A 57,671-nucleotide genomic window follows, 5' to 3' on the forward strand; every position below is an offset into this window, starting at 1 on the left:
ACCGCCGCCTCCCGAGCTATCGGGTAAGAGGAGCGCTGGTGGCTGGACCTAAAGGGGAGCTGTCCTGAACGTGCTCGGCCTGACACAGGAGCGTCCCGATTACGAAACGAAAGGACCTCGGCTTCCACGGTAAAGTGGAGGATGAGGTCCTTTTTATTGAGAAAAATCGGTTCTTTAGGTTGAGCGCAAAAAAACGGAAAAATTGTGGAGACAGTCCCTGAACCTACTTAAGCCTCGATCTACACAAGTGCCGCAGGCTGGGGAATTTCCTTCAGAATCGCCTTCGCCACGTTGCGCGCACTTCCGAAAGCGCGTTCCGCCAGTTCTCCTTTGCCTACGCAGCCGTCCCCGCAAAAATAAAACGGCACATTTTCGATCCGGTTGGGCAGCAGTGAATTCGTGGCGATGTTTTTTACGCTGGCGACCATCGCTTTTTTGGATACGCGCTTCACGGCGATCGCTTCGCGCCAGCCCGGGTAATGTTTGTCGAACAGCTGCTCCATCTGGACGGTGCGCTGCTCGAGATATTGCTTGCGGAGCTCGTCGCTCTCGAACTCGTCGCTCAGATAGGCGATCCCCTGAAGAAGCTGGCCGCCTTCCGGTACGAGCGTATGGTCGGTGGCGGAAACGTCGCTGATGAACAGCTTGTTGTTCATGTCGCTGATGTAGGAGAACGGCCGTGCCACCACCCGGCTCAGACCGACGTCGTACACCATCACTTCCGTCGCGGTATTCGTCTCGTACGGGGAGAGGAACGGCTCCCAGGCGGTTCCTTTGAGCAGCTTGATCACCTGCTGCACCGGCATGGCGAAGACGATCCGGTCGAACGCGAGCTCCCTCGTTTTGGATTTGAGGACGAACTTCTTATCCTCGTACCGGATGCCGTCGATCCCTTCCTGCAAGGTGATTTCCCACTGGCCGGACGCTTCGATTTTCTCTTTCAGCTGATTCGTAATGACCGCCCAGCTGCCGAGCACGTAATTCACCGGCCGGGAAGAGAGGAACAGGTTCTGGTAATAGTCGGCGATAACCGGTCCCGGTACTTTGCGCGCATCTTCCGGAGTGATGAAAAAGTTCGAGCAGACGAGATGCTCCCACAGCTCTTTGACATCTTCAGCGGCGTCGGAATCGGCGAGGAAGTCGCCCAGCGTCTGATAGTTTTTCATCTGATGGATATTCGCGATAATCGCTGTTATTTCGCCGACGAACCGTACTTTCTGCATCGTGCTGAGCAGCTCGGTTTTCATCAGGTTGACGAAATCGAGCGGAGCCGGCGTAATCTGGTCGTGCTTCTCGTACATCACCTTCCGTTTATCGACCTGCTTGCTGCTGAACGACAAGCCCAGCTCCTTCTCCAAGGTCGTCAGCTTGTGCCGGTCGATCCCGTAGATCGCATGCGCCCCGTAGTTCAGCGTGAAGCCCGCTTTCTCGTAGGTGAACGCGCGTCCGCCGAGCTGGGGGCTGCGCTCGAACAGTACGCCTTCGATTCCGGATTCCTCGGACAAATAAGCGGCGGCAGTCAAACCTGCCAGTCCGCCTCCGATTACTGCCACTTTCATAGGTGAATCCTCCTTTTGTTTCGGAGCGACGGACAGAGGCTCCACCCGGGCGTCCGACCGCAGCCCGGCCCACAGCAGGGCGAACTCGGTGCGGATCAGCTGCTCCAGGTCGTCTCCTTCGCTCATACACCATTTCGTTACGATCCCGGTGTAAGCGCTGATCAGCAGAGCCGCCTTGTCCGGATCGGGCAGCCAGCGCAGCAACGCGTCGTACAGTTTCTCCGTCTGTTCCCGTTGATTCCGGTTGATTTTGTCGTTTTGCAGGGCGAGCGCGGTCATGCTGCGCATCAGGCGGGGGGAGGCGCTAATGCCTGCCGCCAGATCGAGGAACAGCCGGTTAATGTGGCTCTCCAGCGATTGCACCTGCGCCGGGGAGCGGCGCAGCCAGGTGGCGATCACCGCTCTTTGCCGCTCGCCGACTTCGGCGATAATATCTTCTTTATTGTTGAAATAGTGGTAAAACGTGCCCTTTGACGTGTGAGTAGCTGCGATGATGTCATCGACGGTTACATTTTCGTAACCTTTTTCCATAAACAGCCGAAGCGCCGTTTCGATGACCAAGTCGCGTTTCTTGAGAGTGGAGGCGCGCATTATGTTCACGATATCACCCTCTGAGACCAGTATAGCTCCATTGTAACTTATATTAGACCGGCAGTCTATCCGGGATTAGACTATTAGTCTAATTGGGCTTTTCCGGTCGAAATTCAGCCTTTTTCGGCTTGGGTCGGGCGTTATTTTTGCGAGTTTTTCCCCGAGAACCGCGACATTTTGCAGCTTTTGTTTTTTTGTCACGATATGGACGGATTTTTGGAGGGAAATTAGACCTTTAGTAATAATAAGTTTCGGACGTTGTAGACACGAGCGCGGCCGGAGCCGTATGCAGGCGGTTCGGATGTATGGGGAGCTTAATGGAGCAGTTGGACTTGCTGTTGTTGATGCTGTCGTGTTGATGGGCTGTTGTGATGATGTTGTTGTTATTGTTGTTGCAATGTTGTGCTTATTTGCAGATTAATTACATGTTTTTGAGTTTAATTTGTTGTATTACATTGCGTTTTCTATTGACGATATCCATTTCACGGCGTTATGATGGGAGCGACAACATGGGGATAGGAGGGAACGGGGATTTCCATTGCGCTCGGATTGGTGCTGACTTCGGGATTTACGCATGCCGTCTGGAACTTATTTACGAAATCGAGTATTAACAAAAGCGCTTTTTTGTGGGCGATTCATATCGGGTCGTTCGTGCTGCTGCTGCCTTTTTTCATCGTGGAGCTAAGCGAAGCCCATATCCCGCTTCGCGGATACGCTTTTATGGTGCTGTCCATGCTGTTTCAGTGCGGGTACTTTCTCCTGCTCCCGCTCGCTTACTCCAAGGGGGATATGTCCCAGGTATACCCGCTCATGCGCGGAATCGGAGCGCTGCTCGTTCCGGTTGCCGGAGTGACGATATTCGGCGAATCGTTGACGCTGGCCGGATGGCTCGGGATCGGCTGTATCGTGTTCGGGCTGTTTGCGATCGGAAGCGGTTCCTTGTCGGTTACCAGGCTGCGGCATCTATGGCCTGCGGCGGCGGTCGGGTTGTGCATCACCGGATATGTGTCCACCGATAAAGTGGTGCTGGAATACATATCCCCCCTCGCGCTGATCGAATTATGCAACATTGCGTATATCGGGCTTTTGACGCCGCTTGCTTTGCGCAAAGGCAGGCTGCGGACGGAGTGGAGGGCGAACCGCTGGAGAATTGTTGCCGGCACCTTTTTGTCTCCGGGCTCGTACTTGCTGTTTTTGCTGGCCGTGAAGCTCGCTCCGTTGTCGCATCTCGCTCCGATCCGGGAGATGGGAACCGTGTTCGGAACGATACTCGGCATATTCATTCTGAAGGAGCAGCAGGGAAGCAGACGTATCGCCATGTCTGTCGTCATAACGGCCGGTGTAGTGTCCATCGGGCTGTGGGGCGGTTCGTAGGCGGATCAGATTACGGGAGGGGATGGATCATGATTGCCAAAAGAGTGATCGTTATCGGATGGGACGGTGCGGGCAATTTTGTGCGCGAAGCAAGGACGCCGAATTTGGACCGGCTGATCGCAAGAGGGGCTTGTACTTACGAGGCGCAGGCGGTTATGCCGACCATTAGCGCGCAATGCTGGGGTTCCATGCTGCACGGAGTCTGCCCTCTCAAGCACGGACTCGACAACGGAATCGCGGCAAGCCGCGCGTATCCGGAGCAGTCCCCTTATCCGTCCGTATTCCGAGCGGTGAGGGAAGCGAGACCGGCTGGCGAGCTGGCTTCTTATGTATGCTGGAAGCCGATCAATAACGGGATTATTGAACAATCGGCCGGCGTCCGGTTCGTAAGTCTGGGCGACGATGAGCTTGCCGAAGCGGCGGCTGCGCATATCCGCGAATGTTCCGGCCTGGACCTGATGTTCATCCAGTTCGATGCTCCAGACATAGCCGGTCACAAAGACGGATACGGCACGGCCGGACAAATGCAGGCCATCGCGGAAACCGACGGCCGGACCGGCAAGGTGATCGAGGCGGTGGCGGCCCGGGGATGGACGGAAGAGACGTTGTTCATCGTGCTGTCCGATCACGGCGGCGGGGGAGAGCGTCCGGACAGTCACGGAAGCAGCCACCCGCTGGACCAAACGATATTTTGGGCATGTGCGGGGCCGGGCGTCCGTGCGGGATCTGCGGTCCCGGACAGCTTGACGATTACCGATACGGCTGCCGTTATCGTTCACGCGCTTGGCCTTGAAGCACCGTCCCAATGGGAAGCGAAGCTTCCGGAAGGGCTGTTTTCCGGCACAGCTTGAGCGAAGCTTTGCCGCCGCTTGAACGGAACCATCCGGCCATGGGTGAATATCATGGTTGGTATGGAGGTGCTGGAAGATGCATAAGCACGAAGCACAGGCGTTATGCCGGGAGCATATGCACCGGTATGTGCGGATTCAGGTGGCGGACGGGGGCACTGTGGACGGGATTATCGAGTTTGTAGACGAGGAATACGTTTATATGGTCGTTCCGGTAAGGCCGGGCGACGAGGCCAACGACCGGCGAGGATATTTTCCGTATGTTCCGGGAGGGTTTTACCCGCCTTATTTTAATCCGTACTACCCGGGCGGACGATTCCGCAGAGTCGTTCTGCCGCTTGCGGCACTGCTCGCCTTGTCGCTGCTTCCTTTCTATTGAAAAAGGCGTAAAATGATAGATACAGGGGTCTTCTCCCGCAAGCGCGGAGGCGGCCCTGTTTTTTTGCCGGTCGTCATGCGGAAGGAAAGGGCGCCGAATGCGAAGAATAAGGATAAGGGTACAGGCCGCGAAGCGGATACCGGAGCGTTACAGGCCGGCAATGTCATTTCCCTGAGAAAGGATCGATGATCGCGATGATGAACGGGTCGCCTTATCCCGGAAGAATAGGAAAGCTCCGGCAGCTGCTGGAGCAAGTGCAAGCCGATGCGGTGATCGTGACGTCGGCCGCCAATCTGTTTTATTTTACCGGTGTCTGGATTGAAGCGCATGAGCGGCTGACCGCGTTGGTCGTCCGCCGTAAGGAAGACGCATTCCTGATTGCGCCCGATCTGCACCGGGGCGAGCTCGGTTCGCTTGGGATGGAGACACTGTTTTGGCGGGACGGCGTAGACGCATCCGCGCTGCTGGCCGGGGGGATTGCTCATGCGGGCGTTGTCGGCATCGATGACAGCTGGCCCAGCGGCCATCTGCTCCGGTTGATGAGCCACCGGCCTCGTGTCAACTGGCGCAGCGGGACGGAGATGACCGGCAGGCTCCGGATGGTGAAAGACCGCGGAGAGCTGGAGCTGATCCGCAAATCGGCAGCTGTCGCCAACCGCGTTATGGAGTCGTTCCAGACTTATCTTCGTGTCGGCAGCAGCGAGGAGAAGCTGCTGGACGAGCTGCAGGAACTGTGGCGCCGCGAAGGGATTCGGGAGCTGTCGTTCAATCCGACGGTGGCGTCCGGCGCGAACGGCGCCAATCCGCACCACGCACCGGGAACGGTCGTTGTGCGCGAAGGCGACTTCGTAATCGTGGACACCGGAGGGAAGCTGGACCGCTACTGCTCCGATATGACCCGGACGTTTGCCGTGGGCGGTGAGCCTTCAGCTGAGCAGAGGGATGTGTACGAGCTCGTGAAGGAAGCCCATTTGGCCGGTCTGCGGGCGGTTCGTCCCGGAGTGACGCTGTCCGAGATCGACCGTACGGTCCGCGCGGTCATTGAGGAAGGTGGTTATGGCCCGTATTTTATTCACCGGACCGGTCACGGGTTGGGCATTGACGTGCATGAAGAGCCGAGCGTGCAGACGGGGAACGGGCTGCCGGTAGAAGCAGGCATGGTGTTCAGCATAGAACCCGGCATTTATTTGCCCGGCAAATTCGGTGTGCGGATCGAAGATATTGTAATCGTAACAGACGACGGAGGCGAATCGGTGAATGCTTCCGTTTCCAAAGAGCTAACCGTGGTATAATGGATAACCCGGGAGAATTGCCTCCCGGACAGTTGTGGAATGCAAATTGCGGGAGTCGCCTGAATCGGGGCGGCTCCTATTTCTGTTCGTCCGGGTTTGCCGAGTCACGCTGCGACCGAGGGTGGGCATATAGTATTGCAGGCGGCCGATTTCGCATGAGAGCGAAACGCCGGCACGGAGGTGTCAGTCGTCATGGAACGATTGATGAGGAATACGCTGCTGTATTTATCCAGAAACCGTTTGGCCCACCGTACGGCTAAACGGTTCGGGCTTCGGCTCGGGGCAAGCCGATTTGTCGCCGGAGTCACGGTCTCCGAGGCAATCCGGGCCGTCTCCGGATTAAACGAAGCCGGCATCGAAGGGACGCTCGATCATTTGGGCGAGTACGTGGAGACGAAGGAGGCGGCGGCGGAAGCGGCGGAAGCGTGCCTTCATACGCTGGATGAGATCGAAAAGGCCGGAATACGCTGCAATTTGTCTGTTAAGCTGACCCAGCTCGGATTGGACTTCTCGGCTGGCGATTGCCGGAGCCATATGAGGCGGATTGTCGGCCGGGCGGCGGAGTACGGCAGCTTCGTCCGGATCGATATGGAGGATTATGCCCATAACGAACCGGCGATCGAGCTGTTTCAGTCGCTTCATAACGAATTCGGCGGGGCGGTGGGGCTTGTTCTTCAAGCCTACTTGTACAAAAGCGAGGCGGACTTGGATCGGTTAGCCGATTTTGCGCCGAATGTGAGATTGGTGAAAGGCGCTTACAAAGAGCCTGCCGAGGTCGCATATCCGGATAAGTCCGATGTGGACCGGAACTTCATCCGTCTGATCAAGAAACAGTTGCGAAACGGCCATTATGCCGCTGTCGCGACACATGACGACCGGATCATCGATTCCGTCATCCGTTTTGCTGAGGAGAGCGGCATGCCCCGTTCCGGTTTCGAATTTCAAATGTTGTACGGCATCCGCCCCCAGCGCCAGCGGGAGCTTGCCGGTCTGGGCTACAAGATGCGCGTGTACGTCCCGTTCGGCCGGGACTGGTACGGCTATTTCATGCGGCGGCTGGCCGAGCGTCCGGCGAACGTGCGCTTCGTCTTGAAATCGATGTTCAAATCTTGAATTCGCGGTCAGGAGGTTCGTGTACATGAACAGAAACGAATTCCGGAACGAGCCGTTCACCGACTTCTCGCTCCCGGCGAATGCCGACGCTATGCGGCAGGCTTTGCGTCTCGCGGCGGGCCAATTGGGCCGGACTTATCCGCTCGTCATAGACGGGGAGTCCGTATACACGGGACGAGTCGCCGCTTCCATCGACCCGGGCTCGTTAAGCCGGACGATCGGTCTCGTGGCGCAGGCGGACGTTGCCGCCGCCGGTAAGGCGATGGCCGCGGCGAAACGCGCATTCGACACATGGCGCTTCGTCGCTCCGGACGTCCGGGCCGGCTATCTATTCAAAGCGGCCGCTCTCATGCGCAGACGCAAGTTCGAGTATGCGGCCTGGCTCGTGTACGAAGTCGGCAAAAACTGGAGCGAAGCCGACGCGGACGTTGCCGAGGCGATCGATTTTCTCGAATTTTACGGGCGCGAAGCAATCCGGCTCGGGGCTCCCCAGCCGCTTACTCCGGTTGCCGGAGAGGACAACCGGCTGACCTACATCCCGCTAGGGGTCGGCGTCGTCATCTCGCCCTGGAATTTCCCGCTGGCGATTATGGCGGGCATGACCGCGGCGGCAATCGTATCCGGGAATACCGTCCTGCTGAAGCCGGCCTCGACCTCTCCGGTCATCGCCGCCAAATTCGCCGGGCTGCTGGCGGAGACGGGCCTGCCTGCCGGAGTGCTGAACTTCGTGCCGGGAGCGGGATCGGAGATCGGCGATTATGTGGTCGATCATCCACTTACGCGGTTCGTCTCCTTCACCGGCTCCCGCGATGTCGGCTTGCGCATTCATAAGCGGCTGGGAGTTACCCATCCGGGCCAGCTGTGGATCAAGCGGTTCATCGCGGAGATGGGCGGCAAGGACGCGGTTGTCGTGGACAGCTCGGCCGATCAGGAAGAAGCGGCGGCGGCGATCGTGCAGTCGGCATTCGGCTATCAGGGGCAGAAATGCTCCGCAGGCTCGCGCGCCATCCTGCACCGGGACGTATACGACGAGGTGCTGAAGCGGGTCATAGCCAAGACGGAAGCGCTCCGGGTCGGTCCGCCGGAGCATAATGCGGACATCGGTCCTGTCATCGACAGCAAGGCGTATCATAAAATATTGGACTATATCGAGATCGGCAAAGGGGAAGGGCGGCTCGCTGCGGGAGGATGCAAAGCGGAGGGAGACGGATACTATATCGCTCCTACGGTTTTCGCCGACGTCGCAGAGGACGCGCGCATCATGCACGAAGAAATATTCGGTCCCGTGCTTGCCGTATGCAAGGCGGAATCGTTCGAGCACGCGGTCGACATATTCAACAATACGGAATACGGATTAACCGGCGCCGTATTCTCGAACGACCGGGGGCATCTGGAATACGCCCGGGACCGGATGCACTGCGGCAACCTGTATTTCAACCGCAAATGCACGGGAGCGCTCGTCGGCGTTCATCCGTTCGGGGGCTTTCATATGTCGGGGACCGACTCGAAGGCGGGAGGCCGCGATTATTTGCTGCTCTTCACCCAGGCGAAAGTCGTCTCCGAACGGTGGTAGCCCGTATAGGGCTAAAGGGTGGCCCTCCGGCAATACTATTCGCCGGGGGGAAAATTGTTTCCCCCTCTCATCAAAGCGGCTTCCGTATAAAACTGTTTCTCTAGACCCACTCGATTGTCGTCTGGTACGATGGGTTCATGTTTTTTCGGCAGGTTGGCAATCGGAGGGAGCAGGCATGGACGGGTACGCAGATTTGAAGCAAGGGGAAAAAGGAGCCTGGGTCAGCATCGCGGCTTACATCCTGCTGTCCGTTTTCAAGGTGGGCGCAGGGTTTTATTTCGCATCGGAAGCGTTAACGGCGGACGGTATGAACAATATGTCCGACGTGTTCGTATCGGTCGCCGTCCTGATCGGGCTGAGGATCGCCCAAAAGCCGCCGGATACCGACCATCCGTACGGGCATTTCAAAGCGGAAACGATCGCCGCGCTGATCGCTTCTGTCGTGATGGCCGGCGTAGCGGTGAACGTGCTGTGGGGGGCGATGCAGTCGCTGTTCGCCGGCGAACGGCCCGCACCGGATCTGAAGGCCGGCTGGATCGCGATCGCCGCTGCGATCGCCATGTACGCCGTCTATATGTACAACCGCAAACTTGCCGAGAAATTGGACAGCCAGGCGCTGCATGCGGCGGCCCACGACAACCGATCGGACGCTTTCGTCAGCATCGGAGCGGCGGTCGGCATATTCGGCTCGCAGCTCGGCCTCCCCTGGCTCGATCCGCTTGCCGCAGTGGCGGTTTCCATCGTCATCGGCAAGACGGCGTGGGACATCTTCAAGTCTTCCACCCATGCGCTGACGGACGGCTTCGAGGAAGACAAGCTGGACGGACTGCGTGCGACGATCGGCCGCACGCCCGGAGTGACGTATACGAAAGATATTCGCGCCCGCGTGTACGGCAGCTGGGTGCTGCTGGACGTGATCGTCGAGGTCGATCCGAATCTGAATGTGATCGAGAGCCATGGCATTAGCGAACATATCGAGAAAAGACTGAAAGCCAAACATAAGATTATGGAAGTTCACGTCCATATCGAGCCGGGAGACGTTCCGGAACGAACCCCTTAAGGCTTCCTTGCCCGCGCGTTTGCCGGAGTTTGCCGGACGGACAGCGGGCAAAGCCGCGCCGGGCCCGGCGCCGAGCAACATTTCCTGCACGAGCCTTCGTTTTCTGGTATCATGAAGAGGACAATTGAAACCTACCAGGAGGGAGTCTCCACTTTAATGACGACGATTACGTATACCGGCATCCACGATATTCATGCCGTGGTTGATTATTTTATGGCGAACGACGAGATGATGGTGAACAATCCGGTTTTTGCCGAGGCATCGAATGTAAGCATTTTGAAGCAAAGTTTGCATAGTCTGCTGTCCAGAGTCGAACATGAGAAAGATTTCCATGATCTGCTCAACTATAAAAATCTGGTCTTTAACCAGCTTGTCCATTACTGCGATTCGATCGAATCGATCGAAGGGCTGAAGGACGATCTGCACGAGCTGCTCGTCCACCGCATCTACACCGGGTCCGAGCTTAAAATTCTGGCTTGGATCTACAAGCAGTCGTACGGCGCAGACGCCGACATGAGCAATCCGGAGGGCAGCTCGCCGCAAGGATTTCTCCGTTATTTGAAGATGAACTGCAAACCGGAAGTAACCGCGCACTTTATCGGTCTGGGGATGCAGCAATATATCCGCACCAAATATCCGGAAGAGCAATTTTACCAAAATGAGAATACGTTCGCCGGATGTTACAACTATATAACCGAGCTCGTTCTGGAGACGGAGGAGCTGGAGAAGCTGGTGAAGACGGTGCAGGAGCAGCAGGAAGAGCTCGTCTGGCTTCGCGATGAACTGATCGCCTCCGAGGAGCAGCTCCAGAAAGCGCCTGACGACGAAGAGCTCAAGCAGCGCCAGCAGAAGCTGATCGTCGATTTTATGACCGAGCGGCTGGAGATGGAATATTTGTCGCAAGTGATTATCCGTTTATTCTAACGTGAAAATGGAGTGTTGGAGATGGATGACTGCATTTTTTGTAAAATCGTCAAGGGAGAAATCCCGTCCCGCAAAGTGTTTGAGAACGACCGCGTACTCGCTTTTCACGACATACAGCCGCTTGCGCCGGCCCACGTGCTCGTCATCCCCAAGAAGCATATCGCTTCGATGAACGAAGCGCAGGAGGAGGACGCAGCCGTCCTGGGCGAGCTGCTGCTTACGGCCAAGCAGGTAGCCGGCGATCTGGGCATCGCCGAATCGGGGTACCGGCTCGTAAACAATGTCGGGCCCGACAGCGGTCAGCTCGTGTATCATATCCATGTGCACGTGCTCGGCGGCGAGCAGCTTGGCGGCTTAAACGTCAAGGCTTGAGGCGGCTGCCGAAGGGGTTCAGGGCGGTAGGTTGACACCCCCTTTCCGTTTCAATTATAATGTAGTTTGATAAACAGTGTTTTCGTCTTGGACGGTCTGTTCGGAGGGAGGGAAAACTAGTGTCCGAAACTCGAGTTCGCAAAAATGAAACCATAGATGCTGCACTTCGTCGCTTTAAGCGTTCCATTGCGAAAGACGGTGTCTTGGCGGAAGTCAAAAAGCGCAAACACTATGAGAAGCCTAGCGTTAAGCGCAAGAAGAAGTCGGAGGCTGCTCGTAAGAGAAAGTTCTAGGAGGATCTCATGAGCTTAAGCGAACAGTTGAACGAAGATATGAAGCGAGCCATGAAGAATCAGGACAAGTTCTCACTATCCGTCATCCGAATGATTCGATCGGCGATTAAAAACGTTGAGATAGATCAAAAGAAGACGTTGGACGACAACGAAGTACTTGATATTCTGAATCGCGAGATCAAACAACGCAAAGACTCCCTCCAGGAATTCGAAAAGGCGGGCCGGGACGATCTCGCCGAGACTTTGAAGAAAGAACTTGAAGTCATTGCCGTATATATGCCGGAGCAATTAACCGAGGAAGAGATTAAAACTGTCGTATCGCAGACGATCCAGGAAACTGGAGTCTCTTCCAAAGCGGAATTAGGCAAATTGATGAGCGCGCTGATGCCTAAGGTGAAGGGTCGTGCCGACGGCCGACTCGTTAACCAGATCGTTCAGCAGCTTCTTTCTCAGTGAAGGCCGATATGTTCCGACACCGTACTACCGACAAAAACAACACTCCATGCGGGGTGTTTTTTTGTTGGGTGCAAGATCGTCTGGATCATTATGAACATTTATTGAAACATTCTTTCTCCGCTTACGTAGAACATACTTAAAGTGCGTGTTCAAAAAGTCCAGTTTTCAGCACCGAGAAGATTGGATGAAGCTGGGAAATGAGGAGCGGAGCGTAGTGGGCACTACGTGAGCACCGGAAGTTCCGGCTGAATTCCATATTCGATGTCGAGCAGGCTTCCTGATCTGCTTCGTGATCAAAAGTGGACTTTATGAACAACCTCTTAAAGAGGAAATAGGATGGATGGCGGCGCTCCGGTTCCCCCCGGTTGAGGTCCGTCATGAAGGAGGAGCTATGAGAAATGTTGTTCATGGACCTCGGTTGAAGTTGTTGACGTATGTGCTGCTCGCCGTCGTCCTGGCCGGTGCGGTGATGCTTGGGGTAGGGGTACAGCTCGCCAGCAAGACCGCCCAGGCGGCTCAAGCGGACGAAGTATCGCCGGGGAAGCTCGTGTATGTCGTACCTGTTCAGCAGACGGTTGAAAGCGGCTTGTACAGCTTCCTGGAGCGGGCGTTCGAGGATGCCCGGGAGGCTCGCGCCGAGTTGATCGTGCTCGATATCGACACGCTTGGAGGACGCCTCGATTCGGCCGAGCAAATCGGCATGCTGATCCGGGAAAGCCCGGTTCCGACTACCGCGTTCGTACACGGCCGTGCCGTATCCGCCGGCAGCTATATCGCCTTGAACGACGGCAGCATCCTGATGAGTCCCGGCAGCACGATCGGCTCAGCCGCTGTCGTAGATCTTGGAGGCAACGAGATCGAGAGCGCCAAGATCGTATCGCACTGGTCCAGCGAGATGCGGGCGGCGGCCGAGCTGAGAGGGCGCAATCCGGAGATCGCCGAAGGCATGGTCGACAAAAACGGGATCACCGAAATGCCGCAAATCGGCCGGACGGTCGGCAAAGGCGAGATCGTATCGTTGACTGCGGACGAAGCGCTCAAAGTCGGGTATGCGGATCAAATCGTATCGTCCGTGGAGGAAGCGATTGCGAGTAAAGGGCTGACGGGCGCTACGGTCATAACGTTCGAGCCGAGCTTCGCCGAGAAGCTGGCGCGGATTCTCGTTCATCCGGTCGTGATGACCGTGCTTCTGATCGTCGGCATTGCCGGTGTGGTGATCGAGCTGCTGATTCCGGGCTTCGGCATTCCGGGGATACTCGGCATCAGCGGATTCGGGCTTTATTTTTTCGGTCACTATGTGGCCGGATTTGCGGGAGGGGAAGATATCGTGCTGTTCATCGCGGGCGTCTTGCTGCTTCTTATCGAAATCTTTGTTCCCAGCTTTGGCATTCTCGGTATATTGGGCATCCTATCGATCATCAGCGGTGTCGTGCTGGCGGCCTTCGATACCGGCAACGCCCTGCTGTCTCTCGGCATCGCTTCCGCGCTCTCCGCGATCGTGATTTTCATCGTGGTGAAAATATTCAAGCGGTACGGCATCTGGAACAAGTTCATTTTGCGCGACGAGATGAAGACAGAGCAGGGCTACGTCTCGCACACCTCGAAAGACCATCTGTTCGGGGCGGTCGGCACGTCGCTGACCCCGCTTCGCCCGGCTGGTACGGCGGAATTTTTTAATGAGAGAATTGACGTCGTCACGGCAGGCGAGTTTATCGAAGCGAACCGTCCGGTCAAGGTAGTCAAGGTTGAAGGCGGCGTCGTAACCGTCCAGCAAATGTAACAGCGTGCTAATCTGGCACGTCCAACTATTATCAGGGAGGTAGTCCGATACATGGAGCCGTCTTACATTTTCATTTTGCTTATCGTTGCCCTATCGATTATCGTACTGTCCGTATTTTTCAGCTTTTTCCCGGTCATGCTGTGGATTTCGGCGCTGGCGTCCGGCGTTCGTATCGGGATATTTACCCTGGTGGCGATGCGTCTCCGCCGGGTTATCCCGAGCCGGATCGTCAACCCGCTGATCAAGGCTCATAAGGCGGGATTGCCGATTTCGAATAACCAGTTGGAGAGCCACTACTTGGCTGGAGGTAACGTAGACCGCGTAGTTAACGCGCTGATCGCCGCCCAGCGGGCACAAATTCCGCTGTCGTTCGAACGGGCGGCCGCGATCGACCTGGCCGGCCGGGATGTGCTGCAGGCGGTACAGATGAGCGTTAACCCGAAAGTAATCGAAACCCCGATGGTATCTGCGGTAGCGAAGGACGGGATCGAGGTCAAAGTGCGGGCGCGGGTAACGGTGCGTGCCGACATCGACCGGCTCGTGGGCGGCGCCGGCGAAGAAACGGTCATCGCCCGGATCGGCGAAGGCATCGTTACATCCGTCGGTTCGAGCGATACGCACAAGCAGGTGCTGGAAAACCCGGACATGATCTCCCGTACCGTTCTCGGCAAAGGACTCGACGCCGGTACTGCCTTCCAAATCTTGTCGATCGATATTGCGGATGTGGATATCGGTAAAAACATCGGCGCGCATCTTCAGACCGAGCAGGCGGAAGCGGATAAGCGGATCGCCCAGGCGAAAGCCGAGGAGCGCCGCGCTATGGCCGTCGCCCAGGAGCAGGAGATGAAAGCACGCGTCGTAGAGATGCGCGCCCGCGTGGTCGAATCCGAGTCGCAGGTGCCGCTGGCGATGTCCGAAGCGCTCCGGGAAGGCAAGATGGGCGTGATGGACTACATGAACTTGCGCAATATCGAGTCGGATACGCAGATGCGATCTTCGTTCGGCAAGATGGGACAGCCGGACAAAAACGATAAGGATCACGTGTGATGGAACGGCTGCTGGAGTTCATATCCGCCAATTTGGGACTGGTAATCTTCGTCGCAGGTATTGCGCTGACGTTTCTGGCCAGGCTTCGCAAAGAGGGCGGGAACGGGCAGAACGGCCGCAGACGGCCCAAGTCCAACCCGATGATGCCTTCGTTCGGAGGAGACTCGAGCCGCACGGACCGCCGCTGGCCGGCGCCGTCCTACCCGCAGCCGGAGACATCCGCTCCGGCCGAACGCCCGCAGGCGCGTCCGGCGGAGCGGGCAGACGGACGTACCGACTTGACGGCCCCGCTCTCCGTCGCAGCGTCCGGAATGGGAGATTCTCCGGTATCCGGAACGGGACGGGGGCCGTCCGCCGCTCCCGGTGAGGGGATAGAGCCGGAGCTGTCCCCGAGTGAGGCGATGCGGGGCATGATGTGGGCGGAAATTTTAGGACCTCCGCGTGCCAAGAAACCGTTCGGCGCGAAAAACCGCTAAAGGGAGGAAACCAAATAAAGATGAAACGATACGGATGGATTCGTAGCAGCATCGCGGCGGTGGCGGTGCTGCTTTTTTTCACCGGCTGTCAGCGGGAAGAGGCCGGCACGAACCGCGATGCAGGGAATCCGGTTCAAGCCGGACAGGACGGCTCCGGCCACCGGGGCGCTGCGGAGGCAGTTCCTTACGGAGAGCCGGAAATCGTCGCCGACAAGCTGAATGTGCCGTGGGATCTCGCTTTTGCCCCGGACGGCCGGATGTTCTTCACCGAGCGGCCGGGGACGATCCGGGTTATCGAGGACGGCAAGCTTCTTGCGGAACCGGTATTCGCCTTTAGCGGGCAGCCGTTCGTCAGCACAGGCGAAAGCGGACTGCTCGGCCTGACGCTGGACCCGGACTTTGCCGCAAACGGTTACATATACACCTACCATTCTTACGAAATGAACGGAATCAAAAACCGGGTGCTCCGTCTCGTGCTGGAAGGGAACAAGGCGAAGCTCGACCGCGTCCTGCTCGCCGACATTCCCGGGCAGCGCAACCATGACGGCGGGCGAATCCGTTTCGGACCGGACGGGCTGCTGTACGTGACGACCGGAGACGCCGAGGAGCGGGAGTTGTCGCAGACTCCGGGCAGTCTGGCAGGCAAAATACTCCGCATCCGCTCCGACGGCACGATTCCGGCGGACAATCCCGATCCGAAATCGCCGGTGTACAGCTATGGCCATCGCAATCCGCAAGGATTGGCATGGCAGCCGGGGAGCAGGCGGCTGTTCAGCTCGGAGCACGGGCAGACGTCCAAGGACGAGATCAACATCATCGAGAAGGGCGCCAACTACGGCTGGCCGCTTATCGAGGGTGATGCGAAGGAGGCGAAGCAGCCGCTGCCGGCAGGAACCGTCCTGAGAACGCCTCTGCTCCATTCTGGGGCGTCCGTGACCTGGGCCCCGTCCGGAATGACCTTTATTGCCAACGGACCGTGGAAGGGCCGGCTGCTGGTCGCCGGGCTGCGGGGCGAGCAAGTGCTGAAGCTGACGCTCGAAGGCGCGGACCCGGTTCGCGTCACCGGGCAAGAGTCGCTGTGGAAGGGGCAGTTCGGGAGAATCCGGAACGTGACCGAAGGGCCGGACGGGTCGCTGTACCTGCTGACCAACAACCGGGACGGACGCGGAACGCCGGCTGCAAGCGACGATCGGATTATACGCTTCAAGCCGAAATGATTCGGCTTGCAGGAAGAGCTTCATCGCGGCTTTACTGTCGCGGTGAGGCTTTTTTTTGAATTTCGCAGCCATCACCTAGCGGAAGCATGACTTCCGTAATTCCTGCATCATACATTACTTTCACGCTATAGCGGAAGGTTGGTTTCCTTTATTTTGGACTATTAAAGGGGTAAAGACGATTACGCTGAAAATAACGGAACAAAATGTTCCGCTAAAAGTCAATTTCCTGCTGCGAACAACAGATAGCGGAAGGTAAACTTCCGATTAATTCACGGGCTGTATGGAAGCGGGCAGGCATGCACTCAAAAACCATAAAACAAAAGCACTTCTCATTGTATCGATCAACTGTAGGTGGAAATTTGCCTATACGACGACCGAAGACATGGAGAAGTGCTTTTTATTGCGGCAAAGTGACGGCAGGGGCCGTCAAACGGTCTTTTTTGCCCTTTTCCCGCATATGGTGGTAGAAGCTACGGTTATAAGGCAAGGAGGACCGCGCGACATGCTGCCATGGAACCGGCGACTGAGCAAACTAACAGCCAAACTGCTCGACCTCCCTCAGGACGTCGTGCTGGATATTCCCCGATTCACGATGATCGGCAACCGACAGCTGTATATCGAGAACCATCGTGGCGTTCTCCATTTTTCCAGCGAAGTGCTTAAGCTTGGCTTGACCCAGGGGCAACTGGAAATACGCGGCAAGCAGCTGGTGATCAGAGCGATCTTACCGGAAGAAGTGTTCATAGAAGGGGTCATCACCGACATCCGGTATTCGGAATAGCCCCTTGCGGGCGTATCGTGTACAAGCCGTTGTGAAGGAGGAGCAGAACGTGAAAACTACGTTATTCAACCGGGTGCGGGGATATGTATGTGTCGAGCTGCGGGGTCCCCGGATGGAGAAAGTGCTGAACACGCTGATCGACAGCCGGTTCGCTATCTGGGATATCCGTTACACGGATCAGGAGACGGCGGAGCTGTATATCGTCATCCGCGATTTTTTCAGGCTTCGCCCGATTTTGAAGGAATCGGGCATGAAGCTGCACGTGAAAGGCCGGCACGGGTTTCCTTTCGTGCTGGACAAGCTCGGGCGGCGAAAAATGTTTCTTGTCGGCATTGTCTGCTTTTTCCTCGCGATCTACACGCTGTCCATGCTTGTCTGGCAAGTGGAGGTGGAAGGCAACGAGAAGCTGAGCAGGGCTGAGATCGTCCAGGCGGCGAAAGAGCACGGCATATACCGGTTTCAATGGAAGTTCCGGCTCGAAGACCCGGACATGCTGTCCCACAGGCTGCAAAACCGGCTGCCCGGCACCGCTTGGGTAGGCGTGGAGGTGCAGGGGACGCATATTCGGATCAAGGTGGTGGAATCGTCGCGTCCCGATCCGCGCGAGCTGATGAGTCCGCGCCATCTCGTTGCGTCCAAAAACGCGCTGGTCACTCAAATATTGGCCGAAAAAGGAAAGCCGTTGGTGAAGCCCAACACAAACGTAAGCAAGGGCGATATTCTGATCTCGGGCATTATCGGAGACGAGTCCAATCAGCAAACCGTCGTCGCCCAAGGGACGGTTCGAGGGATCGTCTGGACCGAGGCGTCCGTAGAAATCCCTCTGGTGCTGACCCGCAAAGTATATACCGGGGAGACGAAGACGCGCTCCTATCTGGTGATCGGCAGCAGGGCGCTGCAGGTGAGCGGTTACGGCGATTTGCCGTTCGCCCAGTTCGAATCGATACCGGACCGTCGGACGGTGCAATGGCGCAATTGGAAGCTGCCGTTCGGCTGGCTGAAGGAGACGCTGCTGGAATCGCACGTCGAGGAAGTTCAGCTGGAGCCCGAGGAGGCGAAAGCGATCGCGCTCGAGCGGGCTCGGACCGAGGTTGTATCAGCGGCCGGAGAAGGCGCCGTATACAAGAGCGAAAAGATTATTTTGCATGAAAAGTCGGACAATGGTAAAGTTTATATGAAAGTGCTTTTCGAGATCGAACAGCCGATCACCGTCGAGCAGCCGATCGTTCCATGACCGGCCGGCGGCAGCGGCGCAGAGGAACCCGCATTCGACTACGACGACAAAGGGACTGAGGCTTTTTTGAATCAAGCGACACATTTGAAAATCACACTCAAAAATGCAGCGGAAGGGCTTGCATTGCTGGGACCGCAGGACAAGTTCATCCAGCTGATCGAACGTGAAACGGAAGCGAAAATCAATACTCGCGAAGCGGAGCTCGTCATCCAGGGGGCGCCAGCCGAACTGAAGTGGCTGGAGCAGCTGTTCGACGTGCTGCTTCAATTAATCCGCAACAATTATCCGCTTACCGAGAGGGACATTCTGTACGCAATCGAGCTCGCCAAAGAGTTGAAGGCCGACCAGCTGCTCGATCTGTTCAAAGGGGAAATCGCTTCGACCTACCGCGGCAAGCCGATCCGGGTCAAGACGATCGGCCAGCGCCACTATGTCTCGACGATCCGCAAGCGGGACATCGTGTTCGGCATCGGACCTGCGGGTACGGGCAAGACGTATTTGGCCGTCGTGCTCGCCGTCGTCGCGCTGAAGGAAGCTCAGGTCAAGCGTATCGTGCTGACCCGCCCGGCGGTGGAAGCGGGAGAGAGCCTCGGCTTTTTGCCTGGAGACCTCCAGGAAAAGGTTGACCCCTATTTGCGACCGTTGTATGATGCACTTAACGACGTGCTAGGACCCGAGCAGGTGGCCAAGTCGCTGGAGCGCGGGCTGATCGAGATCGCGCCGCTCGCCTATATGCGCGGGAGAACTCTGGACGATTCATTCATCATTTTGGATGAGGCGCAGAACACGACGCCGGAGCAGATGAAGATGTTTTTGACCCGCCTCGGATTCGGTTCTAAAATGGTGATCACCGGCGACAAGACGCAGATCGATTTGCCGAGAGGCAAAAATTCCGGCCTTGTCGAGGCGGAACGTATCCTGAAGTCGATCGAGGAGATCGGAATCGTCTATTTCGCCGACCAGGACGTAGTCCGCCATTCGCTCGTACAGAAAATTATCGTCGCGTATCAGCAGGAAGATATGAACATAAAGGGCTGACCCTGATTTTAGTCCTGACCATAAAGAAAGGACTGAACGAGAGTGGTTCAAAACCAGCGGAATTCCAACGACGGACAACCATCGATCCGGCCTGGCGGCTGGAAGACCAGCTTCGGGATCCGTCTTCTGCTGTTCGTATTGCTGGGATTGTTGTTTTACATAGCGGTTGATTCGAGAGTGATCCCGCAGACGTTTAATGTCCAGCTTGGAGCAGTCAGCGAGAAGACGATCTACGCCACGGAACAGTACCAGAACGCAATCGAAACCGAAAAGGTCAAGGAAGAAGCAGCAAGACGGGTGCAGCCCGTCTATTCCATTTTGTCGATGAAAAACGAACAGCTGGTCGAGGCGATCATCGCCAAGCTGCGGCAAATCAACGCCGACGATCAGTTGGCGGCGGCAGACAAGGTTAATGTGTTCCGTTCGGTGTTTCCGACGATGTACAACGACCATGCCGAGATGCTGTACGGCTCGATCAAGTCCAGCGACCCGGCCAACGAACCGCTGCTTAACGAAGTGAAGGCCGCGCTGCGCGACCAGCAGTACCGGATTCCCGAGGAAGTGTACTTCAAGCTGCCGAGGTTGTCCAAGGAAGATCTCGACGCGATGGAGCCGGTAGCGATCGACGTAGTCGGCAGACTGATGAGCGACCAGCTGCTCAACGCGCAGACGGCGCGCGCCCGGGTCGCGGAACTGGTTAACACGTCTACGCTTACCAAAAATACGACCCGCGAGATGGTTCAGGAAATCGCCAGATTCGTCATCACTCCGAACAAATTCGCCAACCAGAAGGGGACCGAAGAGGAGCGGGCGAAGGCGCGGGAAAATACGAAGCCGGTCTACATCAACAAGGGCGACGTGCTGATTCACAAAGGCGAGCTGGTGACGGAGGAAACGTACGAACGGCTGAAAGCGATGGATCTGCTTAAGGAAAAGGTCAGCTATTTGCCTCAGCTGGGGCTGATTGTGCTGAGCGGGCTGCTCGTGCTGTCCTTGTTCATGTTTATCCGCCAAAGCGAACAGCCGATTCGGACAGGCAACGTCCAGCTGCTGATGCTCGTCCTTATTTATGTCTTGAACGTAGCCGGGATGAAGATTGTCGCGCTCGGGCAAAACCTCGAATATTCGAATATCGGTTATTTGGCGCCGGTCGCTTTGGGCGCCATGCTGATCACGATTTTGATCGGGATGCCGATCGCTTTGATTTCATCGGTCATTTTCGCTATCCTGGCGAGCATTATATACAACCAGGGAAGCGTATCGCTGTTCGATTTCCGATACGGGCTGCCGGCGCTGGTCGTATGTCTGACTTCGATTTTCGCGATCCAGCGGGCGCACCAGCGGGCGTCGATACTCAAGGCAGGCATTATGGTGTCGCTGTTCGGATCGATCACGATCGTGGCTCTTATTTTTCTCGACAATATTTATTCGCGCACCGAGATTATACTGGCCTTTGCTTTCTCCGTTTCGTCCGGGCTGCTGACGGCGGTGCTTGTCATCGGTCTGATGCCGTTCTTCGAGGTGGCGTTCAGCATCTTGTCGCCGCTGAAGCTCGTCGAGCTGTCGAACCCGAATCATCCGCTGCTGCGCAAGCTGCTGACGGAGACGCCGGGCACGTACCACCACAGCGTAATGGTCGGCAATCTGTCGGAGGCGGCGGCCGAGTCGGTCGGAGCGAACGGTTTGCTTTGCCGGGTAGGCTCGTATTACCATGATATAGGCAAAACGAAAAGACCCAGCTATTTTATCGAAAACCAGACGAACATTGAAAACCCTCACGATTCTATCGAGCCTTCCTTGAGCAAATCGATCATCGTCGCTCACGCCCGCGACGGAGTCGAGATGCTGAAGGAGCATAACATGCCGAAGCCGATCCGCGATATTGCCGAGCAGCATCACGGAACGACGCTGCTGAAGTTTTTTTACTTCAAGGCCAAGAAGCTGCAGCAGGAAGGCGAAGAGCCGATTCCCGAGGAGGAATACCGCTACCCGGGTCCGAAGGCGCAGTCGAAGGAAGCGGCGATCATCGGCATCGCCGACGGCGTGGAAGCGGCCGTACGGTCGTTGCGCAATCCTTCGATCGAACAGATCGATACGATGGTGCGTAAAATTATAAAGGAACGTCTGGACGACGGCCAATTCAACGAGTGCGACTTGACGCTCAAAGATTTGGAGACGATCGCGAAGACGTTGAACGAAACGCTGCTGGGCATCTTTCACTCCCGGATCGAATATCCGGCGGACACCCCGGCGGCAAGCACAGATGCCAAGGAAGCGAAACAAGCGTAAGGAGACGGTGACGGATGAGTTTAAGCTTAAACTGGAACAGCGAGCAGGATGCGATACAGATCGGTGAGCCGCTCATCGCCCGGCTGGAGGAACTGCTGAAAATTGCCGCCGAAGCGGAAGGGATCGAGGACGGCGAAGTGGTCGTAAGCTTCGTCGACGACGAGACGATCCGGCAATTGAACCGGGAGTACCGCAATATCGATAAAGCGACCGATGTGTTATCGTTTTCGATGCTGGAGAGCACCGAAGACGAACCGGGCATCGTATACGGGACGGATGACGAGGAGGAAGCCGACCCGGCCGGCGATGAGATCGGGGGCGTTCTGGAAGACGAGTCCTACCCCGATCCGATCGGCGACATCGTGATCTCCGTCCAGAGGGCGATCGCGCAGGCCGAAGAGTACGGACATTCGCTCGAGCGCGAGCTCGGTTTCCTGTTCGTACACGGTTTCCTGCACCTGGTCGGCTACGATCATGAGGACGAGGAATCGGAGCGCGCGATGTTCGGCAAGCAGGAGGCGGTTTTGCAAAAAGCCGGGCTGCATAGATGAGAGACGTCAAGAAGTTCCGCAGGAGCTTCCGGTACGCTTATGAAGGGCTGAGGTACGCCTTAGCTTCCCAGCAGAACATGCAGTTTCATTTTTCGGCGGCGATACTAACGCTCATTCTGGCGATCGTATTCAAGCTTCCGAAGACGGAAATCTTATTCGTGTTGTTGTCGGTTACGCTCGTGATCGTCTGCGAGCTTATCAATACCGCAGTGGAGAAGGCGGTCGATCTGGCGATGCCGGACCGCCATCCGCTGGCGAAAATCGCTAAAGACGTAGCTGCGGCCGCCGTTCTCGTATCGGCGGTTTTTGCCGCTATAGTCGGTATGGTCGTATTCTACGAACCGATCGAGAGATTGATCCGGGAGGCTGGCACCGCTAAGAGCGGCCTTACGCCGGGACTGATCTGGACGCTGGTCGCATTGGTTGCGATGACGGTCATCGTCGCCCAGACGCGGTTTTCCAACCAGCGGATTCCGCTCCGGCCGAGCTTGTTGACCGCGGTATCGTTTGCGATCGCCACATGGATCGCTTTATTGACGGCAAATACTTTAGTCGCCTTGCTGGGCTACAGCTTGTCGATCCAGCTTATGTTCGTCCTGTACGACAAGCGGAGCCGGCAGCTGCCGCAATTGGCGGCCGGAGCCCTCATCGGGTCAGTCATGACCGCCCTTGCCTTTTACTTGATCAATTATATGTGACGAAGAAGGGAGCCGCCTATGAGCAGCAACGGGATCGACGAGCAGCAGCTTATCCGCCATGCGCTGGCCGCCCGCGAGCGCGCCTATGCGCCCTATTCCGCTTTTCGCGTCGGCAGCGCTTTGCTGGACGGACAAGGTGGCATTCATTACGGCTGTAATGTGGAAAATGCGGCTTACGGCCCCACGAATTGCGCGGAGCGGACAGCGCTCTTCCGGGCGATCGCCGACGGTCACCAGCCCGGTACGTTCGCTGCGATTGCGGTTGCCGGCGATACGGAAGGGCCGATCTCGCCTTGCGGCGTTTGCCGCCAAGTACTGCTGGAGCTGTGCGCTCCGGACATGCCGGTTATTATGGCCAACCTGAAGGGCGACATCGCCCGGATGACCGTTTCCGGGCTGCTCCCGGGGGCCTTTGGCCCTAACGATTTGTTGGAAAAATGAGGTTAATAAGTTAACAGCGAGGAGTGCTCCATTTAGATAGAGAGCAAAAGGTATTCGCATGACCGTAAATAGGTTAACATAAGGAACAAGATGCCCGTCATTTTCAACGCTTAGGTTTTTTCACTTCTTTTCTGACCTCAAGAACCACGACTGAAAGCGTGCATCCCTAGCCGTTGCCGGCAGGCGAAGGCTAGGGATGCGAAAGCGGTCCAAACTCGAAGCTGCGGTAGTTCACTCATCTTATCTCTCTCGAAAACTTGGCTGGGTCCAGGGGCGCGAGCGCCCTGGTCCTCCCCCTTGTCGAAGGGGGAAAGAGGGGGTTGGATAATCCATAGAGGCAGATATTTATAAAGGGGAAACTATAAAGAAACAGGGGATTGCCCCCAACCAACTGGAGGAAACTATGAAGGACCAACATAAATCGGGCTTTGTTGCCATTATCGGCCGGCCGAACGTCGGCAAGTCGACCTTGCTGAATCAGGTGATCGGCCAAAAAATCGCCATCATGTCCGACAAAGCCCAGACGACGAGAAATAAGATTCAGGGCGTATACACGACGGAAGGGATGCAAATCGTCTTCCTCGATACGCCGGGCATTCACAAACCGAAGTCCAAACTTGGCAGCTATATGATGAAGGTAGCGGAAAATACGCTTGACGAGGTCGATGCCGTATTATTCCTTGTCGACGTCGTAGACGGTCTCGGAGGCGGCGACCGGTTCATTATCGAACGGCTCAAAAACGTGCAGACTCCGGTATTCCTGGTGCTGAACAAAATCGATCAAGTTCATCCGGAAGCGCTGCTTCCGATCATTACCGCTTACAAGGATCTATATCCGTTTGCCGAGATCGTCCCGATCTCCGCGCTGCAAGGCAACAATGTGAACACGCTGCTGGAGCAGATCGGCAAATATTTGCAACCCGGACCGCAGTATTATCCTTCCGATCAAGTGACGGATTACCCCGAGCAGTTCATCTGCGCCGAGCTGATTCGCGAGAAAATTCTTCACCTGACGCGGGAAGAAATCCCGCACTCGATCGCGGTCGCCATCGAAAATATGAAGGTGGAAGACAACGGGATCGTGACGATCGGCGCGGTGATCTATGTGGAGCGCGATTCGCAGAAAGGGATCGTGATCGGCAAGCAAGGGGCGCTGCTGAAAGAAATCGGCAAGCAGGCGAGACGGGATATCGAAGCGCTGCTCGGCTCCAAAATTTTTCTGGAGATGTGGGTAAAGGTCAAAAAAGACTGGCGCAACCGCGAGCATGTGCTTAAAGATTTGGGCTTCCGTCACGACTGAGGCAATAGGCTATTTTTACATTGGATACTCGATACGCTGACCGCTCATCCTATGACAGAACAAGCAGAATATTTCCTCTGTGAAAGGATGGGCCGCATGCGTGACTTTTCGTGGAAGTATTTTACGATGACCGGAGACGTTGAGTCGTATCTGCTGTATAAGGAGTTTGATTATCAGACATCTGTCCGCCCCGAGGAGGAGGAAGATATCGTTTCGGACGACGCTGACGAGTTGAATTAACCGGGACGAGCGATAGAGGAAAGAGCAAGTTCGATCTCTCATGGGAAGAGGGAATGGTTGTGCTGGTTCGGGTCGAGGGCATCGTAATTCGCAGCGTCGATTACGGGGAAGGCAACAAAATTTTATCGATTTTCTCGAAAGAGGCAGGGAAGCTTAGTGTGATGGCGCGTGGCGCCAAAAAGCTGAAAAGCCGCCATACGGCCATCGCACAGCCCTTTACATACGGCGAATTCGTCATTTACAAAGCAGGACAGATGGGTACGCTGAACAGCGGGGAGATCGGGAACGCTTATCAGGGACTCCGGGAAGACATCCATAAGGCGGCTTACGCTTCTTATCTGATGGAGCTGACGGAACGGACGATGGGGGAAAACGAGCGCAACGCCCCCTTGTTCGACCAACTGAAAGCGGCGCTGGACGCGATCGACGAAGACAAAGATCCGCAAATCGTCGTGCACATCTACGAATTAAAAATATTGGCGATCGCAGGCTACATGCCGGAGCTTGGCAAATGCGTCTCCTGCGGCTCCACCGACGGCGCTATGTCGCTAAGCATCCCGATGGGAGGAACGTTATGCCCACGCTGCCGGCATAACGACCCCGGTGCCCTTGCCGTAACGGAAGGTATGCTCAAGCTGCTGCGGCTGTTTTTGAACATGGATATCCGGCGGCTCGGCAGAACGGATGTCAAAGCCGGGACGAAAAGCCAGCTTAAGCTGTTCATCCGCAAATTTCTGGACGAGCATATCGATGTGAAATGGAAATCGCGCAATTTTATCGACCAGATGGATAAATACGGGCTCTAACGGAGCTGCTTGCTTTCCTCTTCCGAATCTGGTATTATTTCTCGAACCCGTCACCGAGGCTAAGCGTCCCGGGAGTCGGGATTTTTTAACGATCTCATCCATGGGCGGTGAAGCCATGAATCGCAATCATCCGAAACCTATCGTCTATGTCGTCTCCGATTCCGCCGGCGAGACGGCCGAGTCTGTGCTCAAGGCGGCGGCTATCCAGTTTCATCCGAACCATGTGGAAATTCGCAGGGCGCCTTATGTGAACGGCAGGGAGGGCGTCGATTTTGTCGTGGCCGAAGCGGCCAAGGCGCACGGAATCGTCGTGTTCACCCTGGTCGTTCCGGAGCTGCGCGATTATTTGATCGCCCAGGCGCGCAAGCGCAAAGTGATCTCCATCGACCTGCTCGGTCCGATTATCTCGACGCTGGAGAAAGCATTCGATCAGGAGCCGCGGCATCAGCCCGGACTTATTCATCAGCTCGACGAGGATTATTTCAAAAAGGTCGAGGCCGTGGAGTTTGCGGTCAAATACGACGACGGACGCGATGCGACCGGCGTACTGCTGGCCGATATCGTGCTGGTAGGCGTATCCCGCACGTCCAAGACGCCGCTGTCGATGTATTTGGCGCATCGGGGGTTAAAGGTAGCGAACGTTCCCCTCGTGCCGGAGCTTCAGCCTCCCGAACAGCTGTACACGGTTTCACCCCAGAAAGTAATCGGACTCGTCATTGATCCGGACAAGCTGAATATGATCCGCCGCGAGCGTCTCAAAAGCCTGGGTCTCGCCGACAACGCCCTCTACGCCCAGTTCGAGCGAATCCACAAGGAGCTCGATCATGCAAGGACGGTCATGTCCCGCGTCGGATGCAAAGTGATCGACGTATCCAACAAAGCGGTGGAGGAAACGGCGGGCATTATCCTAAGCCTGATTCGCGCTTAAAGGCATGTTGAACCAATTTCAACTACGGAAGCAGGATTTTTTGTTTCTTCATCGTATATAATATTACGGTAACAATCGGGAAGGAAATTGGTGGTAGCCATCGCGGTCAAAATTATTGTCGATGCGGACGCATGTCCGGTCAAAAGCGAAATCGCAAGTGCCGCTTCACAGTTCGGCATTCCCGTTATGATGGTCGCTTCCTACGATCACCGGCTGCAGCCGGGGGAAGGCGTCACGGTCATTCAGGTGGATCGCTCGGATCAGTCCGTCGATCTGTATATCGCAAACCGGGTATCTGCAGGCGATATTCTCGTCACTCAGGATTTCGGGTTAGCTACGATCGGGCTGGCTAAAAGAGCGGTAGTGCTTTCGAACCGCGGGCAGATCTACACGGACCGGACGATCGATTTTTTGCTGGAAAAAAGGCATGAGTCCGCCAAACAGCGGCGGGCCGGCAAATTCGGAAAAGGCCCGAAGCCGTTTACCGAGCTGGATCGACAGTCATTTCTACAAACTTTGACAAAAGTTTTGACCCGTTTGCAGGAGAATGGGACGATTTAGCGAATACGTATACGTGTACTTTGCAAAGGGTGATTAGGATGAGTAGCGGACTTATTCCGGACGACATCATCGAAGCAGTCCTAAAGCACCACGATATCGTCGACGTGATCGGCAAATACGTGCACTTGTCCAAGCATGGCCGTAATATGAAGGGACTCTGCCCGTTTCATTCGGAGAAATCGCCTTCTTTCAATGTCAATCCGGAGAAGCAGATTTACAAATGTTTCGGTTGCGGCGTCGGCGGACATGTGATCCGGTTTATCCAGGAGATCGAAGGATATACGTTCGGCGAAGCGGTTCGGCATTTGGCCGAAGAAGCGAACATTGCTTTCGAATGGGAGCAGCGGACGCCGGAGCAGGCAGAGCGGCAGCAGGAGAAGGAACAGATTATCAAAGGTCATGAATTCGCAGCCAAGCTGTACCATTACTTCATGGGCAATACGGCTGAAGGAAAGCACGCTCTGGACTATTTGCGCTCGAGAGGCTTCACGGATTCGTTGATCGACACGTTCCAGATCGGATACGCTCCGGCCAGATGGGATTTCCTCGCCTCTTATTTGGAAAAACGGGAATTTCCTATGCCTTTAATGGAAAAGGGCGCGCTTGTTGCAGCTAAGTCATCCGGGGGGTATGTCGATAAATTCCGTGATCGTATCATGTTTCCGATCCGCGATGCGAAGGGGCAAGTGATTGCCTTTGCAGGCCGGACGATGGGAAACGAGCAGCCGAAATATTTAAACAGTCCGGAGACGGCGCTGTTCCGCAAAAGTAAAGTGCTGTACAACTTTCATGCGGCACGGGCAGAAATCAAGAGAACGTCACGAATCGTATTGTTCGAAGGGTACGCGGACGTTATTAAAGCGTGGTCGGCCGGCGTTCACAACGCCGTAGGAGGGATGGGTACCGCTCTCACCGAGGATCACGCCTTATTAATGAGGCGTAACGCCGAACAAGTCGTGCTATGCTACGACGGTGATGATGCCGGACAATCGGCGGCTTTCAAAAATCTGGGCATGCTGCTTAAGGCGGGCCTGGATGTGAAGATCGCCATGCTGCCAAACCGGCTGGACCCGGACGATTATATTGAGAAGTATGGACCGGACCGTTTCAGAACGGAGATTGTAGAAGGTGCGGTTCCGCCGGAGAAGTTCAAGCTCCTTCACTTGAGACGGAACTTCAATCTGCAGGATAATGAAGCGAAGCTTCGGTATGTACGAACCGCGATTCGCGAGGTTATCGCAACCATCGAATCGCCTACCGGGCGGGAGCATTATTTGAAGGAGCTTGCCTCGGAATTCAGTGCGATTTCCTCGTTCGAATCGATGAAGCAGGAGATGCATGAAATCCGCGAACAGCAGCAAAAAAAGCAGCGTTATGGGGATAATAACGACATTTCGTGGAATAATGTTAGGAATGACGGGACCGATTCCGCCCCTCTGCCCAAGCTGAGGCCGGCATACGACAAGGCGGAGCGCCACCTGCTGTACGTGATGATGCACGACCGCGACGTAGCGGAGCTCGTTCAGCAGCGGCTGGGAGAGACTTTTAACGAAGAAGCTCATGCAGCGTTGGCTGCTTATTTATATGCCTATTACGCGCAAGGATTCGAACCGGACGCGAGCCGATATATGGCCACGTTGCAGGACGACCGGCTGGAGCGACTGGCCAGTTCGATTCTGATGACGGAGTCCGATCAGGGGATAAATCCCCAAGTTCTCGAAGACTATATGAGACAAATCGATAAGCATCGGCAGCAGCAGGCGATTGAGCGGTTGGAAGAAGAACGGATACGCGTGGAGAAATCGGGGGATGCAATTGGCGCCGCGCGAATCGCAATAGAGATAATAGCCCTAAAGAATCAACTGAAAGCGATGTAACCAACCAATCGTGGCGAGAGTTGGAGCCGTTGATCATTTTAGGGAGGAGGGAGCTTGGATATGGCGAACGATCAACATACCGAACTGGAAACGGAACTGACGCTCGAACAAGTCAAAGACCAGCTGATTGAACTAGGCAAAAAGCGGTCTTCTCTGACTTATAAGGATATCATGGAAAAACTGGCTCCGTTCGATCAGGATCCCGAGCAAATGGATGAGTTTTTTGAGCATTTATCCGAGCTCGGCATCGATGTAGGAAACGAAGCGGAAGACGACATGGTGATGGGTCAGGACGAGGAGCATGACGAATTTCATCTGGACGACGATTTGTCGCTTCCTCCCGGCATTAAGATTAATGATCCGGTTCGTATGTACTTGAAAGAAATCGGCCGCGTTCCGCTTCTTTCGGCCGACGACGAGGTTGATCTGGCCAAGCGGATCGAGAAAGGCGATGAGGAAGCGAAGCGCCGGTTGGCTGAAGCGAATCTTCGTCTTGTCGTCAGCATTGCCAAGCGTTATGTCGGACGGGGCATGCTGTTCCTCGATCTGATTCAAGAAGGGAACATGGGCCTGATCAAGGCGGTCGAGAAATTCGATCATACGAAAGGCTACAAGTTCAGCACCTATGCGACATGGTGGATTCGTCAAGCGATTACCCGCGCAATCGCCGACCAGGCGAGAACGATCCGGATTCCGGTCCATATGGTGGAGACGATCAACAAGCTCATTCGTGTATCGAGACAGCTGCTGCAAGAGCTGGGACGAGAGCCGTCGCCGGAAGAAATCGCGAAGGAAATGGATTTGAGCACCGAAAAAGTACGGGAAATTATGAAGATCGCTCAGGAGCCGGTATCGCTGGAAACGCCGATCGGGGAAGAGGACGATTCGCATCTGGGGGATTTCATCGAAGATCAGGAGGCGCTTGCGCCGGCTGATGCCGCTGCTTACGAGCTTCTGAAGGAGCAGCTCGAGGACGTGCTGGACACGTTAACCGAGAGGGAAGAGAACGTACTTCGGCTGCGCTTCGGACTGGATGACGGCCGTACGCGGACGCTGGAGGAAGTAGGCAAAGTATTCGGTGTAACCCGGGAACGAATTCGCCAGATCGAGGCGAAGGCGCTGCGCAAGCTGCGTCATCCGAGCCGGAGCAAGCGGCTGAAAGATTTCTTAGAATAAGCCGTTCGGGCTGTTATTCGCTTTGATGCTAAGGCAGCGCTCAACGACTCTTGACGAATAACCGCCGATGGGGAACGAATAAACGGATACCGGAGACCTTTCTGTCGACAAACAGTGAGGTCTTCCTGACTTTATAGCGGCTATTGCGATCCGAGTGCGGCGCAAGGTGCTCTCTGAATAAAAGGAATCGAGCAGTGAATCGATAACCATACAGCCGCGTGGGAGGTTGCAGTACCCAAAATGGAACACGACAAACGAACGATTATAGTGCGTGAAATCGAACATTGGCGGAGAAGCAAGCTGCTGCCCGAGCATTACTGCGACTTCCTGCTGAATCTGTACGATGCGAGTCCGGTCGAGCGGGATACCCGGGTTATGGGAATTTCCAAGCAAGCTCTAAAAAACAGCAATTGGAAAAATTGGTTTTTCGGATTCGGTCTTGCGGCGCTTATTGCCTTTATCGTCCTTCATTTTAACTCTTTTCGATTTCCAATGCAAATTGCCGTCGCCGCCATTCTTGTGGCCGGTTGTTATACGGCAGGCATCCTGCAATCGCGAAAATCGCCGCTGGCCGGATACGCCCTGGTCGGCGTCGGATCGCTTATGCTGCTTGGGGCGGGCGTGTATCTGCTTCGCGCGTATGAGATGGACGAAGCGCCGATTATGCTCGCCTACGTGACGTTTTGCAGTTTCGTCTGGATCATCGTCGGGTTATCCGCGAGGCTGGGGTTGTTTCATTATTGCGGGTGGGCGGGTCTGCTGCTTGTATACGCGATGGTGTTGAATGCCAGGGTGGATCTGGATTGGATCGGGGCGCAAGTAAGCTGGCTGCCGCTGTGTGTCGTGTTCGGATGGGTAGGGTGGCTGCTGCACCGGGCGAGCAAATCGACCGGAGCCGTGTTGCTTCTTGTTTGCTTCACGATATGGTGGATGCCGGAGCTGCATTTGCTTTTCTCGGGCGAGGCTGATCTGTCGCTGCTTCAGCTCGTATTTCTGGTTAAGCTGATCGTCGCGGGTTCCGTCTTGTTCGGATTACGAAAAAAATGGATAGAGTGGGTTTTCTGACATGGTAAAATTATCGAAACGACTGCAAACGATCGCCTCCTTCGTCCCTCCAGGGAGCGCAGTGGCGGATATCGGATCGGACCACGCGCTGCTGCCGGTGTATCTTGCCGAGCGGGGGCGCGTTTCCTTCGCCGTAGCGGGAGAAATTAACGCAGGACCTTTCGAGGCTGCGGACAAACAGGTCAAGATGGCGGGTTTGTCGAATATCGTTCAAGTCAAGTTGGGCGACGGTCTTGCCGTCGTGGAGCCCGGCGAGGTTGATGTGGTGACGATTGCCGGGATGGGGGGCAGTCTTATCGCGCATATATTGGAGGAAGGGCAGCAGAAACTCGGCTCGGTCCGAAAGCTGATCCTCCAGCCGAACGTCGGAGAAGATCAAGTCCGTCTCTGGCTAATGGCGCATGGCTGGGTATTGGAGAACGAAGTGCTGCTGGAAGAGGACGGCAAGTATTACGAGGTGTTGTGCGCCGTTCGCAGTGCGAACGCGGATCAGGACAATCTTGACTTGTACCGGCCGCGTCCGCTGGATGGCGGAGTGATGCTGGAGACGCCCGAGCTGATCCGGTTTGGGCCGATCTTGAGCACGCGGCCGGATGAATCGTTTTATGACAGGTGGTCGTCGGAGATCGAGAAGCTGGACAAAATTATGCACGGCCTGGAGAAGGGCGGCACGGAAGCGGCGCGGAAGCGCTGGCAGGAAATGAACGACGAACGTAACCGGATAGAGGAGGTCATCCAATGTTTGCGAAAGGTCAAACCGTAATTCAGCTGGTTGAACGGCTGGCGCCGAAGCATATCGCGATGGAGGGTGACAAAATCGGACTGCAGCTCGGCTCTCTTCGCAAAGAAATTCGCACTGTACTGGTCACGCTGGATGTGACGGAAGAGGTCGTAGAGGAGGCAATCCGGCTACAGGCGGAGCTGATTGTGGCGCATCATGCGATCATTTTCCGTCCGCTTGCTCATCTGCAGACGGATACCCCGGCGGGTAAGCTGTACGAGAAACTGATCAAGCACGATATTGCCGTCTATATCGCCCATACGAATCTGGATGTGGCGGACGGGGGCATTAACGATATGATGGCGGAAGCGCTGGAATTGAAAGTAACCGGCCATCTGGAGGACGTTCATACCGACAAGCTGAAAAAGCTGGTTGTGTTCGTACCGGAACCGCATCAAAATGAAGTGCGCGACGCCATGTTCTCCGCCGGGGCGGGCTGGATCGGACATTACAGCCATTGCAGCTTTAATATTCCGGGCACCGGCACGTTTTTGCCGCGGGAAGGTGCGGAACCGTTTATCGGAACGAAGGGCAAGCTGGAGCAAGCGTCCGAGGTGAGAATCGAGACGGTAGTGCCGGAAAGCGTGGAGAAGCAGGTAATCCAGGCGATGCTGAAGGCTCATCCGTACGAAGAAGTCGCTTACGATATCTATACGATGGATCTGAACGGCCGGACGTTCGGTCTGGGACGGGTCGGCCGCCTGGAAGCTCCGGTGACGCTGGACGCTTTCGCCCAGAAGGTCAAGCAGGCTCTGGACGTGCCGTTCGTTCGCGTTGTCGGGGAACCGGACCGGGAGATTAAAAAGGTAGCGGTACTCGGCGGCTCTGGAAGCCGTTATGTCAAACAGGCGTTATTCGCGGGAGCGGATGTGCTCGTTACGGGAGATATCGATTATCATACGGCACAGGACGCCATAGCCGCCGGCATCGCGATTGTCGATCCGGGACACAATGCCGAGAAAATTATGAAGAAACGCGTTGCCGAATGGCTGCAAGCCCGGCTGGACGAGCAGAAGGTGTCCACGCGCGCCGTTGCTTCACAGGTCGATACGGAGACGTTTAAGCTGATGTAACGGTGCGTGCGGCAGCCGTCCAACAAGCGCAGTTTCCAGCGGAAGCAGCATTCTCCTGATCTGACAATGAATTCGGGGTTGCAGCGACTGCCGCCGTTCGGTTATACTAGAAAACAGTTTCGGAAAGTTTGACAGACAATCGCCGGTGCGCTAGCGCACGGGAGGAAAGTCCGGGCTCCATAGGGCAGGGTGCTGGATAACGTCCAGTCAGCGCGAGTTGAAGGATAGTGCCACAGAAATGGACCGCCGATGACGTCGCAAGGCGAACAGGCAAGGGTGGAACCGTGGTGTAAGAGACCACGAGGGGATAGGGTGACTTATTCCCTGGTAAACCCCACTTGGAGCAAGACCGAAGAGAACGCAGCGGACGGCTTGCCGATCCGCAGTCCTTGCCCGGGGCGCGTTCGGGTTGGTCGCTGGAGTTCGTCAGCAATGGCGGGCCTAGATAGATGATTGTCACTTCGATGGTGGGAGGGTTGTGGTGCCCGTTACGACCACCGGAAGTACAGAACCCGGCTTACGGCAAGCTTTCCGGCATGCCACACTTGTTTGCTTATCCGTGCATAGCAGTACCGCTAATCGCGGTCGCCATCTGCGAAAGAGGTCTGGAGATCCGTTCTCCTCATAAGCATACGAACAAAGGCGGCCCCTTCCAGGGCCGCCTTTCTGTGTCCAGACTTATTCGGATGACATTCGGGCTTCGCAGGTACATAAGCAGGTACGGAACGGGCAATAAACAGGTACATAGGAGAAACAGTTACTGCTGCTTGTATTTACGGGCAAGCTGCTCCAATTCACGCTCGAACCTTTGCGGCCAGAAGGTGAGCGAATCCCGGTTTTGCGCCGCCTGCGACAAAGCTTTGACGATGTCGATCTGGCCGTAGCCGAAATATTTGTCTTTGCCGCTTGTCCCCAGATCGACGGCCGTCTGGCGCATCAGCTCCATTACTTCGGTATTGGCCAGCTGCGGATTGACCGAGCGGATCAGTGCGGCCAGAGCGGTAACGTGCGGACTGGCCATCGAGGTGCCGGACAGCGCGGCGTAATGGTTGTCCGGATAGGTGCTGGCGATATTAACGCCGGGAGCCGCGACATCGATGTAATCGCCGTAATTGGAGAAAGTCGCTTTCTTTTGATCCGGATCGGTTGCCGCTACGGCGAACACTTCGGGATAAGCAGCCGGGTAACCGGGGCGTTCTGTGTTGTCGTTGCCGCTCGCTGCGATCAGCACGATATCCCGGTCGAAAGCGTAGCGGATCGCATCGTGCAAAAATTGTGAGTCGGCATAGTTGCCGAGACTCATATTAATCACTTTGGCTCCGTGATCGGCTGCCCATATGATGCCCTGAGCAACCGAATAAGTGCTGCCCGCTCCGGTCTCATCGAGCACTTTCACCGGCATAATCCGGTTGAACCAGGAGATGCCGGCGACGCCTTCCCGGTTGTTCACGAGCGCCGAGATGATGCCGGCGACGTGGGTGCCGTGGCCGACATCGTCGCTCGGCTCGCTGTTTTTGCTAACAATGTTAATGCCCGGTACGGTCCGCCCGCTCAAGTCGGGATGCTCCAGATCGACCCCGGTATCGATGACTGCGACGACCACGTCTTCGCTCCCTCTGGACACGTCCCAGCCGGGCACGGTTTCGATGGCCGGTAAGTTCCATTGATACCGGGCGTACAGCAGATCGTTAGGTTCGGTCGTTTCATTGGTCAAATACAAAAAGTGCGGCTCGGCGTAATCGACATCCCATTTGCGGAAATATTCGATCAGCTGCTTCGCTTCCATGCCGGACGATTCGAACACGTATGTGTAGCCCATCTTCTCCATGGAGGAGGCGCCGATTTCCGTGCGGATCTGTTTTAATTGCTCCTCGGTGGGCTCTTGACGAAATTTCACTACGATCTGATTGACGTGGTAATGGCTCGTTCCTTCGTTATCTTCCGGGTGATCGACCTTGACGTCACGGAGCGTTTTGGAATCGACGGATTCGATCTTCCATCGCTTATCGCTGGGATAAGGTACGAGGCGCAAGTTTTTACGCTGATGGATCGCCACTTTGTGTAAAATATCCTGATGAATGATGCCGACGAGCGACGATTGACCGTCTTCCGAAGGCTCGCCGATCACGATGTACTGTTGTTCGCCTTCGCCGATTTTGGCGGACTGGTAAGGCTGCCCGGAGCGGACGCTGCTGCGCGCTTGCTCGAGCAGCGGCTCGGCCTTACCTCTCACGGATTCGGGAATATGGCCGGATTCGGCAGCCGTTTCGCCCGCTCCATGCCCGCTCCATGCCACATAATCCATCTGCTCGTGACGGTGGCGCAGGTCGTCCAGAGCGGACTTGACATCGTCCGTTGTTCCGGGTTTTAATTGATGAAGTGCTTGTTTGAAATCCAGGGAACATTGAGCGCGGCACAACTGTTCCGTCATATCGACGTCGCGCCCCAGCATCATTTGCTTCAGCTGCATTTCCTTCTCCGGGGTGGGATTCGCCGGGTCCGGAACTTTGTTGCAGCTCGCCAAGATCAAAGCGAACGCGCAAAGGATACTAAAAGAAGCGGAAGCTGTCTTATTCCACATGTTCGATCGTCCTCCTTGCCTGATAGCGGCGGTAACGGGCGCGTATAACTGACGCGGTCCGAGAGCTGCGGGCTTCTATGCCTTAAGGTGGGGAAGTCGCAACCGAATTATGCATGCGTGTCCTTGGCGGTAATTTGGATGCAGGATTGGCTTACTTTTCAATACGAATTATGATACGATGAATGAAAAGGGCGGGGACATTCCTGCTTAGCAGGTCCGACATTATGAGGAGGTCAACGATATGGCAACGGGCCAAGTGAAAAATTTATGCGAAACGACCCGGACGAAGTTAAAAGAAGTCATCGCCAAGATGGAGCTCTTCTTGAATCATTACAGCTTGCCGCAGCTGCTTACCGAGAACGATCCCGCGATGGACGAATTTTACCGCGGCTATTTGTCGGATACCCGGCATCTGCTCGTATTTTGCGAGGTAGCGTACGAGAAGCTCGGCGTCAGCTTGCGCCGCCCGAACTTCAATGAAGATTTTGCGGAAAGAACGTTGTACGATGTATATCATAATTGCGTAAACGGATTTTATTATCCGAAAAACGAATGTTATTCGGAAGACGGCCGTTATGCCTACACCGGACAGGACGCAATCCGCTTCCGCAAAAAGCCGAGCCGCGAGGCGCGCAACCTGACGATCGAGCTTTCCAAAATTTTCGAAGAAATGCGCGAAGATCTGGCTTATTACGAAACCGATTATATGACTCAGCGCCGGATGCAGGGCGAGCGGGTTTAATAGAAGCGATCGAAGGTGCGGGCCGAAGCCCGCGTCTTTTTTTGTTGCGCAAATTAGAAGTTTGCTATGGGGGAAGCTTCAAAGTGCCCTTTGCGGGTCTGCGAATTGTGGAATTGCTGTATTCAACTTAAGCCGCTCGGGTAATGCCTGGCTTTTGCGTAGAAGGGTAACCAGGTATAAAGAGGTATATCGTTTAAGAGCGGTTTGTACCCTTTATTTGGCCCGAATCCTCCTTGTACGGGGAAATAAGAGCGGTTCGAGACTGCTAAAATCGGCGAAAGGGTGCAGATCCGATCAAATGGTGGATATAGGAGGTACAAACCGCCATTATTTGTTGTGATCTTTAGAAAAGGCCGAGAATAGCGGGTGGCAAAGACTCTTATTGGTTTAGAACCCGCAGACTCCATCTTCATCTCCAACCCATCTCAAACAAAGTCAAGGACCGCCCGGACGTTTTTGTCGACGGTTCTTTTGCTTTTTTTTCATTGAATTTAGCTTTTCAACATGGCTGCAAGTACATTTATAGAGCTTGTTCGTCTTAAACCCGTTTCCTTTCTATTTTTGTCATAGCTCTCCTCGGATAGGGTCCTCCAAATGCGGGAACATTGTGAATGGAGGTGAGGGTCGATGGCAAAGCCATTGGTGAAATGCAGCGTATCTAACTGTGCTTTTTGGGGCGAAAACAACAACTGCAAAGCCGACGCGATCATGATCGATATCGACAGCCACGCGGGAGCGAAATTCAACGAAGAATTTGCAGGAGAAAGCTTCGATTCCGAGCATCAAGATTCCGCACCAACATCTTCCGCAACATGCTGCCATACGTTTAAGCCCAAATCCTAATTTTATTCGATTGGCGGTATCGCCAAGGAGGGCATTTTGATGGGTGATCGTTTTGATGAGCTGGAAAGGGACATGGAGGCAACGAAAAGCAACGAATATTACGAAAAGCCGGATGGCCAATTCGACGAGGAGTACGGCGCCGAGCTGACACCTCCCGCCGCACCGCTATTCGTCAACAATCGGGTGCGGACCGATCAGGGAGACGTGCCGGATCATCCGGAGCCGAACCGCGAGCTGCATGCAGAGGAAGGCGCAGGTGTGGAAACGGGCGGGGCGACAATCGGCTGGATCGGGCTTGTGCTGGCCATCGCTTCGCTGTTCATCTATCCGGCCATACTCGGTACAGGCGGCATCGTTCTCGGCATTATCGCGTATGTTCAGGGAAGCCGTGCGCTTGGCGCTTGGTCGGTCATTATCGGCGGAATTGCATTATTGTCGTTTGTAGTGCTCGTTCCGTATTACACTTAGCGGCACGAAAAAACCGTCCCGGCGATCTAAAGCCCGGACGGTTTTTTCTCTAAACAGATAAGCAAGCTTAAGTTTTCAACGAAGCTGGATAGTTTCTGTTCGCAAGAAAGAATCCGCTTACGCTTCCTTATCTTGGTAAGGGCTTCGTTTAGTCGTATAGAAGCTTGCATCCAAATTTTTTAACTTTACTAATAGCGTTTAAAGAGTATAGCAGGCTGTGCTTGCTAATCGTTTGATTTGCGCGTCATTCTGCCAAAAACTTGGATCGCCGCGATGAAGCCGGTTTCGACCAAAGCGGCCAAAAGCGCCAGCATAAACCAGCTTCCGTTGCCAAGCGAGTAGTACAGGAGCGCATGAAGCGCGAACAGGATAACGAACGCCCATAGCAAACTGATCCGGTAAATCCACTCCAGCATGATCGTCCCACCTTTATATCCATTCTAAAAACGTTGCATGCAACCATTATGCTCCAAATCCGCGGCCGTTATTCGTGCCGCACGGGCAAGCGGGAAGCGGGGGAAATGAAAGGAAACCGGTAAAATCGGGAGCTGTTTCAACAACGGACTGTTCGTCCGGCAAAAAACGTTGTACAATAAGCAGGAAACCAATTGCTGAAACGGGGCTTAAGGATGAGTATAGATCCGAGGATTATGAAGCAGCTGCTGCAGCTGCAATTTGAGCCGGGTGATCCGCTATCGGTGCGCAGTACGTCAGCCGACGATTCAGGAGACTTCACCGCGCTGCTCCAATCTCTGCTCGGGCAAGCGTCCGCGGAAGGGGAGAGCGGCATGACGGCAGCCGCTTCCAGGCTGGGAACCGCGTCGATGCCGGCATCGGTATATAACGCACATGCGGCTTTGCAGAGCATGCAGCGTTCGGCGTTTGCCCCGTCCAAGCCGAGCGCCTACCAGTTGCTTGTCGAGGAGGCGGCCGGCCGGCACGGAGTCGAACCGAGCCTGATCACGGCGGTGATTCATGCCGAGTCTTCCTTTAATCCGTATGCGGTATCGTCCGCCGGTGCGAAAGGCCTTATGCAGCTGATGGATAAGACGGGCCAAGGTTTGGGTGTCACCGACCCGTTCGACCCTGCCCAGAACATAGAAGGCGGTACCCGCTACTTGGCGGAGCTGATTCGAAAGTATGACGGCAATGAAGCCGTCGCCTTGGCCGCCTACAATGCCGGTCCCGGCCGTATAGACCGTCTCGGGGTCCGCACCGATTCCGAACTGCGGGAGAAGCAGCACCTGCTTCCTCAGGAAACGAGAAACTATGTGGAGAACGTCTTGGAGCGCAAAAGGCAGTACGGCGCCTAACCGTGCTATAGCGGGATGTGAACTTGCAGGCCGTTTGAGCAGACAAACGGCAGCTTGTGTCAACCCTGCAGTAAGGTAAGTTTAAGTTCGCCACAGTGTTAAATCTTCAAAGCGTCGCTTCGAAAAGCGAACCGAGTTTCTGAACCCAGAAAAGCTGCCTTTACGCAGGGGCATTTATCGTGGAAAAGGCTTCGTTTAAGCTTTTCGAATAAGCACCGATACGATCAATGCGGATAGCTTGATATCCGGCATTGATCGTCTTTTTTGAGCCAAGAAGGTTAAGTTTTCAGGGAATAAGGGGGGGTTGTACCCTCTATTTTGTCCGAAAACCGGCTTGGGCACGGAATAAGAGTCGTTTGAAGCTGTTAAAATCCGCGAAAAGGGCGCTTCCCCCACCAGATGGTAGAAATAAGGGGTACAACCCGAAAATAGAGGGTGCCAGAGACTCTTATTTTGTTGGTTAGCGTTAGTTAGTTAGTTAGGTAGTTAGGTAGTTAGTCAGTTAGTCGTCAGTCAGCCTGCTCGCAAGAAACTCAAACTTTGAAGTGCAAAGGAGTCATCCGTTATGCTGTATTTCGACCATTGCGCGACGACGCCTCCGTACGAGGAGGTCGTTGAAGCGGTTGGAGAGGTGATGGCCCGTCACTACGGCAATCCTTCCTCGATCCACAGGGTCGGCATCGACGCGGAGCGGATGCTGACGAAGGCCAGGGAGGTTGCGGCGAGGCAGCTTCGCGCCGCTACCGAAGAAATCGTATTTACGTCCGGCGGGACGGAAAGCAACAACACGGCCGTGCTTGGAGCGGCTCTGCAATATGCCGGCCGCGGCAAACACCTGATCACAACCGCACTCGAGCATGCCTCGGTGTATGAATGCTTCGAGTATTTGAGACAGCGGCTGGGTTACGAGGTTACGGTTATTCAGCCGGACGGAGACGGCCGAATCCGTTCGCAAGATGTGCTGGATGCGGTTCGCGACGATACGATTCTTGTGAGCGTCATGCATGTGAACAACGAGATCGGCACGATTCAGCCGGTCCGGGAGATCGGGCAGGCTTTGCGTCAACACCGCAAGGTGCTGTTTCATGTCGATGCGGTCCAAAGCGTCGGTAAAATTCCGGTATGGCCGGGCGAATGGGGCATCGATCTGCTGTCCGTATCGGCTCATAAAATCCGCGGCCCGAAAGGCGCCGGCTTGTTGTACCGGCGCAAAGGCATCGCCCTGCAGCCGCTGCTGCACGGCGGCGGGCAAGAAGCCGGGCAACGCTCGGGAACGGAGAATGTGCCGGGCATCGTCGGCTTCGCCAAGGCACTGCGCATGACGATGGAACGGCAGGAGGGGGCGTTTGCCCGGTTATCCGGACTGCGTTCGCGGCTTTTGAACGCTCTTCGGACCGTTCCGGGTCTGGTCTACAACGGCTCCGAATCGGCTGCGGATATGGCGCCCCATATTGTTCACGTATCGGTTCCGGGATTGAAATCGGAAGTTTTTGTCCACGCTCTGGAAGAGCATGGCATGATGATCTCCACGCGGTCGGCCTGCTCTTCGGGGGAAGATCGGCCAAGCCGCGTGCTGCAGGCGATCGGAGCGGACCTCGATCGTGCGGTCAGCGGTCTTAGAATCAGCTTGTCCCCCGACCACACCGAAGAAGATATAGACCGTCTTGCGGATGTTGTAGCCCGTACGATGGAACAGCTAAGGAGGTACCGGTGAATACGGAAGTGATCCTGCTTCGCTTCGGCGAGCTTATGTTAAAGGGAAGAAACCGGAATCGGTTTGAAAATCAGATCGTTCAACAAATCAAGCGGGTGTTGAAGCCGCTTGGCCGTGCGGTCGTACGTACCGAATCGTACGGAAGAATGTATGTCGAGCTCAACGGCGAATCGCATGCCGACGTCGAGAGGGAGCTCTCCAAAGTATTCGGCCTGCATTCCTTCAGCCGCGCGATCAAAACGGCGCCGGATCTGATGGAAATCCGCGCGGCCGCACGGATCGTAATGGACCGTCTGGAGCGGGTCCCGGAGACGTTTCGGGTAACCGTAAGACGCGTCAACAAGCAGTTTCCGCACGATACGTTCGAGATGCATCAATTGCTGGGCGGATATTTGCTGGAGTCATACGAGGGACTGAAAGTGGATGTGCATGAGCCACAGGTGAATGTGCATGTCGAGATCCGCCACCAGGAGGCGTTCGTCTATATCGGCACGCTCCCCGGTCCGGGCGGCTTCCCTCTGGGAAGCAACGGAAAAGCGATGCTGATGTTGTCCGGCGGGATCGACAGCCCGGTCGCCGGATGGTTTGCGATGAAGCGCGGTCTGCGCATCGAAGCGGTACATTTTCACAGCTACCCGTATACGAGCGAACGCGCCAAACAAAAGGTGATCGACCTGACGAGTGTGTTGGCTGAATACGCCGGCTCGATTATGATCCATATGGTTCCTTTTACGGAGATCCAGACCCGGCTAAAGGAATCGTGCCGTGAAAACTTGCTGATCACGATGATGAGACGGGTAATGTTCCGCATTACCGAACAGCTGGCCGAGCAGAGGGAAGCGCTGGCGATCGTTACGGGCGAGAGCCTCGGTCAGGTGGCGAGTCAGACGTTGTCCAGCATGAATGTGATCGGCCGGGCTGCGACGCTGCCGGTGCTGCGTCCACTGATCACGATGGACAAGCTTGAGATTATCGCCATCTCCGAGAAGATCGAGACGTATCCGATCTCGATTCTCCCGTACGAAGATTGCTGCACGTTGTTTATGCCGAAGTCGCCTTCGACGAATCCGAGCCTGAAGGTGGTCGAGTACTCCGAGAAAGCGATGGATTGGCTGCCGGAACTGATCCGCGAGGCGGTGGAGAAAACGGAGACGATGTGGGTGAAACCGGAGCAAAATTCGGAGGAAGACCACTTGTTCTAGCCTCAGGAAAATATAGAAATGCCACTACACGCGCCATATGCAGGGCTCCCGGGCACGGGGCCCTTTTCCCGTTCTTTCGCTCCGTTTGCTGCGCGGAGCTGTACTAGAAAGGGCAACAGGACGCATACGTTAACGAATAAGGGACGGGTTTCGTAAGAGACTATGGTCGGGAGGGTGTACGATGCTGGAATGGCTGTTGTTATTTTTGCAAATTTTGCTGATCAATATCGTGCTGAGCGGAGATAACGCCGTCGTCATCGCGCTGGCGAGCAAAAACTTGCCGCTGCATCAGCGGAAGCAGGCGATATGGTGGGGAGCGTTCGGGGCGATCGGGCTTCGGCTCGTTCTGACGGTTGCGGCGGTGTTCCTGCTGTCCATTCCCTTTATCCAGGCGGCCGGTTCCTTGCTCCTGTTATGGATTGCGATCAAGCTGCTGGCGGACGACGAAAGCCATGCTACGGTAAAAGAAGCGTCTTCGCTCGGCAAAGCCATATGGACCATTATCGTGGCCGACTTCGTCATGAGTTTGGACAACGTGCTGGCGATTGCGGCTAAAGCGCAAGGAAACTTGTCGGTTATTATCCTCGGGATCGGACTGAGTATCCCGATTATCGTATGGGGCAGCAACCTGGTCGTCGTGCTGTTGCAGCGTTATCCGATCTTCATCTACGCGGGGGCCGGCATTCTCGGTTTTACATCCGGGGAGATGTTTATTAGCGACGGCAAGATGCAGCAATATTTGCTTCATCATAACCCCACGGCTCACTGGGCGATTCCAGTTGCCACGACACTGATCGTTCTGCTGATCGGAGCGCTGTGGAAAAGACACAGTCCGGGCAAGCCGGCGTAATGTGAAGATGAACGTTTGCATGCCTGTGGCAGCCAGCCTCGCTCCCGAGCTTCTCGGGAGCTTTTTGGTATGCGGAAATGCCCGAATAACGGGGGGAATGTCCGATTTCCGCACCTGTAACCTTTTGACGCAAGGTTCGTCTATAATGAAGAAAGTAAGGAGTAGAATCGGAACATGGAGAGGGGTTCGAATGTGAGTATTCGGAGCAACCTGCGGACGAAGCTGACCGGATGGGTATTTTACCTGCTGGTCTTGACGCTGATCGCAGCCAATCTCGCCCTGTGGGGAAGCGGGAAGGCTAATGCGGAGCGATTGCCGCTCGATATCGTGATCGAGCACGGCTTTGACGGGAAAATGAAGGACGGAAAATGGTTTCCGGTCAAGATGACCGTAACGAATCCGGGTGACGACGTCTCCGGCGATCTGACGGTTCGGATGACGGGCGACGTGAATGGCGGCAAAGGGATCGTGTATGCCGAACATGTCGATCTCCCCAAACAAAGCACGAAGATCGTCTGGTTTGCTCTGCCCGGCAAACAACTGAACGAACGGAACAACGTCATCGCCTTTTATGAGAAAGGAGCCGACAAGGGCAAGGTGATCCCGTTCTCCCAGGACGACGTATCGATCATCACGAAGCCTTTATCGCCGGAAACGCTTATGGCGGGCGTGATGGCCCGTGATCCGGATACGCTTAACTTTTTGTCCCTGCTGAACCAGAAGGGGTATCAAGTGCAGACGACGCTGCTTACGACGGGCGATTTTCCTTGGGAAGCCACGATGCTTGACGGTCTCGATGTAATTGCCTTCAACGATGCGGAAACGGACAGGCTGAAGCCCGAGCAGGTGAAGGACATTGAAGCATGGGTCGAGCGCGGCGGCAAGCTCATACTCGCGGGCGGCGCCGGCTATGCGAAGACGGCCGCTCCTTTCGGCGCGATTGCGCCGGTCACGGTTTCCGGTACCGCCTCGGTTGCGGAGCTCAGCTCGTTCGTTCAGGCGACCGGCCGGGAGCTGGACCTGAAAGGTCCGGTTACGGTATCGGCTGCAGCGGTAAAATCGGGCGAGACGCTGTACGCCGAGAAGGGGATTCCGCTTGTCGTGGAAGCCCCTGTCGGACAAGGCTCGGTCACTTATATCGCTTACGACTTGTCGATGGAGCCGCTGGCGTCCTGGAACGGCAATCCGGCGATCTGGGAACGGATCTTGTCGGATGTTCTGGTTATGAATAACAGCGGCAAATCGGTGCGTATGGACGGAATGTGGGAGCTGAACAACGCCCTGGAAGTATTCCCGCAACTGATTCCTCCCGCTTACGCAATTCTTGCGCTGCTATTTTTGGTATATGCCATAGTCGTCGGGCCGGCGCTGTATATGATTTTAAAACGAATGGACCGCCGCGAGTGGGCCTGGTTCGCGATCCCGATCGTAGCGATCGTAACCAGCGTCTCGATCTATGCGATCGGCGCTTCCGGCCGCGGCTCGACGCTGGCTCAAACGCTCGGAATGAACATCCTCTCCGGGAAAGGGGAGGCAACCCGGACCGCAGCTTCGTCGGTATTCGTGCCGAGCGGCGGCAGCTACGAGCTGGAGTGGGCCGGCAAGCGCAGTATATCTCCGTTTATGGTGAACGACGGAAACTCCCTGCAGTCCGGAAATGCGGATATGATCATTCGATCCGAGCCCGAAAAAACAGTGGCGGCGTTCAAAAACGTTCCGTTCTGGTCGGTGCGCAAAGTGTTCGGCTCGCCGGAAACGGTAGCGGATGCGGGACAGTTCGAATACACGATCCGGCTCGACGCCTCCGGCGCCAAAGGCGAGATCGTCAACAATACGAAATCCGAGATGTACGAAGCCGGCATCTTCATCGGAGGGCAGTGGATCCGGATCGGCGACATGAAGCCGGGCGAGAAGAAGCCGTTTCAGGTCGGAACGACCAACATATCGTCCATGATGTACTCCGACTGGGGACATATCGTATTCCCGTACGCCGGCAATCAGGACGTATGGGAGCGGGAACGCTCGCTTCTGAACAGCTTCTCGCGCAGCTATGCGAGCGGTATGCAGAGCGCCCTGTCTTCGGAGCCTATGATCGTCGCGTTCTCCAAATCGGCCAGCGCGTTGTTCAAGATCGACGGCAAAGATGTGCAGTCGGAGCGGATCGATCTGTACGCCCAGCCGCTCAAGCTGGACTACGTCCAAGGCGACCGGATTTTCATCCCCCGCGGCGTTGTCGTTCCTTTTGTTGAGTCCAGCAACGTTGCACATATGAGCACTTACAATAACGGCGGTATCGATGTAGGCAAGGGCGACTTTAAGCTTGTCTACCGCATACCTTCCCGTTCCAACTGGAAGTTCGAGAAAATAACGCTGGCGATGCAGGTTCAGCAGCAGTTTACCGTGGAACTGTGGAACGAAAGCAAACAGTCGTGGGAAGCGTTAAACAGCAATCCGAGCGAGCTGGACGCCGCCCGTGTGAAGCAAGTGTTGACCGCTACTAACGAGCTGCGCCTGCAAGTAACGAACAGTCAAAACGGCGGCCGGTTCACGTATCCGACGATCGGTGTGGAAGGGGTAGTGTTGCCATGATCGAAATTCGCGAGCTCACGAAAATATACGGACAATTCACGGCGCTTAACCGGCTCGATATGACGATTGACAAAGGAACGGTATTCGGATTCGTCGGTCCGAACGGAGCCGGAAAGTCGACGACGATGTCCATCCTGGCTACGCTGCTCATTCCGACGTCGGGATCGGCCAAAGTGGGCGGGTACGAGGTAACCGAATATCCGAAAGAAGTCCGGAAGCTGATCGGGTATATGCCCGACTTTTTCGGAGTGTACGATAATTTCAAAACGACCGAGTATTTGGATTTTTACGGGGCCAGTTACGGCATTCCCCGCACGGAACGGCTTAAGCTGATCCCCCAGTTGCTGGAACTGGTCAATTTGAGCGAAAAGGCGGACTTTTACGTCGATTCCTTATCCCGCGGTATGAAACAGCGGCTTTGTCTGGCGCGCTGCCTCGTGCACGATCCGGAGCTGCTGATACTCGACGAGCCGGCATCGGGCCTCGACCCGAGGGCGCGGATCGAAATGCGGGAAATTTTGAAAGAGCTCAAATCGATGGGCAAAACGATTATTATTTCGTCGCATATTTTGCCGGAGCTGGCGGAGATGGTGGACGAGATCGGCGTCATCGAAAACGGCACGCTGCTGGCCAAAGGGAAAGTGAACGACATTCAGCAGCGCATGCGCGCCAACCGGGTGCTGCATCTCCGGATATTGGAGAAGGAAGCGGAAGCCGTGGCTTTCCTGAAAGATTTGCCGCTCGTGACGCTCGTCCTGCAAGACGAACTGGGCATCCGGGTCCACTTCGGCGGGCGCGACGAAGAACAGTGGGAACTGCTAAAACTGCTCGTCGCAGGCGGATATAAGGTATTGTCGTTCCATGAAGCGCAGACGGATCTGGAAGACGTCTTCCTGGAGATTACGAAAGGGGTGCGGGCATGACCTGGAAACAAAAGTGGATCAACCCGGTGCTGGAGAAGGAATTCCGCCTTCGGATGCGGACGATCCGATCGCCTCTTGCGCTTCTCGCCTATCTGGTCGTGATCGGCCTGCTGGCGCTCGGATATATTTATCTCGAGATGCACAGCCGCGGCTCGCGCGGTTTCAGCCCGGAATCGAGCCGGATGCTGTTTTACTTTTTGAGCGGCGCACAGCTTGTGCTGGTCTGTTTTATGGCACCAGGCTTGACGGCCGGCGTCATTAGCGGCGAGCGGGAAAAGCAGACGCTGAATATTTTGCTGACGACGCAGCAAAGCTCGGCGACGATTATTTTAAGCAAGCTGTTTTCTTCGCTCAGCTTTATGTTTTTGATCGTTTTCGCTACATTGCCGGTGTACAGTATCGTGTTTTTGTTCGGCGGCATTTCCCCTACGCAACTGCTTGCCGTGTTCGGTTTTTATATCCTCGTCATGGTGGCGCTGGGCTCCATCGGTGTATTGTTCTCGACGGTGCTGAAGAAAACGGTCGTTTCGCTGATCGTCACATACGGGGTCGGATTGTTTCTGTACGTATTTACCGGCTTGGCGGCGATTTTTATTATGGGCGTCACAAATAATCAGGCGAGAGAGGTTTCCGGATTATTAATCGGCATTAACCCGCTGGCGGCGATGATCAGCATATTCGAACCCGGATTTTCGGATGAGTTTTTCAGAGGCGGCTGGAAAGGGATCGAACTTTGGCATATCTTCGTTCCGATTCATATCGTGATTTCTATTGTAGCGGTACTGCTCGCGATCCGTTTCTTGCGGCCGAAAATGAAAAAGCAGACGGTGTAACGCCGGGAGCCGAATTTGAGAGGAGGCCTCATCATGCCGACGGAAACTTTGCGGCGCCACATAGCGGCAATACGAAGACGTCTGATCGCCCTACGGATGGTCCGGCTCATCCAGCTCGGACTGATCGGAGGAGCGGCGGCGGCAGTAGCGTTAGCGGTAGCGGGCCGATGGTTTCCGATCGGGCATTACCGGCTGCTCGCGCTGATACTGGTTGCGGCCGGGGCATTAGCCGGAGTCGTTGCGGGGATGTTCCGGAAGCCGGATGAGCGGGACGCCGCCCGGGAGATGGACCGCAGCGGAGGCTTGGAAGAACGCGTCGGCACGGCGCTCGCCCATCTGGAAGCCGATTCCCCGATTGCGAAGATGCAGCGGGACGAGGCGATCCGGTATGCGGAGTCGTTTCGGAGGGAAGCGCCGAAGCGGCTGCCGGTCCGGCTCGATCCGAAAAAGCTGGGCATGCTCTCCGGGATGGCTGCCGCACTCGTCTTCCTGCTCCTATGGCCCAATGCGATGGACGAGAAAGTGAAACAAAGGCAGGAGGCCAAGCAGTGGATCGAAGAACAGGCAGACCAAATGGAGGAAAAGCGGGAAGAACTGAAATCGCAGAAGCTGCCTCCGCTCGAATTGCAGAAGCTTGATAAAGAGCTGCAGGCGTTGGAGCAAGGTCTGAAGAACAGCGAGACGCCCGTTCAGGCGCTTAACGAAATGGAAAAAGCGATGAAAAAGCTCAAGGAGCAAGAGGAGCAGTGGGTCAAGGAGCAGAAGCAAGCCGAGCTGTGGGCCAAGCAGTGGGAAGCGAATCCGGCGTTGAAGGAGCTCGGCCGCAACTTGTCGGGGCTGAATCGCGAAGGAGTGAACTCGGCGCTGGAAGGGCTTCGTCAGGAAGCGGCCCGGATGACCCCGGAGCAAAAACAGGAGCTCGCCAAAGCGCTTGAGAAGCTGGCCGAATCGGCCGTGTCTGCGGACAAGGAAGCGGAGCAGCAGTTGAAAGATGCGCTGAACCGGCTTGCAAGCGAAGCAAGCGGACCGGCGTCGGCCCAGCCAAACGGAGGGCTTAGCGAGCAAACGCTCCAGGCGCTTCAGGAGGCGCTCGCCCAATCGATCGCGGGCCAGCTTGCCCAGCTCCAGCTCGCTGCGCAGGCCGGGCAGCTGAGCGGCCAACTCGCGCAGGCCGGCCTGCAAGCCGCCGGCCAGTTGGCGGCGCAAGGCGTGGCACTGCCGGCGGCTTGGGGCGCGAACGGGTTGGCGTCCGGGCTGGCTTCGGCCGCTTCGCCCGGAGCGGTCCCGCCGGGAGCCGGCAGCCAGCCGGGCAGCGGCGCAGGCAGCGGCATCGGAACCGGGACCGGACAAACACCCGGTCAAGGCTCGGGAAGCTGGGCAGGCTCGGGCTCCGGTTCCGGGAGCGGCTCCGGGTCCGGTTCTGGTAGCGGAAGCGGCTCGGGTTCAGGCAGCGGAAGCGGAAGCGGCTCCGGATCGGGAGGCGGCGCGGGCGGCCTTGCCGGTGGTGTCGGCAACGGCTCGCGCGGCTTGGTCAATACGCCCCGGACCTCTACGGGCGGCGGTACGACCGAGACGGACAGCGGACCGGTTAACGGCAGAGGGGAAGTGTCCCTGGACGGATCGGCCCCAGCTATGGACGGCGCATCCCGGCCGTATGAGGAAGTGTACTCCGAATACGAAGCCGAAGCGACGCGTTCGCTGAACCGGTCGGAGCTGCCGCAGACGGTTCAGCAGCTGGTCCGCGACTATTTTACCGAAATACAACCGAATCGATAACGATAGGAGGAATTCCTGTGATCGAAACTAAGGAACAGCTGGAGCGGCAGCTGGCGACCGTCGCCGCGATCCGCGAGCAGATCGGACGTGTCATCGTCGGCCAGAAGGAGATTGTCGAGCAACTGCTGTGGTGTCTGCTCGCAGGCGGGCATGCGCTTCTGGAGGGGATTCCCGGACTCGGTAAAACGATGCTCGTGCGGACGATCGCGGATACGGTCGACCTCAGCTTCTCGCGCATTCAATTTACGCCGGATCTGATGCCGGCCGACATTACCGGAACAACGGTGATCCAGTTTGGAGGCCAAGGAGACACGACGTACCGGTTCCAGAAGGGGCCGATATTCGGACACCTCGTGCTCGCGGACGAAATCAACCGGGCTACGCCCAAGACGCAAAGCGCGCTGCTGGAGGCGATGCAGGAGAAGACGGTAACGGTCGGCTCCGAAACTCACGCTTTGCCGAAACCGTTTTTTGTGCTCGCGACGCAAAATCCGCTCGAGAACGAAGGGACTTACCCGCTGCCGGAAGCGCAGCTGGACCGGTTTCTGGTCAAAATCGTCGTCAGTTATCCGACGAAGGAAGAGTTGAAGGAGATCGTGCTCCGCACCACTTCGACTACGGCGATCCAACCGGAGAAGGCGGCGGACGGAGAAGCGATTGTGCACATTCAACAAACCGCCAAGCAGATTCTGGTTGCGGACAACATTCTGGATTATGCGGTCAACCTGCTGATGTGCACGCATCCGGCGGAGGCGGACGCTCCCGAATCGGTAAAGCGTTACGTTCAGTTCGGCTCAGGTCCGCGCGGCATTCAGTCGATCGTATCGCTGGCCAAAGTCCGCGCGTTCTGTGCAGGGCGGATGAACGTGTCGTTTCACGATATCGAGCAAGTGGCGATTCCGGCTTTGAGGCACCGCGTGTTTCTTAACTTCGAAGGCCAGGCGATGGGAATAACGACCGACCGGATATTGCAGGACGTGCTGACCGCGATGGAGAGCCGCCGATGAGCGGGGATATGGCGCTGGATTCGGAGACGCTGCTGCGGCTCGAGCGGATGTCGATTGCCGCCAAGACGAGAGTCCGGGGCACGATGCAGGGCAAGCGCAGGTCCAGACAGACCGGCGCTTCGCTGGATTTCGCCGATTACCGGCTGTACGCTCCCGGGGACGATATCCGGCAGATCGACTGGAATGTGTACGGGCGCAGCGGCAAGCCGTTCGTCAAGCTGTTTCTAGACGAGCAGGAGCTGATCGTCCGGTTGTGGGTCGATGTGTCGGCTTCGATGAATACGGGAGGCGAGCGAAGCGAAGGAACGAACAAGCTGGACTATGCCAAAAGACTGGCTGCCAGTATCGGGTATATGGCGCTCGCCGGATACGACCGGGTAGGCGCCGGACTGTTCGGCGAGCAGGTGTCGTCGACGCTTCCCGTAATGCGCGGCAAAGCGTCCGCACGCAGGCTGTTTCAATATTTGTCGGAGGCGGAAGCGGAGCAGACGGGCGATCTGTTCAAGGCGCTCGGACAGCCCGGAACGCTGCCCCGCCAGCCTGGAATGACCTGGCTGTTCTCGGATTTTCTGTACGAATCGGGCGTCTACGAGACTTTGAACATGCTCGCTGCCGCCAGGCAGGAGGTCGTTGTCGTCCAAGTGCTGTCGCCGGAGGAGTTGCATCCGGAGTTGACCGGCGATTTGCGGCTGGTCGATATCGAGTCGGGAACCGGCAAAGAGGTGGCGATGTCCGGTAAAGTGCTGAAAGCTTATAAGGAAGCACTGGATTCGTATACGGGAGCGCTTCGCGGCTATTGCCACGAGCGAGGCATTACGTATGCGCTGGCTCCGACGAACGTTCCGGTATTGGAATGGATTGCGGGAACGATGCGCTCAAGCGGCGTCCTGCAATGAAGGATTTGACTCAATTACGGCGGCTGACGGGAGGCCCGTGCGAGGAGGTGCTTGGCTATGTTTTTCGATTCCGTCCCGAGCTTATGGTTCGGCTTGTCTTTACCCGCCATTGTGCTGCTGTACTTGTTCAAGCGCAAATATGTGGATACGCCCGTTTCCAGCCACCTGTTATGGAACCGCGTATTGAAAGATATGGAGGCCAACCGGCCGTGGCAGAAGCTGCGCAACCGGCTGCTGATGTTCGTCCAGTTGCTGATGGCGGCGCTGCTGGTGCTGGCGCTGATGCAGCCCTGGATCGCGGCAGGAGGGTCGGCGAAGGAACACGCCGTCATCGTGCTGGACCGGTCGGCAAGCATGACGTCGACGATCCTCACGGCGGACGGCAAGAAGGAGAGCCGGCTCGACCGGGCAAAGACGGCGGTCATGGAATGGGCAGCCGGGGACGCTTCGGGAAGCGCTATCACCCTAATCGCCATGGGGGAACAGGCCGAAGTGCTGTTGTCGCGTGAAACGGACCGGAATCAGGTGAGAGCGGCACTGGATGCGGTCACCCCCGCCTACGGCAAGACGGCGTACAAAGAAGCGATGTCGCTCGCATCCGCCTTGACGCGGGACGGCAAGGATGCGGAAATCCGCCTTTTTACGGACGGGTTGTTCGCCGAACCGGTAACCGGGCTGACGTTCGAGGTGCCCGTTACCGTAATGAAGCCGGAGGATGAGGCTTCAGCCGCCGGAGGCAATGTGAGCGTTACGCAGTTCGGAGTCAAAAGCAGCCGGGAATCCGGCGGACTGGCGACGGCGGTCGCTTCCGTCAAAAACTGGGGGCAGGCCCCCGCCCAGATCGATATAACGGTGTATGCGGGCAAAGAAATGGCCGATATGCGCCGGGTGACGGTGGAGCCGGGGAAACAAACGTCCGTGTACTTTGAAGGTCTTGCTCCGGCGGACTGGTACAAGCTCGATATCGGACAAAACGACACCCTTGCGGCGGATAACGTGTCCTACGCTTTTCTGGCCGGCGAACGGCCCAAGCGGGTGCTGGCGATCGGGAGCGGCAATCTGTTTCTGGAAAAAGCGCTGCAGCTTGCCGGGGCCGAAGTGACGAAGCTGCAGCCGGAAGGGGCGGACGCGTGGATTGCGACGTTAAAGCTGGAATCCGCTCCCGACGTCATCGTGTTGGAGTCGGTTCCGGAAGGCGCATTGGCCTCGGACGCCTGGAAAAAGCTGCTGGCCGGCAAACCCGTCCTGTATGCAGGGTCCGGCTATGAGGGCAAGCCGGCCTCCGTACCGGCGGGGTCTTACACGATTGCCGAGCACCCGGTCACCCGCTATTTGAAATTCCAGGACACTCACGTGGCTTCCGTCCGGCAGCCTTCGAACGCATTATGGGGCAAGCCGGTCTTATCGGCCGGCGAGGTGCCGCTTGTGTACGCCGGTACGGACAATGGCGTGCCGCGGCTATTGATCGCATTTTCCCTGCAGCAGTCCGATTTGCCGCTGAGAACCGAGTTCCCGGTGTTCGTCCAGAATGCGCTGGAGTGGTTAACCGCTTCGCAGGGCGGAAGCTTGGGCCGGGCGGTAGCCGCAGACCGCAAGGAAATCGCGATGTCTCCCCGCTCGTCCTCGGCGGTATGGATCGATGCGGAAGACGGCAGGACGGCCGGCGAGGCAGAACTGACGTCAGGGCGTCTGGCGGCGTTGCAAACGGTGCCGGATCAGCCCGGGCTGTACCGCCTGGAGGAGAAGGACGAAGCCGGGCAGACGGTGCAAATGCGCTGGCTCGGGGTTACGATGGATTCGCGCGAATCCGGTACGGCTGCAGCGGAGCTTGAATTCAAGCCATCGTCCGGTACGGCCGGGGAAGCCGGAGAGGACAACACGGAAGCGGGGGCGCCTTCGAAGTCGCCGTATTGGCTGTGGCGCTGGATTATAGCTTTGGCACTGGTTGTCGTCGTATGGGAATGGGGGGTGTACCGGCGTGGGACTTCAGTTTGATTCAGCTTTGTATATGCTGCTTCTCATTCCGGCGGCCGCCTATCTCGTATGGATGTGGAGGACGACGTCCAGGCTGGCCGGCTGGCGCAAACGGATCGCTTTCGGCCTGCGCAGCCTCGTGCTGCTGCTGCTGATTTTGTCGCTTTCCGGCCTGCAAAGCTTTGCCGTGATCGAGCGAAAGGCGGTCGTATTCGTAGCCGACCGTTCGGACAGCATGACCGATTCCGCGTCCCTGGAGTCGTGGATTCGCCAATCCGCCGCAGCCAAAGCGGACGACGATTCGGCCGGAGTCGTCTCAGCGGGGCTGGAGGCGGTCATCGAGAAAAGTCCGGACCCGGAAGGGGCCGAGCGGTTTACGTTTACCAGCAAAGTGAACTCGCAGTTTACGCGGCTTGACGCGGCGCTCCAGTTGGCGGAGACGCTGATGCCGGCGGATGCGTCGCCGAGAATCGTGCTGATGTCCGACGGCAGAGAAAATGTCGGGGACTTGCTCAGGCAAGGGAAGCTGCTCAGGGACAAAGGGATTCCGGTCGACGTCCTGCCGCTTCCGTCCAAGGAACGCCGCGATGCGGCCGTCGATTCCTTGACGCTGCCGGAGAAGCTGTATCAGGCCGAACAGTACGCGCTCGAGGTCGCCGTATCGAGCTCGTTCGCCACGACCGGAGAGCTGCGCATTTATGAAGACAACCGGGAAATCTCGAGCCAGCAGGTGGCGCTGGAGAAAGGCCAGAACCGGTTCGCGCTGCGCGGGCTTGCGAAAGAACAGGGACTGCACCGGTACCGGGCGGAACTGTACGCCGCCGGCGACGAAGTGTCGGCGAACAATGCCGCATACGCGTTCAGCCGCGTGTCGGGGCCTCCCAAAGTGCTGCTGGTGGAAGGAACCGCCGGCGCGGCGTCTAATATGACGGGCGTGCTAAACTCCGGACTGATTCCGTACGACCTGATCACGCCGGAGATGCTGTCCCGCGAGCTGGCCGACTATACCGGCTACGACTCGATCGTGCTCGCCAACGTAGCGGCCACCCGGATGTCGGACAGCCAGATGAGCATGATCGAACAGGCGGTGCGCGATTACGGCGTCGGGCTTGTGATGACCGGGGGAGACGAAAGCTTCGGACTCGGCGGTTACTTCAAGACGCCTGTCGAGCGTGCGCTTCCCGTATATATGGATTTGCGGGGGAAAAGGGAAGTCCCGTCGCTGGCGCTGATGCTCGTCATCGATAAGTCGGGCAGCATGTCCGGCGGCAAGATGGAGCTGGCCCAGGAAGCCGCGACCCGGACGATTCAGCTCATGCGCGAGAAGGATACGATCGGCGTCCTCGCCTTCGATTCCACTCCCTGGTGGGTCGTCGAGCCGCAGCTGCTGACAGATCCGAAGAAAGTGTCGGAGCAGGTCAACTCGATTACGGCCGACGGCGGGACGGAAATCTATACCGCCGTGGAGCAGGCGTATCAGAAGCTGGTGGACGTAAAGGCCCAGCGCAAGCATATCATCCTGCTTACCGACGGTCAGTCGGCCACGAACCAAAGCTATGAAGCGCTTGCCGATCATATGGTGAAAAACGACATTACCTTGTCGTCGGTCGCAATCGGGGACGGAGCGGATACGCAGCTGCTCGAGCGGCTCGCTCAGCTTGCCAAAGGGCGTTATTATTTCACGAACGACCAAACGACGGTCCCCGCGATCTTCAGCAGGGAAGCGGTGCTGATGTCCCGCACGTATATCGTTGACCAGCCGTTCGTTCCCGCGGTCGGCCAGGCGGCGGAATGGAACCCGATGTTTGCGGGAGGGCTGCCGCAGGTGAACGCTTATATCGCCACGACGCCGAAGGAGACGGCGGAAGTGGCGCTGATGAGCCCCGAGCCGGACCCGCTGCTTGCGCGGTGGCAGTACGGAGCGGGCAAAACCGTCGCTTGGACGAGCGACCTGACCGGCAAATGGTCGGGAGACTGGACCCGGTGGAACCGGTTCGCCGATGTATTCAGCCGGATCGTCAAGTGGACGTTCCCGCAGTTCGACGCGTCTCCGCTGGAGCTTGCGAGCCGGATGAACGGAAATGAAGTGACGCTTGACGTCCGCAGCGGCGGAGGCGACGGGACCGGGTACCCCGGCGAGCTGAAGGCGGTCGTTACCGATGAGGAGCTGAACCGTACAGAGGTTGCCCTTGAGCCTACCGTGCCGGGGGAGTACAGCGGGCTGCTGGATGTCGCCAAGCCCGGCGTTTATTTGACCAAAATCGAGGCTGCCGGGGAGGAAGCGGGCACGGCCGGCGCTGCGACCGGCATGACGACCGGGTTCGTAATTCCCTATTCGCCGGAATACCGGATCAGCCAGGAGGACGGGGCGGAGAAGCTGAGACGTCTGGCGGAGCTGACCGGCGGGCGGGTGCTGTCGCCGGACAATCCGGAAGAGGCGTTCGCTTCCGCCACGGTGCCGAAAAAGCGCGTCCACGACCTGACGCGGCCGCTGCTGATCGCGGCGCTGCTCGTCTGGCTCGCGGACATCGCGGTCCGCCGCCTCCACGTGCCGTGGGAGCGGCTTGTCCGCCCGCTCGCGGCCTCGACTCGCGGCCGCCGTCCGCAATCGGCCGCAGCCGGCTCCGCCGCCGCGGTCGGCCGATTGCGCACCCGCGTCGCGGAGCGCGGCCAGCCTCGGCCGCCGGCCTCGGCGCCGTCTACCGCCGCGCCGCTGCAGGCTTCGCCGCATGCGCCGCCTGCGGCGTCCGGAGCCCCGGCTCCGCGTCCGGCCCCCGGTCCGGGGCCGGGGACAACGTCCGGCCAGCCTGCGCCGTCCGCCGCGGTCCGGGCGGCGTCCGCACCTGCGCCTGCGGCAAGCGCGGATGCGCCTGACAACGGCACGGAACGGCTGAACCGGCTGCTCGCCGCCAAGAAGCGGCGGGACCGGTAAGCCGTTTCTGTTCACGAAACATGCGCCCGCCGATAGCGGGCGTATGCTCGTGAAAAGAGGCGATAAGCTTCGAATTCACACGGAAGCTAGCATTTTTTGTCCGTTTTCGTTACAATACAAGGAAGAACGGTGCGTCTGGACACCGTTTTGAACTGTAATCGGGAGGGAAAGCCTTTTGTCCAACAATCGCTACTCCGTTGGCCTGATCATCGTTGCGGTCGGCATCGTCCTGCTGCTCGGGAAGCTGGGTGTATTCGGATTTTTTTGGGAAGTGTTTTGGCCGATTTTCATCTTGGCTCCCGGTCTCTTATTCCACGCCTTGTATTTTAGCCGCGTGCTGCCTTCGGGCGTGCTCATTCCGGGCGGCATTCTGACGACGATTTCGATTATCTTTTTCCTGTGCACGATCATTAGCTGGGAACTGATTGCTTATTTATGGCCTGCGTTCATTTTGGCTCCGGCGGTCGGATTGTATGAGTTTTATTTGTTCGACAAGCGGAGTCCGCGCGGCGTGCTGCTGGCCGCAGCCATTCTGGCTGTCATAGCCGGTCTGTTGTTCAGCATGACGATTTTGTTTACGGTCGGCATATATTTTATCGCCATCATCCTGATCGCCGTCGGCGGTTATCTGATTTTCTCCAACAACAAGCGCCGCTCCTGGTAGGCGGAGCTTTGGAAGCTGGGGCGTATTCATAGAAACTTAATGCCCCGCAGCCTTGCTTTTTGCACCATAAATATATATAATTCTATTGTGTCAAGCGTCGGCGCGTGAGTCCGACGCTTATTTCGTGATTAGTAATCCGCACGATTTCCGCACGGTTGCCCTATATAGAAAGGATGAACACCGACTTTATGCACGCAAGAGACAAAATTCGCAACATCGCCATCATAGCCCACGTCGACCACGGCAAAACGACGCTCGTAGACAAACTGCTTCAGCAATCCGGCACGTACCGCGACAACGAGACGATTCAGGAGCGAGTGATGGACTCCAACGATATCGAACGTGAGCGCGGCATTACCATCCTTGCCAAAAACACCGCCATCACCTACAAAGACTTCTTTATTAATATTGTCGATACGCCGGGACACGCCGACTTCGGCGGCGAAGTGGAACGGATCATGAAGATGGTAGACGGCGTACTGCTAGTCGTCGACGCCTTCGAAGGCTGTATGCCGCAGACGAAGTTCGTGCTGCGCAAGGCGCTCGAGCAGAATCTGACGCCGATCGTCGTCGTGAACAAGATCGACCGCCCGAACGCGCGTCCAATGGAAGTGGTCGACGAAGTGCTCGATCTGTTCATCGAGCTCGGCGCGAACGACGACCAGCTTGAATTCCCGGTCGTGTACGCTTCCGCGCTGCAAGGAACGTCCAGCATGAATCCGGAGCAGCAGGATGCCAACATGCAATCGCTGTACGAGACGATTATCGAGCATATTCCGCATCCGACGGAAAATCCGGATCAGCCTCTGCAGTTTCTCGTCACGCTTATGGATTATAACGAATATTTGGGCCGGATCGCGATCGGGCGCCTTAACCGGGGGATCATCCGCCAAGGCCAGATCGTAGCGGTCATGACCCGCGAAGGCGGCACGAAGCAGGCGCGCATCGAGAAACTGTTCGGCTTCCAGGGCTTGAAGCGGATCGAGATCGAACAAGCCGGCGCCGGAGACATCGTAGCGTTGTCCGGGATCAAAGATATCAATATTGGGGAAACGATTGCCGATCCGACGAATCCGGAGGCGCTGCCGGTGCTCCAGATCGACGAGCCGACGCTGCAGATGACGTTTGTCGTCAACAACAGCCCGTTTGCCGGAAGAGAAGGCAAATGGAT

52 protein-coding genes and 1 other RNA gene (1 of these 53 running past the window's edge) are annotated in these 57,671 nt (G+C 56.6%); 50 read left to right on the plus strand and 3 right to left on the minus strand.

Annotation, left to right across the window (positions count from 1 at the left end):
- Positions 1–239: 239 nt before the first annotated feature.
- A complete protein-coding gene (locus tag AC3Y2E_RS07980) occupies positions 240–2,150 on the minus strand; it encodes an FAD-dependent oxidoreductase (RefSeq protein ID WP_379209445.1) in 1,911 nt (636 codons plus the stop codon).
- Positions 2,151–2,702: 552 nt separating this feature from the next.
- On the opposite strand from AC3Y2E_RS07980, the gene AC3Y2E_RS07985 reads away from it, so the two are divergent.
- The 33 genes from AC3Y2E_RS07985 (at position 2,703) to rnpB (ending at position 33,728) form a co-directional block, all read left to right on the plus strand.
- Positions 2,703–3,524 (plus strand): SMR family transporter, encoded by an 822-nt coding sequence (locus tag AC3Y2E_RS07985; protein WP_379208950.1) that lies wholly within the window; start codon positions 2,703–2,705, stop codon positions 3,522–3,524.
- 29 nt (positions 3,525–3,553) lie between these two features.
- Positions 3,554–4,375, plus strand: coding sequence for an alkaline phosphatase family protein (locus AC3Y2E_RS07990; protein WP_379208953.1), 822 nt, complete (start codon positions 3,554–3,556; stop codon positions 4,373–4,375).
- 76 nt (positions 4,376–4,451) lie between these two features.
- A complete protein-coding gene (locus AC3Y2E_RS07995; protein ID WP_379208955.1) occupies positions 4,452–4,751 on the plus strand; it encodes a hypothetical protein in 300 nt (99 codons plus the stop codon).
- A 185-nt stretch (positions 4,752–4,936) separates the two neighbouring features.
- Entirely contained in the window at positions 4,937–6,043 is a 1,107-nt protein-coding gene (locus AC3Y2E_RS08000; protein WP_379208957.1) for a M24 family metallopeptidase, read from the plus strand.
- A 192-nt stretch (positions 6,044–6,235) separates the two neighbouring features.
- A complete protein-coding gene (locus AC3Y2E_RS08005; protein WP_379208960.1) occupies positions 6,236–7,156 on the plus strand; it encodes a proline dehydrogenase family protein in 921 nt (306 codons plus the stop codon).
- A gap of 25 nt (positions 7,157–7,181) precedes the next feature.
- The gene (pruA, locus tag AC3Y2E_RS08010) at positions 7,182–8,729 is read left to right on the plus strand and encodes an L-glutamate gamma-semialdehyde dehydrogenase (protein ID WP_379208962.1); all 1,548 of its coding nucleotides are present in this window, start codon (positions 7,182–7,184) and stop codon (positions 8,727–8,729) included.
- Between the two features lie 175 nt (positions 8,730–8,904).
- Entirely contained in the window at positions 8,905–9,789 is an 885-nt protein-coding gene (locus tag AC3Y2E_RS08015) for a cation diffusion facilitator family transporter (protein ID WP_379208965.1), read from the plus strand.
- 156 nt (positions 9,790–9,945) lie between these two features.
- Positions 9,946–10,713 (plus strand): hypothetical protein, encoded by a 768-nt coding sequence (locus tag AC3Y2E_RS08020; protein WP_379208967.1) that lies wholly within the window; start codon positions 9,946–9,948, stop codon positions 10,711–10,713.
- A 21-nt stretch (positions 10,714–10,734) separates the two neighbouring features.
- Positions 10,735–11,085, plus strand: coding sequence for a histidine triad nucleotide-binding protein (locus AC3Y2E_RS08025; RefSeq protein WP_190926020.1), 351 nt, complete (start codon positions 10,735–10,737; stop codon positions 11,083–11,085).
- A 119-nt stretch (positions 11,086–11,204) separates the two neighbouring features.
- A complete protein-coding gene (rpsU, locus tag AC3Y2E_RS08030) occupies positions 11,205–11,378 on the plus strand; it encodes a 30S ribosomal protein S21 (RefSeq protein ID WP_010491812.1) in 174 nt (57 codons plus the stop codon).
- Positions 11,379–11,387: 9 nt separating this feature from the next.
- Positions 11,388–11,834: a GatB/YqeY domain-containing protein gene (locus tag AC3Y2E_RS08035; protein ID WP_190926022.1), complete on the plus strand. Its 447-nt coding sequence runs from the start codon at positions 11,388–11,390 to the stop codon at positions 11,832–11,834.
- A 391-nt stretch (positions 11,835–12,225) separates the two neighbouring features.
- Entirely contained in the window at positions 12,226–13,614 is a 1,389-nt protein-coding gene (locus AC3Y2E_RS08040) for an NfeD family protein (protein WP_379208970.1), read from the plus strand.
- Between the two features lie 51 nt (positions 13,615–13,665).
- A complete protein-coding gene (gene floA, locus AC3Y2E_RS08045; protein WP_379208972.1) occupies positions 13,666–14,661 on the plus strand; it encodes a flotillin-like protein FloA in 996 nt (331 codons plus the stop codon).
- Positions 14,661–15,137, plus strand: a complete 477-nt coding sequence (locus tag AC3Y2E_RS08050) for a hypothetical protein (RefSeq protein WP_379208974.1) — start codon at positions 14,661–14,663, stop codon at positions 15,135–15,137. Before floA ends, AC3Y2E_RS08050 begins: the two co-directional genes overlap by 1 nt.
- A 20-nt stretch (positions 15,138–15,157) precedes the next feature.
- Positions 15,158–16,354 carry a PQQ-dependent sugar dehydrogenase gene (locus AC3Y2E_RS08055; RefSeq protein ID WP_379208976.1) on the plus strand — a complete coding sequence of 399 codons (1,197 nt, stop codon included), beginning with the start codon at positions 15,158–15,160 and terminating at the stop codon, positions 16,352–16,354.
- Positions 16,355–16,856: 502 nt separating this feature from the next.
- Entirely contained in the window at positions 16,857–17,135 is a 279-nt protein-coding gene (yqfC, locus tag AC3Y2E_RS08060; protein ID WP_190926032.1) for a sporulation protein YqfC, read from the plus strand.
- Between the two features lie 49 nt (positions 17,136–17,184).
- Positions 17,185–18,369, plus strand: a complete 1,185-nt coding sequence (gene yqfD, locus AC3Y2E_RS08065) for a sporulation protein YqfD (protein WP_379208979.1) — start codon at positions 17,185–17,187, stop codon at positions 18,367–18,369.
- Positions 18,370–18,435: 66 nt separating this feature from the next.
- Positions 18,436–19,407 carry a PhoH family protein gene (locus AC3Y2E_RS08070; protein WP_379208981.1) on the plus strand — a complete coding sequence of 324 codons (972 nt, stop codon included), beginning with the start codon at positions 18,436–18,438 and terminating at the stop codon, positions 19,405–19,407.
- 42 nt (positions 19,408–19,449) lie between these two features.
- The gene (locus AC3Y2E_RS08075) at positions 19,450–21,696 is read left to right on the plus strand and encodes an HD family phosphohydrolase (RefSeq protein WP_379208983.1); all 2,247 of its coding nucleotides are present in this window, start codon (positions 19,450–19,452) and stop codon (positions 21,694–21,696) included.
- A 14-nt stretch (positions 21,697–21,710) separates the two neighbouring features.
- Positions 21,711–22,247 carry an rRNA maturation RNase YbeY gene (gene ybeY / locus AC3Y2E_RS08080; RefSeq protein WP_379208985.1) on the plus strand — a complete coding sequence of 179 codons (537 nt, stop codon included), beginning with the start codon at positions 21,711–21,713 and terminating at the stop codon, positions 22,245–22,247.
- Positions 22,244–22,945 (plus strand): diacylglycerol kinase family protein, encoded by a 702-nt coding sequence (locus tag AC3Y2E_RS08085; RefSeq protein ID WP_190926040.1) that lies wholly within the window; start codon positions 22,244–22,246, stop codon positions 22,943–22,945. The genes ybeY and AC3Y2E_RS08085 overlap by 4 nt, the downstream gene beginning before the upstream one ends.
- An 18-nt stretch (positions 22,946–22,963) precedes the next feature.
- On the plus strand, positions 22,964–23,386 hold the full coding sequence (cdd, locus tag AC3Y2E_RS08090; protein WP_379208988.1) for a cytidine deaminase: 423 nt from the start codon (positions 22,964–22,966) through the stop codon (positions 23,384–23,386).
- Between the two features lie 403 nt (positions 23,387–23,789).
- Positions 23,790–24,686: a GTPase Era gene (era, locus tag AC3Y2E_RS08095; protein ID WP_190926042.1), complete on the plus strand. Its 897-nt coding sequence runs from the start codon at positions 23,790–23,792 to the stop codon at positions 24,684–24,686.
- A 96-nt stretch (positions 24,687–24,782) separates the two neighbouring features.
- The gene (locus tag AC3Y2E_RS08100; RefSeq protein ID WP_190926045.1) at positions 24,783–24,926 is read left to right on the plus strand and encodes a YqzL family protein; all 144 of its coding nucleotides are present in this window, start codon (positions 24,783–24,785) and stop codon (positions 24,924–24,926) included.
- Between the two features lie 59 nt (positions 24,927–24,985).
- On the plus strand, positions 24,986–25,732 hold the full coding sequence (recO, locus tag AC3Y2E_RS08105) for a DNA repair protein RecO (protein ID WP_379209447.1): 747 nt from the start codon (positions 24,986–24,988) through the stop codon (positions 25,730–25,732).
- Between the two features lie 115 nt (positions 25,733–25,847).
- On the plus strand, positions 25,848–26,660 hold the full coding sequence (locus tag AC3Y2E_RS08110) for a pyruvate, water dikinase regulatory protein (RefSeq protein WP_332074331.1): 813 nt from the start codon (positions 25,848–25,850) through the stop codon (positions 26,658–26,660).
- A gap of 99 nt (positions 26,661–26,759) precedes the next feature.
- Positions 26,760–27,221, plus strand: a complete 462-nt coding sequence (locus AC3Y2E_RS08115; protein WP_379209449.1) for a YaiI/YqxD family protein — start codon at positions 26,760–26,762, stop codon at positions 27,219–27,221.
- Between the two features lie 38 nt (positions 27,222–27,259).
- On the plus strand, positions 27,260–29,098 hold the full coding sequence (dnaG, locus tag AC3Y2E_RS08120; protein ID WP_379208991.1) for a DNA primase: 1,839 nt from the start codon (positions 27,260–27,262) through the stop codon (positions 29,096–29,098).
- 60 nt (positions 29,099–29,158) lie between these two features.
- Positions 29,159–30,274, plus strand: a complete 1,116-nt coding sequence (rpoD, locus tag AC3Y2E_RS08125; protein WP_379208993.1) for an RNA polymerase sigma factor RpoD — start codon at positions 29,159–29,161, stop codon at positions 30,272–30,274.
- A 240-nt stretch (positions 30,275–30,514) separates the two neighbouring features.
- Positions 30,515–31,339 carry a hypothetical protein gene (locus tag AC3Y2E_RS08130; RefSeq protein ID WP_379208995.1) on the plus strand — a complete coding sequence of 275 codons (825 nt, stop codon included), beginning with the start codon at positions 30,515–30,517 and terminating at the stop codon, positions 31,337–31,339.
- Position 31,340: 1 nt separating this feature from the next.
- Entirely contained in the window at positions 31,341–32,102 is a 762-nt protein-coding gene (locus AC3Y2E_RS08135; RefSeq protein WP_379208997.1) for a tRNA (adenine(22)-N(1))-methyltransferase, read from the plus strand.
- Positions 32,078–33,193, plus strand: a complete 1,116-nt coding sequence (locus AC3Y2E_RS08140) for a Nif3-like dinuclear metal center hexameric protein (RefSeq protein ID WP_379208999.1) — start codon at positions 32,078–32,080, stop codon at positions 33,191–33,193. Before AC3Y2E_RS08135 ends, AC3Y2E_RS08140 begins: the two co-directional genes overlap by 25 nt.
- Before the next feature lie 123 nt (positions 33,194–33,316).
- An RNA gene (gene rnpB, locus AC3Y2E_RS08145) (RNase P RNA component class A) lies at positions 33,317–33,728 on the plus strand.
- Positions 33,729–33,950: 222 nt separating this feature from the next.
- On the opposite strand, the gene AC3Y2E_RS08150 is transcribed toward rnpB, so the two are convergent.
- Entirely contained in the window at positions 33,951–35,774 is a 1,824-nt protein-coding gene (locus tag AC3Y2E_RS08150) for a S8 family peptidase (RefSeq protein WP_379209001.1), read from the minus strand.
- Positions 35,775–36,015: 241 nt separating this feature from the next.
- Here AC3Y2E_RS08150 and AC3Y2E_RS08155 point away from each other — a divergent pair, with 241 nt between their 5' ends.
- From AC3Y2E_RS08155 to AC3Y2E_RS08165, 3 genes are all read left to right on the plus strand, one after another.
- Entirely contained in the window at positions 36,016–36,516 is a 501-nt protein-coding gene (locus AC3Y2E_RS08155; RefSeq protein WP_190926063.1) for a YpuI family protein, read from the plus strand.
- 627 nt (positions 36,517–37,143) lie between these two features.
- Entirely contained in the window at positions 37,144–37,359 is a 216-nt protein-coding gene (locus AC3Y2E_RS08160; protein WP_332074337.1) for a DUF1540 domain-containing protein, read from the plus strand.
- Between the two features lie 39 nt (positions 37,360–37,398).
- Complete coding sequence (locus AC3Y2E_RS08165; protein ID WP_379209004.1) at positions 37,399–37,827, plus strand: hypothetical protein; 429 nt, start codon at positions 37,399–37,401, stop codon at positions 37,825–37,827.
- A 224-nt stretch (positions 37,828–38,051) separates the two neighbouring features.
- Here AC3Y2E_RS08165 and AC3Y2E_RS08170 read toward each other — a convergent pair whose 3' ends face one another.
- Positions 38,052–38,243, minus strand: a complete 192-nt coding sequence (locus tag AC3Y2E_RS08170; RefSeq protein WP_379209006.1) for a hypothetical protein — start codon at positions 38,241–38,243, stop codon at positions 38,052–38,054.
- A gap of 213 nt (positions 38,244–38,456) precedes the next feature.
- Here AC3Y2E_RS08170 and AC3Y2E_RS08175 point away from each other — a divergent pair, with 213 nt between their 5' ends.
- The 14 genes from AC3Y2E_RS08175 to typA all read left to right on the plus strand — a co-directional run.
- A complete protein-coding gene (locus AC3Y2E_RS08175; protein WP_379209008.1) occupies positions 38,457–39,140 on the plus strand; it encodes a lytic transglycosylase domain-containing protein in 684 nt (227 codons plus the stop codon).
- A 565-nt stretch (positions 39,141–39,705) separates the two neighbouring features.
- Positions 39,706–40,854: a cysteine desulfurase family protein gene (locus tag AC3Y2E_RS08180; RefSeq protein WP_379209010.1), complete on the plus strand. Its 1,149-nt coding sequence runs from the start codon at positions 39,706–39,708 to the stop codon at positions 40,852–40,854.
- The gene (gene thiI / locus AC3Y2E_RS08185) at positions 40,851–42,056 is read left to right on the plus strand and encodes a tRNA uracil 4-sulfurtransferase ThiI (protein ID WP_379209013.1); all 1,206 of its coding nucleotides are present in this window, start codon (positions 40,851–40,853) and stop codon (positions 42,054–42,056) included. Before AC3Y2E_RS08180 ends, thiI begins: the two co-directional genes overlap by 4 nt.
- Positions 42,057–42,237: 181 nt before the next feature.
- Positions 42,238–42,906: a TerC family protein gene (locus AC3Y2E_RS08190; RefSeq protein WP_332074342.1), complete on the plus strand. Its 669-nt coding sequence runs from the start codon at positions 42,238–42,240 to the stop codon at positions 42,904–42,906.
- Between the two features lie 192 nt (positions 42,907–43,098).
- Positions 43,099–45,495 (plus strand): DUF8725 domain-containing protein, encoded by a 2,397-nt coding sequence (locus AC3Y2E_RS08195; RefSeq protein ID WP_379209016.1) that lies wholly within the window; start codon positions 43,099–43,101, stop codon positions 45,493–45,495.
- Positions 45,492–46,418 carry an ABC transporter ATP-binding protein gene (locus tag AC3Y2E_RS08200; protein ID WP_379209018.1) on the plus strand — a complete coding sequence of 309 codons (927 nt, stop codon included), beginning with the start codon at positions 45,492–45,494 and terminating at the stop codon, positions 46,416–46,418. Before AC3Y2E_RS08195 ends, AC3Y2E_RS08200 begins: the two co-directional genes overlap by 4 nt.
- Complete coding sequence (locus AC3Y2E_RS08205; RefSeq protein WP_332074345.1) at positions 46,415–47,251, plus strand: ABC transporter permease; 837 nt, start codon at positions 46,415–46,417, stop codon at positions 47,249–47,251. Before AC3Y2E_RS08200 ends, AC3Y2E_RS08205 begins: the two co-directional genes overlap by 4 nt.
- A gap of 33 nt (positions 47,252–47,284) precedes the next feature.
- Positions 47,285–49,027, plus strand: coding sequence for a DUF8809 domain-containing protein (locus AC3Y2E_RS08210; RefSeq protein ID WP_379209020.1), 1,743 nt, complete (start codon positions 47,285–47,287; stop codon positions 49,025–49,027).
- A 17-nt stretch (positions 49,028–49,044) separates the two neighbouring features.
- A complete protein-coding gene (locus AC3Y2E_RS08215) occupies positions 49,045–50,034 on the plus strand; it encodes an AAA family ATPase (protein ID WP_379209022.1) in 990 nt (329 codons plus the stop codon).
- On the plus strand, positions 50,031–50,930 hold the full coding sequence (locus tag AC3Y2E_RS08220) for a DUF58 domain-containing protein (protein WP_379209024.1): 900 nt from the start codon (positions 50,031–50,033) through the stop codon (positions 50,928–50,930). The genes AC3Y2E_RS08215 and AC3Y2E_RS08220 overlap by 4 nt, the downstream gene beginning before the upstream one ends.
- 57 nt (positions 50,931–50,987) lie before the next feature.
- Complete coding sequence (locus tag AC3Y2E_RS08225) at positions 50,988–52,925, plus strand: VWA domain-containing protein (protein ID WP_379209026.1); 1,938 nt, start codon at positions 50,988–50,990, stop codon at positions 52,923–52,925.
- Positions 52,909–55,836 carry a VWA domain-containing protein gene (locus AC3Y2E_RS08230; protein WP_379209028.1) on the plus strand — a complete coding sequence of 976 codons (2,928 nt, stop codon included), beginning with the start codon at positions 52,909–52,911 and terminating at the stop codon, positions 55,834–55,836. The genes AC3Y2E_RS08225 and AC3Y2E_RS08230 overlap by 17 nt, the downstream gene beginning before the upstream one ends.
- A 175-nt stretch (positions 55,837–56,011) precedes the next feature.
- On the plus strand, positions 56,012–56,500 hold the full coding sequence (locus AC3Y2E_RS08235; RefSeq protein WP_379209030.1) for a hypothetical protein: 489 nt from the start codon (positions 56,012–56,014) through the stop codon (positions 56,498–56,500).
- A 188-nt stretch (positions 56,501–56,688) separates the two neighbouring features.
- Positions 56,689–57,671, plus strand: partial view of a translational GTPase TypA gene (typA, locus tag AC3Y2E_RS08240; protein ID WP_379209032.1) — the 5' portion only. It continues 859 nt past the right edge of the window; only the first 983 of its 1,842 coding nucleotides appear in the window; the start codon lies at positions 56,689–56,691; its stop codon lies off the right edge, out of view.

The sequence above is a fragment of the Paenibacillus sp. MAH-35 genome (assembly GCF_058135425.1).

Bases quoted from the DNA above. Each gene is read 5' to 3' on its own strand.
- AC3Y2E_RS07980 (WP_379209445.1), bottom strand. From the start codon at position 2,150: ATGCGCGCCTCCACTCTCAAGAAACGCGACTTGGTCATCGAAACGGCG.
- AC3Y2E_RS07990 (WP_379208953.1), top strand. From the start codon at position 3,554: ATGATTGCCAAAAGAGTGATCGTTATCGGATGGGACGGTGCGGGCAAT.
- AC3Y2E_RS07995 (WP_379208955.1), top strand. From the start codon at position 4,452: ATGCATAAGCACGAAGCACAGGCGTTATGCCGGGAGCATATGCACCGG.
- AC3Y2E_RS08000 (WP_379208957.1), top strand. From the start codon at position 4,937: ATGATCGCGATGATGAACGGGTCGCCTTATCCCGGAAGAATAGGAAAG.
- AC3Y2E_RS08005 (WP_379208960.1), top strand. From the start codon at position 6,236: ATGGAACGATTGATGAGGAATACGCTGCTGTATTTATCCAGAAACCGT.
- pruA (WP_379208962.1), top strand. From the start codon at position 7,182: ATGAACAGAAACGAATTCCGGAACGAGCCGTTCACCGACTTCTCGCTC.
- AC3Y2E_RS08015 (WP_379208965.1), top strand. From the start codon at position 8,905: ATGGACGGGTACGCAGATTTGAAGCAAGGGGAAAAAGGAGCCTGGGTC.
- AC3Y2E_RS08020 (WP_379208967.1), top strand. From the start codon at position 9,946: ATGACGACGATTACGTATACCGGCATCCACGATATTCATGCCGTGGTT.
- AC3Y2E_RS08025 (WP_190926020.1), top strand. From the start codon at position 10,735: ATGGATGACTGCATTTTTTGTAAAATCGTCAAGGGAGAAATCCCGTCC.
- AC3Y2E_RS08035 (WP_190926022.1), top strand. From the start codon at position 11,388: ATGAGCTTAAGCGAACAGTTGAACGAAGATATGAAGCGAGCCATGAAG.
- AC3Y2E_RS08040 (WP_379208970.1), top strand. From the start codon at position 12,226: ATGAGAAATGTTGTTCATGGACCTCGGTTGAAGTTGTTGACGTATGTG.
- floA (WP_379208972.1), top strand. From the start codon at position 13,666: ATGGAGCCGTCTTACATTTTCATTTTGCTTATCGTTGCCCTATCGATT.
- AC3Y2E_RS08050 (WP_379208974.1), top strand. From the start codon at position 14,661: ATGGAACGGCTGCTGGAGTTCATATCCGCCAATTTGGGACTGGTAATC.
- AC3Y2E_RS08055 (WP_379208976.1), top strand. From the start codon at position 15,158: ATGAAACGATACGGATGGATTCGTAGCAGCATCGCGGCGGTGGCGGTG.
- yqfC (WP_190926032.1), top strand. From the start codon at position 16,857: ATGCTGCCATGGAACCGGCGACTGAGCAAACTAACAGCCAAACTGCTC.
- ybeY (WP_379208985.1), top strand. From the start codon at position 21,711: ATGAGTTTAAGCTTAAACTGGAACAGCGAGCAGGATGCGATACAGATC.
- AC3Y2E_RS08085 (WP_190926040.1), top strand. From the start codon at position 22,244: ATGAGAGACGTCAAGAAGTTCCGCAGGAGCTTCCGGTACGCTTATGAA.
- cdd (WP_379208988.1), top strand. From the start codon at position 22,964: ATGAGCAGCAACGGGATCGACGAGCAGCAGCTTATCCGCCATGCGCTG.
- era (WP_190926042.1), top strand. From the start codon at position 23,790: ATGAAGGACCAACATAAATCGGGCTTTGTTGCCATTATCGGCCGGCCG.
- AC3Y2E_RS08100 (WP_190926045.1), top strand. From the start codon at position 24,783: ATGCGTGACTTTTCGTGGAAGTATTTTACGATGACCGGAGACGTTGAG.
- AC3Y2E_RS08110 (WP_332074331.1), top strand. From the start codon at position 25,848: ATGAATCGCAATCATCCGAAACCTATCGTCTATGTCGTCTCCGATTCC.
- dnaG (WP_379208991.1), top strand. From the start codon at position 27,260: ATGAGTAGCGGACTTATTCCGGACGACATCATCGAAGCAGTCCTAAAG.
- rpoD (WP_379208993.1), top strand. From the start codon at position 29,159: ATGGCGAACGATCAACATACCGAACTGGAAACGGAACTGACGCTCGAA.
- AC3Y2E_RS08130 (WP_379208995.1), top strand. From the start codon at position 30,515: ATGGAACACGACAAACGAACGATTATAGTGCGTGAAATCGAACATTGG.
- AC3Y2E_RS08135 (WP_379208997.1), top strand. From the start codon at position 31,341: ATGGTAAAATTATCGAAACGACTGCAAACGATCGCCTCCTTCGTCCCT.
- AC3Y2E_RS08140 (WP_379208999.1), top strand. From the start codon at position 32,078: ATGTTTGCGAAAGGTCAAACCGTAATTCAGCTGGTTGAACGGCTGGCG.
- AC3Y2E_RS08150 (WP_379209001.1), bottom strand. From the start codon at position 35,774: ATGTGGAATAAGACAGCTTCCGCTTCTTTTAGTATCCTTTGCGCGTTC.
- AC3Y2E_RS08155 (WP_190926063.1), top strand. From the start codon at position 36,016: ATGGCAACGGGCCAAGTGAAAAATTTATGCGAAACGACCCGGACGAAG.
- AC3Y2E_RS08160 (WP_332074337.1), top strand. From the start codon at position 37,144: ATGGCAAAGCCATTGGTGAAATGCAGCGTATCTAACTGTGCTTTTTGG.
- AC3Y2E_RS08165 (WP_379209004.1), top strand. From the start codon at position 37,399: ATGGGTGATCGTTTTGATGAGCTGGAAAGGGACATGGAGGCAACGAAA.
- AC3Y2E_RS08170 (WP_379209006.1), bottom strand. From the start codon at position 38,243: ATGCTGGAGTGGATTTACCGGATCAGTTTGCTATGGGCGTTCGTTATC.
- AC3Y2E_RS08175 (WP_379209008.1), top strand. From the start codon at position 38,457: ATGAGTATAGATCCGAGGATTATGAAGCAGCTGCTGCAGCTGCAATTT.
- AC3Y2E_RS08180 (WP_379209010.1), top strand. From the start codon at position 39,706: ATGCTGTATTTCGACCATTGCGCGACGACGCCTCCGTACGAGGAGGTC.
- AC3Y2E_RS08190 (WP_332074342.1), top strand. From the start codon at position 42,238: ATGCTGGAATGGCTGTTGTTATTTTTGCAAATTTTGCTGATCAATATC.
- AC3Y2E_RS08200 (WP_379209018.1), top strand. From the start codon at position 45,492: ATGATCGAAATTCGCGAGCTCACGAAAATATACGGACAATTCACGGCG.
- AC3Y2E_RS08205 (WP_332074345.1), top strand. From the start codon at position 46,415: ATGACCTGGAAACAAAAGTGGATCAACCCGGTGCTGGAGAAGGAATTC.
- AC3Y2E_RS08210 (WP_379209020.1), top strand. From the start codon at position 47,285: ATGCCGACGGAAACTTTGCGGCGCCACATAGCGGCAATACGAAGACGT.
- AC3Y2E_RS08220 (WP_379209024.1), top strand. From the start codon at position 50,031: ATGAGCGGGGATATGGCGCTGGATTCGGAGACGCTGCTGCGGCTCGAG.
- AC3Y2E_RS08225 (WP_379209026.1), top strand. From the start codon at position 50,988: ATGTTTTTCGATTCCGTCCCGAGCTTATGGTTCGGCTTGTCTTTACCC.